Below are 57671 nucleotides of genomic sequence, written 5' to 3' on the forward strand. Positions count from 1 at the left end.
GGTGCGACACGCCGAGCTGACGGCGCCGCCGACCGCCAGGTGACCCTGCCGACGGCTTGAGCAGGACGCCAGGACGGGGCGGGAGGGGTGCCCCGCCCTGGCGTCGCCGATCACTCCGACCGGTCCGCCCGCCCCCGGCGCCTGACCTCCGCTGATCCACGGACGTAGGTGACGGTGGCCCCGACCAGCAGCACCGCGCCGGCGAAGAAGTAGGTGTTGATGGCGAGGCCAGCCCAGAACTCACCGGTGGAGATGTCCTGGGCACCCACGAAGCCACCGCGTCGGACACCCGTCACCATCAGCAGGTTCTCGACCAGTCCCGGGGCGCCCCGGACGACGAGCAGGACGCTCCCGAACCACAGCGGTGCCAGGATCGTCCACCGGGGCAGGCGTCGAGCCCATGGGCGGACCGTCGCGACGAGGACGGCCGCCCCGACGGTCGACATCGAGATGAGTACGACGTTGAAGATCACGTAAGCCCGCCTGCCCCCAGGGCTGTGGACGGTCGGATCGTCACCGGGAAAGAACACCAGGACCACATGGGACGCGATGAAGAAGATCAACCACGCCAGGGCGCCGTACGCCCACTGACGACTTCTGCGAACGGGCATGGAAGCACTCTCGCGGGGGCGGCACGATGACGCCTCCCGCCGTCGGTGGTTCCGACTCCCCCGGTAGAGAGAAACAGGGAACCTCGACCCGCCCGGTCAGGGCTTGCGGGCCACCGCGCCGTAGATGGAAGCGTCGGCCAGGGGCGGCCGCTGCTCCGGTGGCACCGGCGAACGCCACTCGGTGACCGGGACGATGCCCGGCTCGGCCAACTCCAGGCCGGTGAAGAAGCGGGCGAACTCGGCGCGGTCGCGGGGCACGGCATCCTGCTTCATCCGGCCGGCGGCGAACTCGGCTTCCATCCGCTTGACGATCTCGGCGGGGATGTGATCGGTGGTGAAGTGGGTCAGGGCGAGCCAACTCCCCGACGGCAGCGCGTCGAGCAACCGGGCGACCTGCTCGTGCGGGCGGTCGTCGTCGGTCAGGAAGTGCGTCACGGCGATCAGCACCAGAGCCACCGGCTGGGACAGGTCCAGTGTGGTGTGCAGCTGCGGGTCGGCGAGGATCTTCTCCGGGTCGCGCAGGTCGGCGTCGAGGTAGGCGGTGGCGCCGGCCGGGTCGCTGGTCAACAGCGCCCGGGCGTGGACCAGCACCATCGGGTCGTTGTCGACGTAGACCACCCGGGCCTCGGGCGCGACGGACTGCGCCACCTCGTGGGTGTTGTCGGCGCTCGGGATGCCGGTGCCGATGTCGAGGAACTGCCGGACGCCGGCCTCCTCGGCGAGGAACCGGACGGCACGGCCGAGGAAGGCCCGGTTCTCCCGGGCGAGGGTGCGCACCCCCGGATAGACGGCGGCGATCTGGTCGCCGGACTCCCGGTCGACGGCGAAGTTGTCCTTGCCGCCGAGCCAGTAGTTGTAGCGGCGGGCCGGGTGCACCACCGTGGTGTCGATCCGGTCGGCGCCCCGACCCTCGGGTGATTCCGACGTGGACGGCACCGTCACGAGACCTCCCCAGGTCAACCGGCTGCGCCGCCGCGTGGCGCGACGCACGATCTGACCATGGTAGGTGCTGGGCGTGGGTGCCCGGGGCCCGTCCGGGCCCGCCGGCACGGCGACGACACCGCAGGAAACCGCTTACCCCCTCCTATTGACGCTCGTCACTGGCCCTCAGTACCGTGGTGCGGGCAGCGAGAAAGCGCTTTCCGACCCTCACCGTCCAACAGGGAGCGCCCCTATGCCCCGAAACCTCCGTTCGCTCTGCCTCATCCTGCTCGCCGTCGTCGCCGTGGTGAGCACCACCACCGCCCTGCCCGCCGAGGCCGCACCCCGCTTCCGGGTGCTGGTCTTCTCCAAGATCACGAACTTCTACCACGACTCGATCCCGGCTGGCATCGCCGCCATCCAGCAACTCGGCACCGCCCACAACTTCGAGGTCGTCGCCACCACCGACGCCGCCGCGTTCACCGACGCCAACCTCGCCACCTTCGACGCCCTGGTCTTCAACAACACCAACTCGCTTCCGACCTCGGGTGACCTGCTCAACGCCAGCCAACGGGCCGCGTTGCAGACCTTCATCCGCAACGGCGGCGGCTGGGCCGGCCTGCACGCCGCCTCCGCCAGCGAACGTGACTGGCCGTGGTACGAGGGTCTGGTCGGCACGATCTTCGACTACCACCCCGACTTCTCGTCCACCGGCGGCACGTTCCCCGGCCGGGTGAAGGTGCTCGACCGGGCACACCCCTCCACCCGCAACCTGCCGGAGCTCTGGGAGCAGAGCGAGGAGTGGTACAACTGGCGGACCAACCCCACCGGCAACGTGCACACCCTCGCGCAGATCAAGGTGCGGGACGGAATCAACGGGCTGGACGAGGGCGTCGACCACGCGTACTCCTGGTGCCAGCGCTACGACGGCGGCCGGTCCTGGTTCACCGCCGGAGGGCACGCCAGCTCGCAGTTCAGCAGCGCGACCTTCCTGGAGCACCTGCGCTACGGCATCGAGTGGGCGGCCGGCGCGGTCGCCGGCGACTGCTCGGCCACCAGGACCAGCAACTTCGAACGCGTGGGTCTGGTCACCGAGAACCTGGCCGACCCGTTCGAGCTGGCCGTCGCCCCGGACCGGAAGGTCTACTACATCCAGCGCACCGGCGCGCTGAAGGTGGTCAACCAGGACACTCTCCAGGTCACCACGCTGCTCGACTTCGCGTACACCTCGGCGATGACCGACCAGTCCGACGGGCTGCTCGGGATGACCCTGGACCGCAACTTCGCCAGCAACGGCTGGATCTACCTGCTCTGGTCGGACAAGACCCTCAAACAACTCAACCTGTCCCGGTTCACGGTCGCCGACAACAGCGTCGCGCTCTCGTCGGAGAAACGTCTGCTGACCATCCCCACCTATCGGGGTGAAGGCCGGGCCAACTCGCACATGGGCGGCTCGCTGGCCATGGACGGGGCCGGTCGGCTCTACGCGGCGATCGGCGACAACACCGACCCGTTCGCCTCCAGCGGCTACACCCCGATCGACGAGCGCTCCGGCCGCGCCGCCTGGGACGCCCAGGGCACCGCCGGCAACACCAACGACCTGCGCGGCAAGATCCTGCGGATCACCCCACAAGCCGACGGTACGTACACAGTGCCGAGCGGCAACCTCTTCGCCCCCGGCACCGCGAGGACCCGGCCGGAGATCTACGCGATGGGCATGCGCAACCCGTTCCGGATCACCGTCGAGCCACAGACCAACGCGGTCCTCGTGGCCGACTACGGCCCGGACGCCCGCGCCGCCGACGCCAACCGCGGCCCGGAGGGGACCGTCGAGTTCAACCGGATCACCGCGGCCGGCAACTACGGCTGGCCGTACTGCGTGGGCAACAACATCCCGTTCAACGACTACAACTTCGCCACCAACACCTCGGGGGCGAAGTTCAACTGTGCCGCGCCGGCCAACAACTCCCCCAACAACACCGGCCTGACCACCCTGCCAGCGGCGAAGTCGGCGCTGGTCTGGTACGCGTACTCGGCCTCCACCCAGTTCCCGGAGTTGGGCACCGGCGGTGGCGGGCCGATGAGCGGCCCGGTCTACGACCACGACCCGGCCAACACCCGCACCACGAAGTTCCCGGAGTACTTCGAGGGCAAGTGGATCACCTATGAACTGACGCGCAGGTGGTTCAAGACGCTTTCGATCCACAAGACGGCGCAGACGTTCAGCAACACGCGCTTCGGCCCGACCGCCGTGGGTGACCTCCAGTCGATCAACGGGATCTTCGGCAACATGAGCTGGATCCAGCCCTTCGAGGCGGAGTTCGGCCCGGACGGTTCGCTCTACGTCATCGACTTCGGCGAGGGCACCGGCAGTGGTCGCGGCGGCAGCAACGCCGGCGCCGGCATCTACCGGATCGACTACGTGGCCAACGGGCGGCCACCGACCGCGAAGATCGCCGCCAGCCCGGACAGCGGACGCGCGCCGCTCACGGTCAGCTTCTCCTCGGCCGGCACGACGGCGGGTGACGGCACGGCGCTCAGCTACGCCTGGGACTTCACCAACGACGGCACCACCGACTCGACCGCCGCCAACCCGAGTCACACCTACTCCACCGCCGGACAGCACACCGCGCGGCTGACCGTCCGCAACAGCGGAAACGGGTTGACCGCCACCGCGGTCACCGACGTGGTGGTCGGCAACACCCGCCCCAGGGTGACCATCAGCGTTCCCGACGGCGGCTACTTCGACTTCGGCGACAAGATCCCGTTCACGGTGACGGTCACCGACCCGGAGGACACCACCATCGACTGCACCAAGGTGACCGTGCAGACGCAGCTCGGCCACGACTCGCACGCCCACCCGCTGGACGTCTACACCGGCTGCTCCGGGCTGCTCTCCACGGAGGCGGACGCCGGTGACGGGCACGGACCGGGGCAGAACCTCTACACCCTGATCACCGCGCAGTACACCGACGGCGGCGCGGCCGGCGCACCGGCGTTGACCGGCTCGACCCGCGTGCAGTTGCAGCCCAAGAGCAGGGAGGCCGAGCACTTCAGCGCCCAGTCCGGCGTCACGGTCAACGACCGGGCCACCGCCCGTGCCGGTAAGCGGCTCGGCGACGTCGACCACAACGACTGGGTCGCGTACGGGCCGGTGGACCTGCGCAACATCGGCTCGGTGACGCTCGGGGTGACCAACGGCGGCGTCGGCGGCACCATCGAGCTGCGTACCGGATCGCCGACCGGCACGCTGATCGGCTCGGCCGCCATCGGCTCGACCGGCGGGTGGGACAATCTGGTCTCCCCCACCGTCACGCTGACCAACAAACCGACCGGCACCACCACCCTGTACGCGAAGTTCGTCAACCCCGCCCAGACCGGCGGCACCCCGGACCTGCTCGCTCTGGACTGGCTGCGGTTCAACGGCGCCGGGGTCAAACAGGAACCGGGCGGGACGTTGTCCCTGGCCGCCAACCCGGCCAGCGGCACCGGAACGCTGAACACCACGCTCACCGCCACCGCGACAGCGCCGTCCGGGCAGAGCATCACCGACTACGCGTGGGACTTCGGCGACAACAGCGCCATCGCGCACGGAGCGACCCTGCGGTCGATCGCCCACAGCTACCCGCGCAGGGGCACCTTCACCGCCCGGGTGACGACCACCTACAGCAGCGGGGAAACCCGCTCGATCAACCTGACCGTCACGGTCAACTGATCGGTAGCGGTGGCGGGCGGGGCCCCCCCCCCCCCACCGCTCCGGGCTCCGGGCTCCGGGTGAGCTGTCAGCCGCGCGTGGACGATCGCGACCGCCGTCGCTACCCGGCGTACCCGTCACCCATCCGACTCGGGGAGCCCGCATGAGCAATCGGTACGTCGTCATCACCGGCGGGCCGGGAGCCGGCAAGACCACACTGCTCGACAGCCTGCGGCGTGCGGGACACGCCTGTATCGAGGAAGCCGGGCGGCAGATCATCCAGGACCAGCTTCGCATCGGTGGTCAGGCCCTGCACGGCGCGGATTCCCGGCTGTACGCCGAGATCACGCTGAGCTGGGAGATCCGCTCCTACCGTCAGGCCAGCCAGCACACCGGCCCGGTCTTCTTCGATCGCGGCATTCCGGACCTGGTCGGCTACTACCTCCTGCTCGGCTGGCCCGTACCGGACCACGTGGCGGCGGCAGCGCGGCAGTTCCGCTACCACCGGCGCGTCTTCATCGCCCCGCCGTGGCCGGAGATATACGCCAATGACAGCGAGCGGAACCAGGACTTCACCGAGGCGGTACGCACCCACGACGCCATGGTCAGCGCCTACACCCAGCTCGGCTACGAACTGAGTGCCCTGCCACTGAGCGACGTCGACTCACGCCGCGCCTTCGTCGAACGACTAGCAGGCTGATCGTGCGCCCGGGCCGTGGGGCGGTACGCAGCGGCACCGCCCCACGACTCAGAACGGGTTACTCCCAGGAACTCTGCTGGGTGTAGACCAGGTTGCCGGGGACCACCGTGCCATTGGTGCTGTACTCGGTGTACGCCCAGAAGTCACCCTCGGCCAGCGGCTTCTTCGGCTTCAGCGTGAAGTTGAAGCCCTGACCGCGCTCTGCCGTGGAGGGCAGCGTCAGCGTGGCAGGTGAATACTTGGCGTTACGGCCGATGATGGCGTAGCCCAGGTCGAAATCGACCACCGGACCACCGGGGAACTGTGCGAACACGTACGCGGTGTAGCGCCCCGGCTCGGGCAGGAACTTGTACGCCTGCTCCGCGCTGGTCCAGTACCTGTCACTGCTGTAGATGAGGGTGTCGCCCTTGTACAGGTACAGATCGAGGTTCGTGTTCGGGTCGTCAGTGTTGGCTTCGACGACGATGCCGGCAGTGTTCGCTGGCACGGTGAAGTCGACCTTCTTCACTCCGGATGCCTTCGGGTCGAACACCCCGCCGTAGACGCCGGCCGGAATCGAGTACGACTCCCGCTGCATCGGCGTGTAACCGGTGCTGCGACCGGCGAGCGGCCCGCTGAAGCCCGGCTGGACCAGGCCGAAGGCACCGTTGGCCATCCGGCCGAACTCCTCCCCGTCGTCACCGTACGGCCGGGCGGTGATCCCCCACGGACGGGCGGCGACCGGGATGCGGGCGGTGTGGGTCCTGCCGTGCCAGGTGATCGACCCGGTCACGTACCGGTCCCAGGGCGCGCTGCCCCGGCGCACGGTGATGGTCACCGTCGCGGACTTGCCGGGCGCCAGCGTCACCGAGGCCGGAGTGACGGTGACCTTCATGCCGGGCAGACCGGACACCACGGAACGGTAGGTCTCCTTCGCCTTACCCACGTTGGTCAGGGTGCGGGTGAGGGTCACCGGGCTGGTCCCGTCGTACTCCCGCAGTGAGATGGCCGGCAGGTTGAGTTCCTTGCCGTCAGGCGCGGCCGTCTCGCTGAACTTGACCAGTTCCGCCGCGGTCGGCTCGATGACCAGCCCGGGGTCGGTGGCCCCGGCCAGGTTGATGAAACCGCTGCCCTGGTCCAGGGGGTTGCTGGTGCCAACGGTGTCGGTGGCGGTGGTCCGCAGCGCCGACGCGACCCGGCCCGGTGACCAGTCCGGGTGCGTGGCCCGCAGGATCGCTGCCGCGCCGGCCACATACGGCGACGCCATCGAGGTGCCCGAGTACGCGTCGTACTGCCGCCCGAAGTTGCCCGCCGGCGAGACCGCGGCGATGATGTCCGACCCCGGGGCGACCAGGTCCGGCTTGAAGACGCCGTAGGTCACCTTGTCCGGACCGGTGGAGGAGAAGTCGGCGACGCTGGGTACGCCCGGGACGCTGGAACCGTCGCCGCCGGTGCGCACGGACGCCTTCGCGTCGGTGGGGTGGCGCATCAGGTAGTTGAACAACGTGCCGGCCTGCTTCTCGGTCGGCAGGTAGACCACCGGGAAGTTGTAGATGGAGTTGACCCGGTAGTTGCCGACCGGGTCGAACAGCACCATCGCAGCCCCGCCCTTCTCCTTCACCTCGTTGGCAGAAGCGAAGGTGTCGGACAGCGCGCAGGCAACCACCTTGCCCTTGATCTTGGCAGCGTCGAGGCTGCCGGGCTCGCAGTACACCGCGCCCAGATCCGGCGATCCGGCCTGGTCGCCGAAGACCATCGGCCGTGCGTCGCCACCGGGCAACGCGTCCAGGGAGCCGCCGACCAGCTTCGTGCCGTCACCGAGCTTGATGGTCGCCTCGTCGAGGTTCGTCACCGCCGCGCCGACCGTGGTCACCCACGGTGCCGCGTTGCTGATCGCCCCGCTCACGATGCCGGTGTTTCCCGCCGACGCCGCCACGAAGACCCCGGCCAGCGTGGCGTTGAGGAACGCGATGCCGATCGGGGTGTTGGCCTCCCAGTCACCGAGCTGGGAGCCGATCGAGAAGTTGATCACCTGTACGCCGTCGGCGACGGCCGCGTCGATGCCGGCGATGATGTCGGCGTCGTAGCCCATGCCACCCCAGAGCACCTTGTAGACGGCGATCTGGGCGTCCGGGGCCACCCCGGAGACGGGACCGAAGCGGCGACCGTCGATCGTGACGTTCGAAATCGGCAGGCCGGCCGCCGTGGAGGCGGTGTGCGTGCCGTGCCCCGCCGCGTCGCGGGGGGACAGGAACTCGCCCTCGGGCACCGAGCCACCGCCGGCGAGCCACGAGTCGGCGAAGTACCGGGCACCGACGATCTTGCCGTTGCAGTGCTCGGCCACGAAGGCGACACCGGTCTGGCAGGTGCCGCGCCAGTTCGCCGGGGCGGGCATCTTCTTGGCGAACGACGCGCTCTCCGGCCAGATGCCGGTGTCCAGGACGCCGATCACCATGCCGGCGCCCGTGCCGGGGCCAGGCTTGCCGGCCTTGTCCGGCTTGCCGGCGACTCCCGCTCCCGCCGACTGGTCCAGCTCTTCGGGAGTGGTGGTGGCCGGGGTGTTCGCGGTCGGCGCGGTCGGCGGCGGCGTCGGGGTGCCGAGCGCCCGCGAGGCGGTCACGGCGCGGACGCGCTTGTCCGCCCGCAACGCGGTGACCTGTTGGCTGGTCAGCTTCGCGGAGAACCCGTTGAAGGCGGTGGTGTAGACCGCGTTGACCTTGACTCCGGCTGCGGCGGCGACGGCGCCCCGCTGCGCGTCGAGGTGCCGGCGGTACGCCTGGGACGGCGTCGACGTCACGTCCAGCCGGTTGCCCGCCGCCGGGCGGGTCCGCGCCAGACCGGACACCCCACCCGTGTACGTGGTCAGCGGGGCTTCGGCCAGCTCGACGACGTACATGCCGGAGCCGGTCTCGTCGACGGCTGCCTTCGGGGTGGCCGCGTCCTTGCCGCCGGGCCGGCGGTCGGCCCCGTCGGTGAGGGTGACCTTCCGGTCGGACCCGGTGGTGAAGTAGCCGGCACTTCCGCCGGCGCCCGCTGGCCCCGCAGGTGCCGCCGACGCCGTTCCCGCCACAGCGGTGGTACCGCTGATCAGGGCGACGACCAGCGTCGGTATCGCTAGTCTTCGCAGCCTGTTTCCGCTCGTGCCTGTAGCCACGAGGCTCCTTTCGGTTGCTCCCTTGTGGAGCTTCTTCATCGATCGCGACCCGCATATGGGAGCGCTCCCCCACCTAAGCCGCCGACGGTTAATCGATGGTTTGCGCGGTGTTACGGATCGCCGGTGCGTATAAGATCACGTTCTGCCGCCCGCGCCTAGATCAAGTTTTCCCGATGCCATGAGAGCAGGGTGAACGCTCCCACCGGGCCAGGCCGAGCAGCGGCATGACGCCGACCTCGGCGAGACAGGATCGAGCAGCACCCACACCCCGACCACGCCGGATCCGCGAGGTGGCGGCCGTTCCGGCGTGGTCAGTCGCCGATGAACCACAGATAGAGGTGTGTTCCCCGCTCGACGACCCGGCCCAACTCGCGGGCCTGACCGACCCAGTCGCCGGCCAAGACGGCGGGAAGCCGGTCCAGTTCCGCCAGCAGCAGCGGTATTTGCCGCTGGTTGAAGACCGCATCGCCGTGCGGAGTCAAGGCCTGGAGCATCGGGAACCCGGCAGGGTCCAGATCCGCGAACGCATCGGTCCATCTGACGCCGGCCTCGGCGCGGGCCATGACATTACCGCCGTCATCACGCACCGCCATATTGATCACCCCGCCGGCCCTATCGGTGCCCACTTCGACCGATGAAGGGACTCGCGATCATGACGTTCCCCGGGCTCCGGCCCTGTCCGAGGAACTCGACAGGCTGCGGAAGGCAGGAGGCGCACGTTCAGGAGCCTTGCCTGACCTTCGCGATGTTCAGATCCAGCATGGGGCCGAAGAACCTGGTGAAATCTTCCAGACAGTCCGATCGGAAGATCTCCCGCGCGCCATCGAGGATGGCCACCACTCCGGATGGAAGGTCGAAGAGGTAGCCAATAGGCTCCTCGTCCCTGATGAGAACGAAGACCTGCGGCACCTCGGCTACGACAACCGTCGGGATCTCAGGCACCGACGGCTTGCTCACGGGCCGCAGCTCGTCCGACTCGCCACGATTTCCAGTCACGTACACCCTCCTCGTGAGACACCCTGATGTGCCGGTCTCGGCAGGTGAACCGGCCACCAAGCCCCACCTCACCGAATTGTCTTGGGACAATCCGTACGAGATAGTGTGGGGACAATCTGACCCAGAGTCAAGGATTGTCGTAGGACAACCGGGAAGGGGTGTGGACGTGCCGCTGCACTCGCGCTACCTGGACATCGCGTCCAAGATCCGAGAACGGATCGAAGCCGGAGAATGGGCGCCCGGTACACGGCTTCCGACCCTCAACGACCTCGCCGCCGAGTATGGCGCCAACCGCGACACCATCGGTCGGGCCATCGCCCTCCTTGAGACAGAGGGCTATGTGTGGGCCGTCCAAGGGCGCGGCATCGCCGTTCGGTACGGCACCATGCGCCCACGTCGACCACGTGGTGACTTGGTCAAGCGTAACGAGCAAGCAACCGGATACTCGTTCCCCTCAGCGAGCAGCCAGGAGGTATGGGTTCGCCACGGCGACGCCGTCAGCGCACCGGCCCCGCTGGACAATCCCCGCATCGCCAAGCTTCTCGGCGTAGACCCTGGCACCGAGGTGCTTCGCCGGTTTCGGGTCACCGGGCCGGCGTCCGAAGCCCCATTCCAGATCAATGTCTCGTGGATTCACCCGCGTGTCGCCGACATCGTCGCCGACCTGGACGCGAACCCCGCCGCTGGCGAGTGGCTGCACCACATCGAAAACGCTGGCCACTGGCCCATCAGTTGGATGGAGTTTCACCGCGCGCGGATGCCAAGCAAGGACGAAGCCGCCCTGCTGGAGATCCCTACCAACCTGCCCGTACTGGAGATCGTGCGGGTCGGCACCTCGGGGGCCGACAGCAAACCGGTCGAGGTGACCGAGTATGTCGTGGCGAGCGACCGGGTCGAGACGGTCCACGTCTTGCATCGCGCCGACAACGCCCAGCAGCCGTGGCCCGACGCCGGACCGAGAGGTGAGTCATGACCGTCACCCTCACTGTCAAAGCCGCCAGCCGAACACACCAGGGCCTCGTCCGTAGAAGAAACGAGGACTCCTACAGCCAAGGGCAATGGCTCTATGTCGTCGCAGACGGTCTCGGCGGCCACGTCGCCGGTGATATCGCCAGCAGCACAGTGACAGGTATCTTGGAAGCGTATGACCGTCCTGTGCAAGCGAAGGATCTTGCCAGCTTTATCGGACGGGCGATAAACGAGGCGGGCGAGGCATTACGCCGGAAGATCCGCGAGGACCCGAAGCTGGCTGGGATGGGAACCACGCTGGTCGCACTACTGCGGTCCGGCGGGGAGGCGGTCGTGGCGAACGTCGGGGACTCCCGCGCCTATCTGATCCGACGCCACGGCTTTCGAGACGACACGATGCTCCAGGTCAGCGAGGATCACACCTACGAACACCTCGTCGCCGACGCTGGCAAGGTGCCGAATCTAGGCGAGAAACTAACCCGCTTCCTCGATGGCCGCAACGACGGCCGATCGCCCGACCTGACGCCTCTCCAGCTCTGTCCCGGCGACCGAGTCCTGTTGTGCTCGGACGGTCTGAGCTCCTATGTGCCCCACGACCAGATACAGGCCGCGCTCGCTTCCGACAAGAGTCCCGGAGAAGTTGCCGACCAGCTCATCGACCTGGCTGTGGACCAGGGTGGACACGACAACGTCACAGTCATCGTGCTTGACGTGACCCAACGCTAGACGCCGCTCCTCACGACCGGTTGGCCTCGAACCGAACCGCTGACCTAGGTCGCGTCTCCGCGACGCCGCCAGAACACAGTGCACACCCCGGCGAGGGCGAGGCCGAGCAGTGGGGCGACGCCCACGCCGGCGAGCGTGCAGGCCACCGCCAGCAGTGCCGACGGCACCCAGCACCAGGCCGGCACGGTACGCGGCGCACGACCGCGGCGGCGCGCGGCGGCCTCGGTCGCCATCGGCACCACGAGCACCGGCAGCGCGGCGGCCAGCAGCGTCAGCCAGGGCAGCACCAGACGGTCGAAGCGCGCCACCGCCAGCAACCCACCGAGCACCGCGACGGCGAGCATCGCCGCCCGCGCCGGCACCCGCGGCGCCAGGCCGCGCAACGCCAGCGAACCGGAGTACGTGGTGGTCAGCGCGGCGGCGAAGACCGCCACCGCGACGAACAGATTCGCGTACGCGGCCAGGCCCGACCCGGCGGCGAGCAGCGCGACCACGTCCGCCTCGCCGGTCCGCAGCCACAGGCCGGCACCGGCGAGCACCCCGAGCAGCGCCGGACCGATCAGCAGCCCCACGCACCAGGCCAGGTCCCGCCGACGGGCGAGGCCGACGCTGAAGTCGGGTGCGCGCAGTGCGAAGACCGCCGCGTAGCCGATCAGCGCGGCGGCGTCGGCGAACCCACCGAAGGCGAGCCGGACGGGCGCGCCGGGCGGTGGCAGCACGGTCAGGCACCAGCCGACCAGCACCACCGCGCTGAGTGTGGTGAGCACCGCGATCCGGTTGCCGAGTCGGGCCGGCGCCCAGGAGACGGCGAGGACCGCCACCTCCAGCAGGGCCGGCCCCGCCCAGCCCGGCAGCTGGGTCAGCGCGGCCAGGGAGGCCCCGCCGAGCCCGACGTTGAACCCGTTCCAGCCGACCATCGACACGGTCAGCACCGCCGCGAGCAGCAGCCGCGAGGTGTTCCCCAGGTACGCGGGCAGCACCGCGGTCAGCGTCCCGCCGTCGCCGAGGGGCCGGCGCAGACCGATCCGACCCTGCCCCCAGAGCAGTGCCGCCATCAGCGCCCCGCCGACCAGCAGACCGGCCACCGGCACCGCCCCGCCGTGCCGGGCGGCCATCGCCGCGCCGAGCACCAGGGTGGCGGGTGCGGTGCCGATACCCAGCCACGCCCCGACCGCCGCCGGCCAGCGCCGTTCGGCAGTCTCAGACAACGTGGCGCAGGTAGCCGGCCACCGCCGCGTCCAGCACCTCGGCACCCGGGCGCGCCCACACCTCGGCGGAGAAGACCTCCACCTCGATCGGGCCGACGTAACCGGCCGCGTCCACCGCCTCGCGCAGCCGGCGAAGCTCGATGCACCCGTCGCCGGGCAGCGCCCGGCCGAGCAGCACCCCCTCCGGCAGCGGCGTCACCCAGTCGCAGACCTGGAACGCGGCGATCCACTCGCCGGCCCGGGTGATCTGCGCGTACACCGTGTCGTCCCACCAGACGTGGTACGCGTCCACGACCACGCCTACCACCGACGGGTCGAACCGCTCGGCGATGTCCAACGCCTGACCCAGGGTGGCGATCACGCAGCGGTCGGCGGCGAACATCGGGTGCAGTGGTTCGATCGCCAGCCGTACCCCGGCGGCCTCGGCGTGCGGGGCCAGCTCACCGATCGCGTCGGCGACCCGCTGCCGGGCGCCGTCGATGTCCCGGCTGCCCGCCGGCAGCCCACCGGACACCAGCACCAGCTCCGGGGCGCCCAGGGTGGCCGCCTCCTCGATGGCCCGCAGGTTCTCCGCGCGCCAGTCGTCGGCGGAGAAGAAACCACCCCGGCACAGCGAGGTGACGGTGAGACCGGCGTCGCGGACCAGCTTCGCCGACCGGGCCAGCCCGTGCTCGGCCACCGGCTCCCGCCACAACCCGATGCCCGGCACCCCGGCCGCGACGCAACCCGCCACCACCTCCGGCAGCGGCCAGCCCTGGGCGGTGGCCTGGTTGAACGAGAACCGCTCCAGGCTCATTGCTCCACCCCCGCCACGGTGAAGAAGGCCCGGGCGCGGGACGCGGCCAGGTCGGCGTCCGGCAACAGCCCGGCCGCGTCGGCCAGGGTGAGCAGGGTGGCCAGGTGCGCCGGGGACCGGCCGGACTGCGCGCCGCCGACCATGGTGAAGTGGTCCTGGTGCCCGGCCAGCCAGGCCAGGAACACGATGCCCGTCTTGTAGTGCCAGGTCGGGGCCGCGAACAAATGCCGGGCCAGCGGCACGGTCGGTGCGAAGATCCCGTCGTACGCCGCCAGGTCCCCCCGGTCCAGCGCGGCGAACGCGGCGGCGGCGGCCGGCGCGATGGCCGCGAACACCCCGAGCAGCGCGTCGGAGTGCCCCACCTCGTCGCCCCGGATCAGCTCCGGGTAGTGGAAGTCGTCACCGGTGTAGAGGCGTACCCCGGCGGGAAGCCGGCGGCGCAGCGCGACCTCCCGGCCGGCGTCCAGCAGCGACACCTTGATGCCGTCCACAGTCGACTGGTGCGCCTTGATCAGCTCGACGACCGTGTCGGCGGCCAGGTCCAGGTCGACCGCACCCCAGTAGCCGGTCAACGCCGGGTCGAACATCGGCCCCAGCCAGTGCAGCACCACCGGCTCGTCGGCCGCGCTCAGCAGCTCGTCGTACACCCGGAGGTAGTCTTCCGGGCCGCGCGCCGCGGCGGCCAGATGCCGGCTGCACATCAGCACCGGGCGGGCGCCGGCCGCGCGGACGTCGCGGAGCTGTTCGAGGTACGCGGCGGTGACCGCCGCCAGGGTCGCCGGACCGGTCGGCAGCTGGTCGGTGCCGACCCCGGCGACGATGCGGCCACCCACCGCGCGGGCCTCGGCGGCGCTGCGGCGGATCAGCTCCCGGGTGGCCGGGTAGTCCAGCCCCATCCCCCGCTGGGCGGTGTCCATCGCCTCGGCGACCCCGAGCCCGTACGACCAGAGGTGTCGCCGGAACGCGAGAGTGGTGTCCCAGTCCACCGCCGCCGGGGCACCCGGCACGTTCTCCGCCCTCGGATCGGCGACCACGTGCGCGGCGGCGTACGCGATCCGGCTGGTCGCCGGCGCGGCCGGGCGTTCGAAGCCGCCGCCGCCGGTGAACCGGTGCCGCCGACCGTCCGGCAACACCACCTCGGCCGTCACCGGCGGCACCACCTCGGCCGTCATGAGTGCAACTCCGGCACCTCGACCCGACCGCCCTCGCGGGCCGAGCGCAGCCCCAGCTCGGCGAGCTGCACGCCACGAGCGCCGGCCAGGAAGTCCCACCGGAACGGTTCACCGGCGACGACGTGCCGCAGGTACGCCTCCCACTGCACCTTGAAGCCGTTGTCGAACTCCTCGTTGTCGGGCACCTCGGCCCACTGGGCCCGGAAGTCCTCGGTGGCCGGCAGGTCCGGGTTCCACACCGGTTTCGGCGTGACCGCCCGGTGCTGCACCCGACAGTTGCGCAGCCCGGCCACCGCGCTGCCCTCGGTGCCGTCGACCTGGAACTCGACCAGCTCGTCGCGGTACACCCGCACGTTCCAGGACGAGTTGATCTGGGCGATGATCCCGCCGTCGAGTTCGAACACGGCGTACGCGGCGTCGTCGGCGGTGGCCGGGTAGACCTGACCGGCCTCGTCGACGCGTTCGGGCACGTGGGTGGCGGTCACGCAGGACACCGCCCGCACCCGGCCGAACAGTTCCTCCAGCACGTAGTGCCAGTGCGGGAACATGTCGACCACGATGCCGCCGCCGTCCTCGGCCCGGTAGTTCCACGACGGACGCTGGGCGGGCTGCCAGTCACCCTCGAAGACCCAGTAGCCGAACTCGCCGCGCACCGAGAGGATCCGGCCGAAGAAGCCGCCGTCGACGAGGCGCTTCAGCTTGCGCAGGCCCGGCAGGAACAGCTTGTCCTGTACGACGCCGGTGCGTACGCCGGCCGCGTCCGCCGCCCGGGCCAGGTCGAGCGCGGCGGCGGTGTCCTCGGCGAGGGGCTTCTCCGTGTAGATGTGCTTGCCGGCCTCGATGGCCTGCCGGATCGCCTTCTCCCGCTGCTGGGTGACCTGGGCGTCGAAGTAGATCTCGACGTCGTCGCGGGCCAGCGCCGAGGTCAGATCGGTCGTCCAGTCGGTGAGTCCGTGCCGCTCGGCGATCTCGCGGAGCTTCGTCTCGTTGCGCCCGACCAGGACCGGTTCCGGCCAGATGGTCGTGCCGTCGGCCAGCGTCACGCCGCCGGATTCGCGGATGGCCAGCAGCGAGCGGACGAGGTGCTGGCGGTAGCCCATCCTTCCGGTCACACCGTTGACGATGATGCCGATCGACCTGCGGGTCATGGTGTTCCTTCCGTCGTGCTGGTCGTGCCGATCCGCGCTCAGTGGTTGGCGGCCGCGCTGCCGAGCAACCCACGCAGGTCGGTGGCAAGCCGGTCGAAACGGGGATCCGACATCACCTGCGCGTAGTCGCGGTGCGCCGGCAGGTCGACCGGGAAGGTGCGGATGATCCGGCCGGGCCGAGGGCTCATCACCACGACCCGGGTGCCGAGGAAGACCGCCTCGGCGATGGAGTGGGTGACCAGCACGACGGTGGTGCCGGTCTCCCGCCAGATCCGGTGGAGTTCGGCGTTCATCTGCTCCCGGGTCAGCGCGTCCAGAGCGCCGAACGGCTCGTCCATGAGCAGCACCGGCGGGGCGTGCAGCAGCGCGCGACAGAGCGCCACCCGCTGCTGCATGCCGCCGGACAACTCGTGTGGCAGCGCCTTCTCGAAGCCGGTCAGGCCGGTCATCTCGATCAGCTCGTCGGCGCGGCGGGCGGCCTGGGCCCGGTCCATGCCGCGCATCTCGGCCTGGAGCAGGATGTTGGCCCGGGCGCCGCGCCACTCCAGCAGCGCGGCCTTCTGGAAGACGAAGCCGATGTTCTTCTGCGGGCCGCGCACCGGGCGCTCCAGCAGCGACACCGCGCCGCTGGTCGGCGTGACCAACCCCGCGACGATCTTCAGGAGGGTGGACTTCCCGCAGCCGGACGGCCCGACGATCGTGACGAACTCACCGGGTTCGATGTCCAGCGACACGTCGTCCAGGGCGGTGGTCTGGGACCGTCGGGAGGTGAACCGTACGGTCACTCCGGACATCCCGATGGCGGTGCCGGTGGCTGCCGGCGCGGCGGTCACCGGGTCACCCCTGCGCCGCGTACGACGAGTCCCAGTACGCGCTGGGCGCTCCCGGGTCCTTCAGCTCGGCGTAGCGGGACATCAGGTCGATGGTCTCGGTCCACTGGGCCTCGGTGTTCACCCCGGGCGGGCCGTCCGCGCCGATCAGCGGCATGTTGAGCGTGAGCTGCTTGGTGAGCACCTCGGGTGCCGGCTCGTTCTCGGCGAGCGCGGCCATCGCGGTCACCGCACCGGCCGGGTCGCGGGCGGCGTCGGCCCAGGACTTCTGGGTGGCCCGGACGAACTTGCGGACCAGCTCCGGGTCCTTCTGCAGGGTCTGGGTGTTGGCGATCAGGCCGGTGCCGAGCAGGTTCATCCCGTAGTCGGCGAAGAGCAGCACGTCGACCTTCTTACCGGTCTTGCTCTCGATGGTGGGCGCCTGGTCGTGGAAGAAGCCCATGATGGCGTCGACCTTGCCCTCGGCCAGGGCGGCGATCTTGCCGGCGGCGTCGACGTTGACCACCTTGACGTCGTCCTTCTTGAGGCCGTTCTTCTCCAGCCAGGCCGGGAAGGTCGCGTAGAGGGCGTCGCCGGGGGTGCCGCCGACGGTCTTGCCCTTGAGATCGGCCGGGGTCTTGATGTTCTCCTCGGTGAAGAACTCCACCGAGGAGGGACCCTTCTCCAGGTACGCGCCGAGGCTGCGTACCGGCATGCCGCTGGCCACCGACTTGAGCAGCACCGGGCTGTCGGCCCAGCCGAAGTCGGTCTGCTTCTGGGCGACCTGCTTGACCGTGTTGCCCGAGCCGTTGCCCGGCAGGATCTTCAGGTCGATGCCCTCGGCGGAGTAGTAGCCGTTCTGCAGGCCGTAGTAGAACGGCGCGTGCTCTCCGTAGGGCACCCAGTTGAGGGTGAGGGTGACCTGCTTCTTGCCGTCGGCGCCGGTCTTGCCGGCGGAGTCGTCCCCACCGCAGCCGGTGGCGGCGAACAGCAGGGCGGCGGTGGCCAGGATGGTGGTGGCGGTGCGTTTCATCGGTGCCTCCGTGATGGGGTCGGTCAGGAGGTGGTCAGGGACACGCCGGCCCGGCGACTGGCGTGCCACGGGATGAGCAGTGCCTCGGCGATCTCGACCAGGACGAACAGGACGATGCCGATGGCGGACATCAGGATCAGGTCGGCGAAGAGCAGCGCGGAGTCGAGGTTGCCGTTGGCCAGCAACAGGACGTAGCCGAGCCCTTCGCTGGCGCCGACGAACTCGCCGACCACGGCACCGACCACCGCGAGGGTGACCGCCACCTTCAGGCCGGCCATCAGGTGCGGCAACGCGTTCGGGAAGCGGATCTTGCGGAAGGTGCGCCACGGCCCGGCACCCATCGTGGCGGCCAGGTCGAGCAGTTCCGGGTCGGTGGAGCGCAGCCCGGCCACGCCGGAGATGACCACCGGGAAGAACGCGATGAGCACCGCCAGGATGATCTTCGGGGTGAGGCCGAGGCCGAACCAGACCACCAACAGCGGCGCGATGGCGATCTTCGGGATGACCTGTGCGAACAGGACGATCGGGTAGAGCGCCTTGTCCAGGGTGCGGGAGTAGGCGATGGCGACCGCGGTCGCCAGCCCCAACGCGGCGGCCAGCACGAAGCCGAGCACCGTCTCGTAGAGGGTGACCAGGGTGTGGCGGGCCAGTTCGGACCACTGCCCGGTCATCGTCTCCCAGACCTGGCCGGGGGTGGGCACCAGGTAGTTCGGGACGTATTCCTGGGCGGCCACGAACCACCAGGCGGCGAAGAGGACCGCGAGCACCAGCGCCGGGCGCCAGAGCGAGTCGGCGAAGGTCACCGCCCGGCGACCGAGCGTGGGCCGTGGCGGACGCCCGCCCCCGGGTGGCGCTTTCAGCACAGTGGACGAGGCCGTTCCGTCGGGGCCGTCCGTACCGACGCCGCCGGGCCCGGCAGCGGCTGCTCGCGCACCACTGGCCTGGTCGGCGGCGGCCTGCCGGCCCGCCGTGTCCAAAGAGTTCTCGGTCACGCGAAACCTCCTCGGGGCCCGGCTCGATGCCCATGGACCGGGCCGGTCGGCGGATCAGGCAAACGCTTTCCTGGAGCGTAGGCGGCCCCCTCACGCCGGGCAAGGCCTTTCCTCGATCTATTCGTCGATTGCCGGCACAGCAGGTGCTGGGCCGCTCCGAGATCGACTCGGCTTCCTGGAAACCGGGCCGTCGGCAGCCGTCGGACACCGCGACTTCCGTGAGGCCGAGTGGATCACTGAACGGTCCAACCTGGACCGACGGCGGGATCCGCGCCGTCAGCCGGCCGCCGGGTAGGTGTCCAGGAGACCGCACATCCCCAACCGGCCACGTTCGACCGGCGCGTCCACCGCGTACAACCCGGCATCGCGCAGATGCCCGGGATCCCCGCGCTCCAGGGCGTCGAGCTGCACGCCGGTGTCGGCGGCGGCCCGGCCGGCGCCGGCCGCCCACCGCTGCCGCCACCGCGCCAGCAGCGGCTCGCGCAGCGCGACCGCGGCGGCGTGGAAGGCGGCCAGCGCCGTCGGCCCGCCGGACCGCAGCGCCTGGAACCCGGTCACCGCCAGATCACGTCGGCGGTACGCGGACCGCACGTCCACGCCCGGCGCTCCCCCGTCAGGCAGCGCCGCCGCTGCGGCGTACGCGGCCGGGTCGGCCAGCACGTCGGGCGGGAAGGTCAGCACGGCGTCACCAGCCTCGGGCAACCCGCTGTTCTGCATGAGCACCACGATGGTCAGCCCGCCCCCGTTGACCAGGCGGTGCACGGTGCCCGGCTCGAACCAGACGACCGCCCCCGGCCGGAGCGGCGTCTCCCGGAAGCCGGCAGCGGTCAGGGTCTGCACCGCGCCCTCGCCGTCGGTCACCACGTAACCCTCGGTGCAGCACAGGTGCACGTGCGGGGTGCCGCCCACCAGCCCGTCCGGGGCGACCGTGTCGTAGACGCGCAGCCGGGAGACCCCGATGCCACCAGGCAGCGGGGCCGACCGGTCAGGCATCGAAGTACTCGTCGGTGTCGTCCGCCGCCGGCAACGACACCAGCAGAACGGTCAGATCGCCGATGGCCCGGTGCCGGCAACCCGGCTTGATCAGGAACGCGGACGTCGGTCGGGCCGGATGACGGACGCCGTCCAGCTCGACCTCGCCCTCACCGGCGAGCACGATGTAGTACTCGGTGGCGATCCGGTGGTGGTGGGTGACCGCGTCCCGCACCTGGAGCAGGTGGACACTGGTCTGTCCGTCGCTCTCGGCGATGAAGCCTCGGCGGGTGGTGCCACACGAGCAGCGTCTGGCGGGAAGTTCGTCGAGTTGGAGTACCGCGAAGCGATCGGACACGGCCGGGCCTCCCTGCGGGAAAGGGCTTTCTCTGCGGTACCGTGACGCTAGCCGGCACGACGAAACGCCGTCAACAGATCGAGGGGGCGGGCCATGGCGACCCTGTCCGATGTGGCGCGCCGCGCGGGCGTCTCACCCGCCACCGCCTCCCGTGTCATCAACGGCAGCAGCAAGCCGGTCACCGACGAGCTGCGCGAGCGGGTGCTCGCCGCCGTCGCCGAGTTGCAGTACGTGCCGAACGCGCACGCCCAACTGCTGGCCCGCTCGCATCGCAGCGCGGTGGGCGTGATCGTGCACGACGTCTCCGACCCGTACTTCGCCGAGATCACCCGTGGCCTGCAACGTGTCGCCACCGACCAGGGCCGGTTGCTGATGATCTGCAACAGCTACCGGGACCCGGACCGTGAGTTGGAGTACGTGGAACTGCTGCGCGGCCACCAGGTGGCGGCGTTGATCCTGGCCGGCTCCGGCTACCACGACGAGGCGTTCACCCGGCAGCTCAACGAGAAGCTCGCCGCGTACGAGGCCACCGGCGGGCGGGTCGCGGTGATCGGCCGGCACGAGCACTCCGGCGACGCGGTGATGCCGGACAACCGGGCCGGCGGCTACCTGGCCGGACGGGAGCTGTGCGGGTTGGGGCACCGGGCGATCGGCGTCGTCGCCGGCCCGCGGATCCTGACCACCACGACCGACCGGCTGGCCGGCCTCCGCCAGGCCCTCACCGAGCAGGGCCGCGAGCTGCCGGAACGGCGCATCCGGTACGCGGAGTTCGACCGGGACGGTGGCGCGGAGGCGACCGCCCGACTGCTCGACGCGGACCCGGAGCTGACCGCGATCGTGGCGCTGAACGACTCGATGGCCATCGGTGCTCTCGCCACCCTGCGGGCGCGAGGGCTGGCCGTGCCGCAGCAGACCTCCGTGGTCGGTTTCGACGACATGCCGATCGCCCGGGACGTGACCCCGGCGCTGACCACCGTGCGACTGCCACTCGTCGACATGGGAGCGCGCGCGATGTCCCTGGTGCTGGACGCCGGGGCGCCGGCGCCCCGGATCGAGGTGCTCCCCGCCGAGCTGGTCCGCCGCGACACCGCCGGGCCCGTCCCACCTTCCGTGCGCGCCACCGCCGGGTCGACGCCGCGCGCACGGCGGGGAGAGGCGACGATGTGACCGCGGTCGGCCCGACCCAACGGGGCATCACCAGCGCCGACGTGCAGCATCTGGTCGGCGCGTCGTTCGGGCCACACACCCGGGTCCGGGACACCGGCCCACTGACCGGGGGCGGATACGCGACGGTCTGGTGGGCGTTGCTCGACGACGACCGTCGGGTGGTGCTGAAGCTGGCCCCACCGGCCGGGACGCCGCTGCTGCGCTACGAGCGCGGGCTCTGCGTGGCCGAGGCCGACTATTTCCAGCTCGTCGCCGAGCATGCGCCTCAGGTGCCGGTGCCCACGGTGCTGCATCACGGCACCGACCCGGCGTACGGCGAGTGGTTGGTCACCACGATGCTGCCCGGCCGGTCACTGTCCGACCTGGCCGAGGCCGGTGTCGCGGTCGACGACGGCCCGGCCCGCCACGACCTCGGCTCGGCCCTCGCCGTGTTGCACCGGGTCACCGGCGACCGGTTCGGCTACGACGGCGACCGGCCGGCCGGGACGACCTGGAGGGCCGCGTTCACGGCGATGCTCGACGCGCTGCTCGCCGATGCGTCCGACTGGAACGTCCGGCTGCCGATCCCGCCGGAGCGCCTGCACGCGCTTGTGGATCGGCACGCCGAGGTGCTGGACGAGGTGCGTCGCCCGGCGCTGCTGCACTTCGACTGCTGGGACGGCAACGTGCTGGCCGCGCCCGACCCGGACGGCCGGCTGCGGCTGCGTGGTCTGGTGGACGGCGAGCGGTTCCTCTACGGCGATCCGCTGCTGGACCTGGTCTCGCCACTGCTCTTCCGACGCGTCGAGGACGAGCCGGAGCACCCGTTGTTGCGCGGCTACCGGGCCGCCGCCGCCGAGCCGCTGGTGCTGGACGCCGCGGCGCGCCGCCGGTTGGGTCTGTACCGGCTGCACCTGTACCTGCTGATGACTGTGGAGATGCCCAGCCGTGGCATGACTGTTCGCAGCCACCCGGGGCGGCACGCCCGACTGGCGGGTCTGCTCGACGAGGAGATCGCGGCGCTCGGCACCGGCTGAACGAATTCCGTTGCCCCGGTGCCGGGCCGCCCCTAGCGTGCTCTCCGTGCGGATTCGGGAGTTCGAAGCGGCGGACTGGTCGCAGGTGTGGCCGATCATCCGGGAGGTGATCCAGGCACAGGAGACCTTCACCTACGACCCGGCGATGACCGCCGCGCAGTCGTACGCCATCTGGGTCGAGGCGGCGCCGGGTCGGACGGTCGTCGCGGTGGACGGCGAGCGGGTGCTCGGCACCGCGAAAATGGGCGCCAACAAGCCCGGGCCGGGCGCGCACGTTTCCACCGCGAGTTTCATGGTCGCCGCCGACGCCCGCGGCCGGGGCGTCGGCACCGCGCTGTGCCGCGACGCCCTGGCCTGGGCCCGCAAGCAGGGGTACGCGGGCATGCAGTTCAACGCCGTCGCGGAGAGCAACCGGTCGGCGGTGGAGCTGTACCAGCGGGAGGGCTTCGCGGTGATCGGCACGGTGCCGGGCGCGTTCCGTCACCCCGCCCTCGGCCGGCTCGGCCTGCACGTCATGTACCAGGAGTTCTGACCGACGGCCCGGTCGCGTTCCGGCCGGGGCGATCTCGCGCACGCTGGTTCGCGGCGGGCGGATGCCGTGTGTTGTTGGATGCCTGTCGAGCTGCCCCATATCTGGGGCAGCTCGACAGGCACGGCGGAACATGCGGGCGGGAGGCCCCGGCCAGGTGCGACGCCAACTCAGACCGTCGACGGATGGCCCGCCGGTGGCTCACCAACCTGGTTCACCAGGGCCGAAGCAGGCGGACCAGGCGGCTCCGCGCCGGCGCGGCGGATCGGGGTGAAGAGGCCGCCGACCGCGACCAGCAGGCATCCCGTGCCCGCCACGATGGTGACCACTGCCACGCCGTACCGGGCGGCAGCCCAGGTCAGCACGACTGCGCCAGCCGGACCGAGCGCGTAGTGCGTGCTCCAGAACGCCGACGTGACCCGGCCGAGCAGATGATCGGGGGTGATCTCCTGGCGTAGCGACATCGAACAGATGCCGCCGACGCTGAGACAGCACAGGTACACCGCCGTCAGCGCGGTGACCGCCGGCACGCTCGTCGCGATGCCGACGCCCGCCACCGCGAAACCACAGACGGCGTGCGCGCCGATCCAGGTCGCGCCGAATCCACGTCGTCGGCGCAGCGGGGCCACCAGCAGCGCACCGGCGACCGTGCCCAGCGCCGCCAGACCGAGGACCGTGCCGACGGTGCCCTCGGAGCCGCCGAGGTCATGTGTGACGTGGTAGATCAGCACGTCGACGAAGCCGTAGGTCAGGAAGATGAAGACCGACAACAGGACGGTCAGCGCCCGCAGGACGGGCTGTCCCCACAGGAATCGCGCCCCGGCCAGGAACTCGGCCAACGGGCGCTCCCGGGCCACCACCACGGCGTCGACCTGAGCGGGTCGCAGCCGGATCAGCCACAGTCCGGCGGCGGAGAGCGCGAAGCTCGCCGCGTTGACGGCGACGGCGGTCGCCGGGCCGAAGCGGGCCGCCACCACACCGGCGAGCAGCGGCCCGAGGACGGCCGCCGCCGCGTACGTCGCCTGCAACCGGCCGTTGGCCTCGGTGATCCGATCCCGGTCGACGAGGTTGCGGACGGCGGTCACCGCGGCGACCTGGAACACCATGCCGGCCGCCTCGCAGATCGGCAGCACGACGAAGAGCAGCCACACCTGCGGGCCGGCGAGCCACGCCAGGGGCACCAGGCCGTAGAGCACCAACCGGGTCAGGTCCGCCACGATCATCAGCGTGCGGCGGTCGTACCTGTCGACCAGCACCCCACCGAAGACCCCGGCGGCGACTGACGCCGCACCCGCGACGGCGGTGAGGAGCCCCATCTGCGCCACCGACCCGGTCGCCTGGAGCACCAGCAGCGGCACCGCCAGGTAGGCGAACGAGTCGCCGGCCGCCGAGAGCGACTGCGCGACCCAGTACGTGCCGAAGGTGCGGTCCCTCCACAAGGGAGCCCGACCAGCGGCGGCAGATCGGCTCATCGCGCCAACGGTAGTGGACGCGGCCGTCCGACTGCTGTCCCCGGACGTCACGTTGTCAACTGTCGGTGGCGGTAGGGGCCCCGTGCGGCACGGCTCCCTCGACCGCCTCGCCGTCAGCCGGTGCTGGTGAGGTCGGTCGTCGCCGCGACGTCCGTGACCACGTCCAGGAGCCGGTGCAGCGCCGGCGCGCTGTTACCCGACAACCACACCATCTCGGTGTGCGCGTAGGCGCCGGCCAGCGGGACGAACACCACGCCGGTGCGGCGAAGACTGGCCGCCGAGCAGGCCAGCCGGGTGACGCCGAGTCCGGCGGCGACCAGGCCGAGGAGGCTCTGCACGCTGGCCTCCTCCTGAACGATGTTCGGTACGAAGCCCGCTTCCCGGAACTGGTCCTCGTAGGCACGGTGCCAGGGCTCCCAGGAGCTGCGTGGCGTCATGACCCACGGTTCGTTCGCCAGGTCGGCGAGCGTCAACTCGGCGCAACCGGCGAGCGGATGGCCCTCGGGCAGCACCGCGCAGACCTGTTCGGTCGTCAGTCTCCTGGACTCCAGGCCGGGAACGAGCGGAGTCCGGGTGAAGGCGACGTCGAACTGCCCGCCGAGGACGCCCTGGACCAGGGGCGCGATGCTGGTGGACTCGGTGGCCAGATGCAGGTCGGGGAGGTGGTGGCGGACCGCGCGGACAACCGGGGGCAGGAGGTGGTTGGCGACGGTGGTCAGGAAGGCGAGCCGGAGGGTGCCGACCTCGCCCCGCAGGGCCCGTCCCACGAAGGCTACGGCCTCCTCGGCGCGGTCCGTCACGGCGCGCGCCTCGGGCACGAACAGGGCGCCGACGTCGGTGAGGGTGGTGCCGCGGCTGTCGCGGTCGAACAGCTTCACCCCGAGACCGCGTTCCAGGGCGGTGATCTGCTGTGACAGCGACTGCTGGGCGATCATCAGGCGGGCGGCGGCTCGGGTGAAGCTCAGTTCCTCCGCGAGTACCAGGAAGTACCGCAGTTGTCGTAGCTCAGGCATGGCCACAGGAACAGACTGTAGCTACGCCAGGGAGAGCGTGTTGGCCGTCTGCGCAGACCTCCGCGCACGATCGTTCCGGAGGGCGGTGCCGACCGTACGCCGGTACGGCAAGCCGCCACGGCCACGTGAGGACACCAACCAGAGGAAGTCGATCATGTCCGAAACACGCGTCACCACGCCGTTCAACGCCCGGTCCACCGCCGCCGACGTCGTGGCCGGTGTCGACCTGACCGGGCGGCGCGCCATCGTCACCGGCGCCTCGTCGGGCATCGGGGTGCAGACCGCCCGGGCGCTCGCCGCGGCGGGAGCCGAGGTGACCCTGGCGGTACGGGACGTACGGGCCGGAGAACGGACCGCGCAGGAGATCGGCGTCGGGACCGCGAACCGGCTGATCCGGGTCACACCGTTGGATTTGTCCGACCAGCGCTCGGTCGCCGCGTTCGTCGCCGGCTGGGACGGCCCCCTGCACATCCTGGTCAACAACGCCGGGGTGTCGGCGACCCCCGAGATGCGCACGGCCGAGGGTTGGGAGTTGCAGTTCGCCAGCAACCACCTCGGTCACTTCGCACTCGCCAACGGGCTGCACCGGGCACTCGCCGGGGCCGGTCGGGCCCGCGTCGTGTCGCTGAGTTCCATCGCGCACGTTCAGGCCCCGGTGGTCTTCGAGGACGTCAACTTCCGGGAACGCCCCTATGACCGTCTCCTCGCCTACGGCGAGTCGAAGACCGCCACCGCACTGTTCGCGGTCGAGGCGAACAGGCGCTGGGCCGGCGACGGCATCAGCGTCAACGTGGCCAACCCAGGCGCTGTCGCCACCAACCTGGGACGCCACCTCACCGAGGAGGACTACGCGCAGCTTCCGGCGTTCGACTTCAAGACCCCGGAGCAGGGAGCCGCCACCTCCGTACTCCTCGCCGCCGGGCCGCAGCTGGAGGGCATCGGCGGGCGGTACTTCGAGGACTGCGAGCAGGCGGTGCGTCACACCCCGGAGACGCCGTTGCGCGGCGTCGCCGACCACGCGATCGACCCCGCGGCGGCGGCGCGACTGTGGCAGCTCTCGCTGGATCTGCTCGCCGACGCACGTCCGGCCTGACCGAGCGTGCGGGGTCGGCCGACACATGAGCGAACGGGAACGGCCGCGGGAGGAATCCCGCGGCCGTTCCCGTTCAACGCGAAGCGGTCAGCCCTTGCGCAGCGGAGCGAGCGCGGCGCTCCAGGCGACCACCTGGTCGAGCGTGGTGGTCAGCGAGTCCTGGTGGAACTGGTTGGGCTTGAAGACGCTGAAGTTCTCGAAGTCGGCGAAGAGCGACAGCGCGACCTGCGAGCGCACGTCGGCCATCTGCAGCTCACCGGCGATCAGACGCAGGTGCTCCACGGCGCGGGTGCCGCCGACCGAGCCGTAGCTGACGAAGCCGACGGCCTTGTTGTTCCACTCGGCGTAGAGGAAGTCGATCGCGTTCTTCAGGGCGCCCGAGGTGGAGTGGTTGTACTCGGGGGTGACGATGACGAAGCCGTCGTAGGAGGCGATCGTCTCGGCCCACCGCTTGGTGTGCGCCTGGGTGTACTGGCCCATCGAGGGCGGGTACGCCTCGTCGAGGTGCGGCAGCTGGTAGTCGAGCAGGTCGATCAGCTCGTACTCCGCGTCGGAGCGCTGCTTGGCGATCTCGAGCACCCAGCGGGCGACGGCTTCCCCGTTACGCCCCGGGCGGGTGCTTCCGAGGATGATCCCGATCCTGGTCATGTGTGGCGCCTTTCAGAGGTCCTTGCCTGACGGCGAGAACGCTAACTGGTCCTTGATTGGTCAAGCAAATACTCCGCCTATGGCCGTGGTCACACGGAGGGTAACCATTTGCTCAGTCAAACAAGTATGATATGAGGATGTCCAACCCCTCCGCAGAGACTCTGCAACCCCTCACCCCTGACGAGGAGGCCTTGGTCCGCGCCCTGGGCCAGGTGATGTACGTGCTGCCCCGCACGATCGACGCGGACATGGTCGGTGACCGTCAGCTACCACTCACCGAGTACACCGCCCTGATGAACCTGTCCGAGGCACCGGACCGGCGGCTGCGCATGCACGAGCTCGCCGCGCTCTGCTACCTCTCGCTCAGCGGCATGACCCGCACGATCATCCGGTTGGAGACGCAGGGCCTGGTCAAGCGGGAACGGTGCGAGGAGGACGCCCGGGGCTGGAACGCCGTCCTCACCGACGCCGGCTTCGCCCGCCTGGAAGAGTCCTGGCCCAGCCACCTGGCCGCCGTACGCCGCCGGTTCCTCCAGCACTTCGAGGGGCACGATCTGGCCCGGTTGGCCCGCGCGTTCCGGCAGGCCGGCGCGGCGGAGACGACCGACTGAGCCGCGACCGGCTCAACCGGACTGCCGTCCCGCCACCACCAGGGCCCAGGCCAGCAGCCCGAACGCGCCGGTCGACGCGACGGCCCGGACCATGTTGCCGCGTACCCAGGTGGCCTCGAAGCGCTCCCGCAGGGCCGCGAGGTCGGTGACCCGGTCGGCGTCGCCGGCACGGGCCAGCACGTTGTTGAGCGGCACGTTGACCACCGCGGTGACGCCGAGCACCGCCAGGTAGGCCAGCAGCGCGGCGACGATCCACGGCAGCGCCGCCCGGCGGTCGGATCCCAGGTGCAGCGCCGCCGCCAGCAGCGTGAACAGCAGCGCGCCACCGAAGCAGACCGCGAACCACCCGTTGAGAATGGACTCGTTGATCCGTTGCATGGCGAGCACCAACGTCCGGTCGTCGGCGCGGCCCAGCCCCGGCATGACCGCGTACCCGAAGGCTGCGAACAGCCCCGCGGTCAGGCCGGTGGTCAGGGTGGCGGCAAGCAGGCTCACGATACTCAGCAATCCCATAGGCCCCATTGCACCCGCTGGCACCTCTCCTGACCAGACCCGACCACGGTCACCGGGCCGGAGCGTGGGCAGCGAGGGGGTTGGTGAGGGTGCCGACGAACTGGAGAGCCGCCGACGGGTCGGCCAGGTCGATCATCTGCTGGTTGTCGCGCAGCTGGAGCCGGTTGAGGCAGGACAGCGTGAACTCCGGTGCGAACAGGTCGTAGTGGCGGACCCGCTCGGCCAGGTGCGGCACCCGGTCGAAGTAGTCGGCGGCGCAGGCCGCGACCGTACGCCAGAGGTCGTCCTCGGTGATGACGCCGGCCTCGACCAGGACCGCGTTGAGGTGACGCAGGAAGCAGTCCACCACGTCGGTGAAGATGGTCAGCAGCTTGGTGTCGTCGGGCACCTCGACCCGGATCCGCTCGACCGCCTCCGGCAGCTCGACGTCGGCGCTCATCACCGCGATCTCCTCGGCGATGTCCTTGAAGATCACCCGCTCGACGGTGTCGTGCTCGTCGAGGACGAGGATGACGTTCTCGCCGTGCGGCATGAACGCCAGGTCATGGGCGTAGAAGCTGTGCAGCAACGGGGTGAGGTAGGCGTCCAGGTAGCGGCGCAGCCACACCTCGGGCGCCAACCCGGACCGGGCGATCAGCGCCGCCGCCAGCGACCCGCCGTCGCTGTCCACGTGCAGCAGCGCGGCCATGGTGGACAGTCGACGCCCCGGCGCCAGGTCGGGCACCGGGCTCTCCCGCCACAGGGCGGCCAACATCTTGCGGTACGGGGAGGTGCGGTCGGTCGCCGCCTCGTACTGCCGATGCCGGTAACCGACCGCGGCCCGCTCGCGGATCACGGTCAGACCGGTGCCGGTCAGCACCTCGTCGCCCGCGATCAGGTCGGCCAGCCAGTCGTTGATCGCCGGGGTCGCCGCCATGTACGCGGCGGACAACCCGCGCATGAAGCCCATGTTCAGCACTGACAGCGCGGTCTTCACGTAGTGCCGGCTCGGCTCGCTGACGTTGAAGAAGGTACGGATGGACTGCTGCGCGAGGTACACGTCCGGCCCGGGGCCGAGGTGCACCAGCCGGCGCTCTGCCAGCTCCCCGGCGAAGGTGACCGCCAGTTTGTTCCACCACTGCCACGGGTGCGCCGGGATCAGGTGGTAGTCGGCGAGATCCAGCCCGAGATCGGCCATCGTGGCCGCGAACCGGGCCCGGGTCCGCGCGTCCAGCTCGCCCTCGATGAGCCGGTCGTAGTCGAGGTCGGCGGCGCTGCTGAACGTCGAGTGGTCCCGGTGCGCGGCCAGCCACTCGAGCCGGACCGGGGCGGCGGCCTCGGGGGCGTAGCTGTGGTACTCGTCGACGCCGAAGCCGAGACGACCGTTGTTGGCCACGAAACAGGGGTGGCCCTCGGTCATCGACGTCTCGATGGTCTGGAAGTCGGCCTCGGCCAGCTCGGCGGCGTTCGGCGCGGGCTGTGCCAGCTTGTACGCGGTGCCGGCCAGCGTCGAGGTGATCTCCTCCAGGTAGACCGGGAGCACCCGCGCGGAGAGCCCGAGGGTGGTGCGCAACTCGACGATGAGGTCCACCGCGTCGGGTGGCAGCGGCGTGCCGTCGCGGTGCCGGGTGATGCTGTCCGCGTCGATCTGCCAGTGCTCCAGGGCGAGCACCCGCGCGGCGAACCGGTAGCTGACCGTGCCGTCGTCGCTGCGGACCTCGTACCACTGTCGGTCGTCGGGGCCGGACACGGGCTCCGGGGTGAGCAGTCGTTCGTGGGTGAACTCGGCGAGCGCCTTGCGGACCAGCAAGCGGTTGGCCCGGGCCCAGCGTTCGGGGGTGAGGTGGCCGACCGGGCTGCCGGCGGCGTGCCCGGTGGTGGCGGACGTCGGGGTGGGGACGGCGGTGGTGGTCACGCCGGGGCTCCTTCGGTTCGGGTGGTGGCGGCGCGGTCGGTGGCGGCGCGATCCGCTGCGGCGCGGTCGGTGGCGGCCTCGAACTGGGTTCGGCTGCAGACGCTGAGCAGGGCGTCCTTCTCCGGCTTGGCGATCGGGCCGACGACCTCGAAGCCGACGGCCGCGTTCAACGCGTGCACGGCGGTGTTGCGGACGTCCGGTTCGACCACCACCCGCCGGGTCGGCGGGTCGGCGAAGAGCCACGCCATGACGGTGCCGAGCACCGCCCGGGTGAAGCCGTGCACCGGGGCGTCGACCGGCGCGCAGAGGAAGTGCATGCCCACGTCACCGGGTTGGTGGTCGTACAGGCCGACCAGCTCGACGTGGGCCGGGTCGTAGCGCTCGGCGAGGAAGGCGGGACTCCCCCGCCACAGCCCGAGGTACGCGTCGTGGTGCGGGTGCGCGGCGATCCGCCGGTACTCCTCGGTCACCTGGGCCAGGTCGGCGTCCTGCATCAGCCAGAACGCCGCCTTCGGGTGGGTCACCCACGGGTGCAGCACCGCGGCGTCGGCGTCCGGATCGAGCGTGCGCAGGGCGAACTCACCGAGCCGGTCGTCGACGTGGGCGAAGACGACGGTCACGACGGCACCCCGAACTCCTGGAAGGTGATGCTCTTCTCGATCGGGTAGTGCTCCCGGCCGAGCAGCTCACGGATGATCCAGGAGTTGCGGTAGGGGCCCATGCCCAGGTCCGGTGAGGTGATGCTGTGCGTGTGGGTGCCCGCGTTCTGCAGGAAGATGCCCCGCCCGCTGTGGTCGATGCTGTAGTTGCGGGCCACGTCGAAGCGGCCGTGCGCGTCCCAGCGGATCCGCTCGCGCACCGGGTCGAGGAACTCCGGCACCCGGTAGTGGTAGCCGGTGGCGAGGACGAGGCCCTCGGTCCGCAGGGTGAAGCCGCGCTCCTGCTCCACCTGACGCAACCCCAGGGTGTACGCCCCGTCCTGGTAGCCGGCACCGACCAGCTCGGTGTTGGTGAGCAGGCGGGTGTTGACCGGCCCGTCGACGCTGTGCGCGTACAGCAGGTCGAAGATGTCGTTGATCAGGTCGGAGTTGATCCCCTTGAACAGGCTCTTCTGCTCGGACTCCAGCCGGTAGCGGGTCTCCTCCGGCAGTGCGTGGAAGTAGTCCACGTAGTCCGGTGAGGTCATCTCCAGCGTCAGCTTGGTGTATTCGAGTGGGAAGAACCGTGGCGAACGGGTCACCCAGTTGAGCTGGTAGCCGTACCGGTCGATGTCGCCGAGCAGGTCGTGGTAGATCTCGGCGGCGCTCTGCCCACTGCCCACGACGGTGATACTGCGCTTGGTGCGCAGCGCCGTCCGGTGCTCCAGATAACGGGAGTTGTGCACGGCGTCGCCGGGCAGCGCGGCGACGGCGTCGGGCAGGTACGGCGGGGTGCCGGTGCCGAGCACCAGGTGTCGGGCCCGGTACTCCACGGTCTCCCCCGCGCCGGTGCTGGCTCGCACCACGTACCGCTCGTCGGCGGGGTCGAACTCCACGGTGGTCACCGTCTGACCGAAGCGCAGGTTCGGCAGTTTGGCCGCCGCCCACCGGCAGTACGCGTCGTACTCGCTTCGCAGCGGGTAGAAGCTCTCCCGGATGTAGAACGGGTAGAGCCGGCCGATCTCCTTGAGGTAGTTGAGGAAGGAGTACGGCGACGTCGGGTCGGCGAGGCTGACCAGGTCGGCGATGAACGGGGTCTGCAACCGGGCCGACTCCAGCAGCATGCCGGGGTGCCAGGCGAGACTCGGGCGAGCCTCCAGGAACACGCCGTCCAGGTCGTCGATCGGCGCGGTGAGGCAGGCCAGGCCCAGGTTGTACGGGCCCAGCCCGATGGCGACGAAGTCGTGGGTGGACATGCTGGTCTCCAGGCGCGGGTTCGTGTTCATCGGCGTCAGCCGACCTGGCAGGTCAGGTCGGCTGCCGTGTGCTCGTGCACGTACCGGCCGGCGTGGTGGGCGATCAGTTCGAGCACGTGGTCGACGTCGTCGACGGTGGTCGCCGGGTTGAGCAGGGTGAACTTCAGGAAGTGGTGGCCGTCCACCCGGGTGCCGGCGACCACGGCGAGGCCGGACGCCGCGAGAGCCTCGCGGGCGTACAGGTTGGCCGCGTCGGCCAGCTCCCGGCCGGGGCCGGTGGGCAGGTAGCGGAAGACCACAGTGCTCAGTTCGGAGCGGGTCACCACCTCGAAGCAGGGGTCCTCGCTGACCAACTGCCAGGCGTCGGCGGCCCGGTCGACCACCTCGTCGAAGAGCGCGCCGAGCGCGTCCGGACCCATCACCCGCAGGGTCAGCCAGAGCTTCAACGCGTCGAAGCGGCGGGTGGTCTGCAGGCTCTTGTCGACCTGGTTGGGGATGCGCTGCTCCACCATCCGGGCCGGGTTGAGGTAGTCGGCGTGGTACGTGGCGTGCCGCAGTGCCCGCCGGTCGCGGACGAGCAGCGCGCTGGAGCTGACCGGCTGGAAGAACGACTTGTGGAAGTCGACGGTGACCGAGTCGGCGCGCTCGATGCCGTCGAGCAGGTGCCGGCGCGTCGGCGAGACGAGCAGACCGCAGCCGTACGCGGCGTCCACGTGCAGCCACACGTCAGTCGCCGCGCAGATCGCGGCAAGTTCCGTCAACGGGTCGATGGAGCCGAAGTCGGTGGTGCCGGCGGTGGCGACGACGGCCATCACGACCAGTCCGGCCTCCCGGCACCGGGCGATCTCGGCGCGGACGGCGGCTGACCGGATCCGTCGACGGGTGTCGGTGGGGACCGCGATCACCGCGTCCGGGGCGAGCCCCAGCAGCTTGGCCGATTTCTGCACGCTGAAGTGCCCGGCCGCGGAGGTGAGCACCCGCAGCCGGGGCAGCAGCTCGGCGCGGGCCGCCGGGCCGACGGCGTCGACGCACGCCTCCTCGCGGGCCAGCAGCAGCGCCTGGAGGTTGGACTGGCTGCCGCCGCTGGTGAAGACACCGTCGGCGCCGGTGCCGAGGCCGATCCGCTCGGCCGTCCAGTTGATCAGTCGCCGCTCGATCAGGGTCGCCCCGGCGCTCTGGTCCCAGGTGTCCAGTGACGAGTTCACGGCGGTGAGCACCGCCTCGCCGAGCAGCGCCGGGATGGCCACCGGGCAGTTGAGGTGGGCGAGGTAGCGGGGGTGGTGGAACCAGACCGCGTCGCGCAGGTACACGTCCTCCAACTCGTCCAGCGCGGCCCGGGCATCGCCCAACGGTCGGTCCAGGTCCACCCGGTCGACCAGGGGTGCCAACTCGGCCGGGGTGATCCCGGTGACGGGACGATCGACGGTGGCCACCCGGCGGGCGACCCGGTCGACGCCGTCGGCGATCGTCCGCCGGTACTGCTCGACCGAACCGTCGTGCAACAGGTGGGCCCGCGCGACGGCGGGCGTCGGTGACGGCGCGGTGGTCTCGACGGGGTACGTCGGCACGGTCACGGGATGTCCTTCCACGTTCTCGACGAGGGCAGCGAAGACCCACCCGGGGCGCGGCGGTGCGCCCCGGGGTGCTGGGTCTCTCAGCTGACCTTCTTCGCGTTCCGGATGGCGGTGGCGAGGTTCTCCAGCAGTGGCGCGGAGCCGGCGTACGAGAAGCGGGGCACCGCGTCCCACGGCGTCACCTGGTTGGCCTTGACCGCCGGCAGTTGCTGCCAGGTCGGCTTGGCGGTGAGGTCCTTGGGTTGCAGGGCGGTGCTGCGGTTGTCCAGCAGGATCAGGTCGGCCGGGAACTTGGCGGTGTTCTCCCAGCTCAGTGCCTCGAAGTAGTCGCCGGCTTCGAGCTTGGTGGGGACCACGATGTCGACGCCCAGCTCGGCGAAGTACATCAGGTCGGTGCTGACCTTCGGGTTGGAGACGTAGAAGAGGTCGGGGCTGCCGGAGCAGGCCATCACCTTGATGCCGGGGTTGGCCTTGACCGCCTGCCGGACCGCCTCGGCGGCGGCGTCGAAGCGGGCCTTCGCGTCGGTGACCTTCTTCGCGGACAGGTCCGCGCCGAGCGACTCGGCCAGCGCGGCGTAGCGCTCGATCGGCTTGGTCATCGGCACCCGGGCGGTGGTGATCGCCACGCTGGGCGCGAGCGGAAGGATCTTGGCCTTGCTCTCGTCCGGCACGTACCAGAGCGCGTCCGGGTCGTACATGTGGGTGACCAGCAGTTCGGGACGCAGCGCCGCGTACTTCTCCAGGCTGAACTCGCCCCACACGTTGCCGAGGATCTCGACGGCCTCGATGTCGAGGTCGCCGGCCTGCGGGTCGGCGGTGCCGTCCGCCCGCTTGGTCTCACCGAACACGCCCACGACCTGCTTGTCGAGACCGAAATCGATCAGGGCTGCCGCCACGCCGGTGAAGGCCACCACGCGGGTCGGCCGGGCCTTCGCCTCGACCTTCGTGGCCCGGTCGTCGGTGAACGACCAGGGGCCACTTCCGTTGCCGGCGGCGGGCTTCGCGGTGTCGTCCTTGCCGCAGGCGGCGAGCAGGGTGGCCAACGTGGCGGCGCCACCGGCGGCCAGCAGGCCACGGCGGGAGAGACGACGTGCGGACAGGGCATCGGGCATGGTGTTGTCTTTCGATCAAGGGTTTGGCCGGACTCGACCGGGGCAGCGGGGTTAGGTTAGCCTAACCTCGGTCATTGTCAACAGCGGTTCGTCGCGCCACCACCACTCCGGAGCCCACACTGGACGCCACACCCACCGTCACCAGGCCGACACCACACGTGCCGGACCGGGGCCCGGCCGTCATGCCGGCTCGGCGCGGCCGCCAGGCGGTCCGCGCCGCCGGCCTGATCGCCGCCGTGACACTGCTCGGAGTGATCGTGGTGCTCAGCATCGCGGTCGGGGCGAAGGCCATGCCGCTCACCGACGTCTGGTCCGGCCTGCTGCACCGCGACGCCACCGAGTACGCGGTGGTGCACCGGATGCGCCTGCCGCGTACCCTCCTCGGGCTGCTCGCCGGCGCCGCGCTCGGCGTGGCCGGCGCGGTCATGCAGGCCCTCACCCGCAACCCCCTGGCCGACCCCGGGCTGCTCGGCATCAACGCCGGGGCGTCCGCGGCCGTCGCCACCGCCGCCGCCTTCCTGGGCGTCACCGCCGTCGGCGGGTACGTCTGGTTCGCGCTGGTCGGCGCGGCGGTCGTGACCGCGCTCGTCTACGCCGTCGGCGGCGGACGTGGCGCCACCCCGGCCCGCCTCGCGTTGGCCGGTGCGGCGCTCAACGCCACCCTCTACTCCTACGTGAGCGCGGTGATGCTGCTGGACACCGCCTCGCTGGACCGGCTGCGGTTCTGGACGGTCGGCTCGCTGGCCAGCGCGGACACCGCGACCGTGCAGCGGGTGCTGCCGTTCATCCTGGTCGGGCTGCTGGTCGCGCTCGGCGCCGCTCGCCCGCTGAACGCGCTGGCGCTCGGCGACGACGCGGCGCGAGCCCTGGGCGCCCGCCCCGCGCTGATCCGCGCCGCCGTGATCGTGGCGGTCACGCTTCTCTGCGGCGCGGCGACCGCCGCCTGCGGACCGATCGTCTTCGTCGGGCTGCTGGTGCCGCACCTGGTCCGCGCCCTGACCGGCCCGGACCTGCGGTGGTTGCTGCCGTACTGCGCGGTGCTCGCGCCCGCGCTGCTGCTCGGCGCCGACGTGCTCGGTCGGGTGCTGGGTCGGCCGGGAGAGCTCCAGGTCGGCATGGTGACCGCCGTGCTGGGCGGCCCGCTCTTCCTGTGGCTGGTCACCCGTGCGAAGGTGGCCCACCCGTGAGCGAGCGGACCAGCAGACTCCACACCGCGACAGTCCTCCGTACCCCCGGCGGGTTGTCGCTGCGGTTCCGTCCCCGTGCGCTGGCCGTCGGCGTCGGCGCGGCACTGCTCGCGATCGGGCTCGGCCTGGTCGCCCTGGGCAGCGGTGACTATCCGATGGGCCCGACCGACGTGCTACGCACGCTCGTCGGCGGTGGCACCCCGGCGGAGCAGTTCATCGTGCACGAGCTGCGGCTGCCCCGACTGGTCACCGCCCTACTGGTCGGCGCGGCGCTGTCGCTGGCCGGCACGGTGTTCCAGTCGCTGGTCCGCAACCCGCTGGGCAGCCCGGACATCCTCGGCTTCACCCAGGGCGCGTCGGCCGGCGCGCTGGTGGTGGTCGTCCTCGGCGGCAGCAGCCTCGCCCTCGCGGGCGCGGCGGTCGTCGGTGGGCTCGGCACCGGCCTGGTGATCTACGCGCTCGCCTGGCGACGCGGAGTGCACGGCTACCGGCTCATCCTGGTCGGCATCGGCATCGCCGCGATCCTGACCGGAGTCAACGGCTACCTGCTGACCCGGGCGCCCCTGATGGACGCCGCCCGGGCGGTGCTCTGGCTCACCGGCAGCCTGGACGGGCGGGGCTGGGACAACGCCGGCCCGCTGCTCGCCGTCCTGGTCGTGGTGACGCCGCTCGTCCTCGTCGTCTGCGGCCCGGCGCTGCGGATGATGGAGCTGGGTGACGACACGGCCAGCGCCCTCGGCGTGCCGGTGCGCCGGCTGCGCCTGGTGCTGCTCGCGGCGGCGGTGCCGCTGGTCTCGTTCGCGGCGGCCGCCGCCGGACCGGTGTCCTTCGTGGCGCTGGTCGCCCCACACGTGACGAAACGGCTGACCCGGGCGCCCGGCCCGAACCTGCTGCCGTCGATGGCCGTCGGAGCGGCGCTGCTGGTCGGCGCCGACCTGCTCGCCCAACGCGCGTTTCCCGGGCACCAGCTTCCGGTCGGCGTGGTGACCGGAGTGATCGGCGGCGGCTACCTGGTCTGGCTGCTCGCGATGGAACGCCGGGCGGGTCGGCTGTGAACACCCGCGACGCCCTCGAAGGAGCACCCATGCATCCCGGCACCTCCCGGCTCGGCGGCACCGCGCTGACCCTCGCCTACGACCAGCGCACCATCGCCGAGAACCTGACCGTCGCGGTGCCCGACAACTCGTTCACCGTGATCATCGGTCCGAACGCGTGCGGCAAGTCGACCCTGCTCCGCGCGCTGTCCCGGATGCTGCGTCCGAGCGTCGGCGCCGTGCTGCTCGACGGGCGCGACATCCACGACCAGCCGGCCCGCAAGGTCGCCCGCACGCTCGGCCTGCTCCCCCAGTCGTCGATCGCACCGGACGGGATCACCGCCGCCGAGTTGGTGGCCCGGGGCCGCTACCCCCACCAGGGGCTGTTGCGGCAGTGGTCGCGCGAGGACGAGCGGGTGGTCGAGGAGTCGATGGCCGCGACCGGGGTCGACGACCTCGCCGACCGGCCGGTGGACGAACTCTCCGGCGGGCAACGGCAGCGGGTCTGGATCGCCATGGCGCTGGCCCAGCAGACCCCGCTGCTGCTGCTCGACGAGCCGACCACGTACCTCGACATCGCCCACCAGATCGAGATCCTGGATCTGTGCGCCCGACTGCACGAGGAGCAGGGACGCACCCTGGTCGCGGTGCTGCACGACCTGAACCACGCGGCCCGCTACGCCACCCATCTGATCGCCATGCGCGACGGCCGCGTGGTGGCCGCCGGAGAGCCGGCGTCGGTGGTCACCGCCGACCTGGTGGCGGAAGTGTTCGGGCTGCCCTGCCGGGTCATCGACGACCCGGAGACCGGCACCCCGCTGGTCGTCCCCGCCGCCCGCCGCCGCGCTGTCGAGCCCGCGTGAGCGCCCGGCGTTTCCGCGACAGGTGGGGCGTGCCGCACCTGCGTGCCGACGACCCCCTCGCGCTGGTGGCGGAGCAGGGTCGGGTGACCGCGTACGACCGGGCCTGGCAGATCGAGGTGGAACGACACCGGTCCCAGGGCACCAGCGCGGCGTTCCTCGGCGTCGACGCGCTCGACTGGGACCGGTTCGCCCGGCGGGTACGACTCGACGACACCGCACGCCGCTGCCACGCCGCGCTCGACCCGGCGACCGCCGAGTGGGTGGGCGCGTACGTCGCCGGGGTCAACGACGGCCTCGCCGCCGGGGCGGCCCGCGCCCCGGAGTTCGCCGCCACCGGGTTGAGCCCGGGTCGGTGGGAGGCGTGGACGCCGCTGGCGGTCTGGCTCGGCCATCACATCCTGTTCGCCGGGTTCCCGAGCAAGCTCTGGCGGGAACACGTGGCGCAGCGGCTCGGCCCGGACCTGGTCGAGGCGTTCGCCACCGACGGACCCGCCGTCGCCGGCAGCAACGGGTGGCTGCTCGCCGCCGAGCGCACCGGCACCGGGGCAGCGTTGCTCGCCGGCGACCCGCACCGGTTCCTGGAGGATCCGGGCGTCTACCAGCAGATCCGGTTGGCCTGCCCGGAGTACGACGTGGTCGGGCTGGCGGTGCCCGGTGTGCCGGGCATCGCGCACTTCGGGCACACCGGTGCGGTGGCCTGGGCGATCACCAACGCGATGGCCGACTACCAGGACCTGTACGCCGAGCGGCTGCGCCGGAAGGACCGGCAGGTGCAGGCTCTCGGCCCGGACGGTTGGCGATCCGTGCACTGCCACCTGGAGACGATCGAGGTGGCCGGGGCCGACCCGGTCGAGGTCGAGGTGATGGAGACCGACCGGGGTCCGGTGATCGTCGGTGGGCCCGGCGACGAGACGGCGATCAGCCTTCGCTACCCGCCCCGGGTCCGCGCCGAGCTGGGTTTCGCGGCGCTGCCGGAGCTGCTGCGCGCCCGTACCGTGGCCGACGTGGACCATGCGCTGCGGCACTGGGTGGAGCCGGTCAACGTGGTGCAGGCGGCGGACACCGCCGGTGGGCTGCTGCACCGGGTCGCCGGGGCGGTTCCGGTACGGCATCCGGGCAACGGCCTGCGAGTCGTTCCCGCATGGGCCGACGCGCACACCTGGCAGGGGTGGTACGCGCCGATGCCCCGCGCCGACGTGGTCGGTCGGGCGGTGATGGCCAACGAGCGCGGCCTGGCGACGCCACTGGGGGTGGAGTTCTCCCCGCCGCACCGGGCGCACCGCATCGCCGAACTGCTCGACGCCGGCCGGGGCTGGACGGCCGACGAGATGGCCGGCGTGCACACCGACACGTACCTGGGCTCGGCCGGGCCGCTGCTGACGGTGCTGGCCGAGTCGAACGGGCTCAGTCCCCGGGCCGCCGCGCTGCGCGACCGGCTGCTGCGCTGGGACCGGCGGATGGCCGCCGACAGCGCCGACGCGGCCACGTTCGCCACCCTGCGGGCGGCTGTCGTACGCCGGATCGCCGCCCACCCGGCGCTGGCCGAGCTGGCCGAACCGCCCGCGTACCCCGAGGTGTTCGCGCCCTGGTTGGCGCTGACGCCGCGCGTCGGTTACGCACTGGAGCACCTGCTCGACGGGAGTCCGCTGCCCGGCGTGGACCCGGCCGCGGTGGTACGCGCGGCGGCCGAGGAGGTCGCCGAAGCGGCGGCCGGGCAGGTGCGCTGGGGGGACCTGCACCGGCTGGCGGCCTGGCGGGCGCTGCCCGACCCGGACGCCGGGCCCGGCCCCCGACTCGACGGCGACCACGACTGTGTGCTGGCCACCTCGAGCGTGCCCGGAGTCACCCACTGGTGCTTCCGAGGGCCGGCGGCGCGTTTCGTCTGGGATCTGGCGCGGCGCGAGGACAGCCGCTGGGTGGTCCCGCTGGGCGCGTGCGGAGTGCCCGACGACCCCCACCACGACGACCAGGGCCCAGCCTGGTTGGCGGGCGAGCTGCTACCGATCACCACCGACTGGGACCGACTCGTCGAGGAGCCGGATGAGCACTGAACGGCACCACTACCGCAGCGAGGTCGACGGATTCGGGACGGTCACCATCCGCCCGGTGCGGCCGGACGACGACGTCGACCTGCTACACGGTTGGGTCACCCAGGACCGGGCCCGCTTCTGGGGGATGCGGGAGGCGAGTCGTGAACGGGTGCACGAGATCTACGCGTACCTGGACTCGCTGACCACCCACCACGCGTACCTTGTGCACCGCGACGGCGTGCCGGCCGCGTTGGCGCAGACCTACCAGCCCGAGGCCGATCCGGTCGGCGAGTGCTACGACGTACGCCCCGGTGACGTCGGCGTCCACCTGCTCGTCGGGCCACCGGTGGCGGTCGAACGGGGGTTCACCGGCGCGTTGTTCGGCACGATCCTCGACTTCGTCCTCGCCGACCCGGGCCGGCTGCGGGTCGTCATCGAGCCGGACGCCCGCAACGACCGGGCCATCAAGCGGTTCCTGCGTACCGGGTTCCGGCCCGGCCCGTTGATCGACCTGCCGGAGAAACGCGCCCGTCTGCTCTTCCTCGACCGGCCGACGACCACCCGCTGAGAGGACGGATCGGCCGTCGGCCGGGCTGCGTGGGGCACCCCGGCCGACGGCCGCCTGTGGCGTCAGCGAAGGCCGAACGCCCGCGTGATGCTCTGGTTCACGGTGTTGCCGGCAGCGTCCCGCGCGGTGGTCCGCAGGCTGACGAAGGTGGCCTTCGCCGGCGCGGCCAACGCGGTACGCCAACCGTCGCCGTGCCGGGTCAGGCGCTGCTTCGTCCAGGTCGCCCCGTCGTCGTAGGACACCTCGACGGTCACCGCACCGACGGTGCCCGAGACGTCGGGCAGGTGCGACGCGACCACGGTCAGCGGCGCCCGTCGCGACGCGGTGCCGTTGCGGTCGATGTCCACCTGGTAGTCCAGCTGGATCATCGGCAGCACCTCCGCCGACTCCTCGCCCGTGGCCGCCGAGCTGAAGCCCCACTCGGTGCGGGTCTGCCGGGAGTACGGGTTGGTCCAGGCGGCCCGGTCGTTCTCCACCACCAGCCGGTACGGCAGTCGCTGGGCAGGCAGAGCGGACACCTGGAGGTACTCGGCGTTGCCCCAGTCCAGCTCCTTGTCCCCCTGGTAGAGGGTGGTCCGGTTGACCATGTCGAAGTTGGCGTACGCCTCACCGATGTGGCCACCACCGTCGCCCCAGCCGGGCGCGGGCAGGTAGACGGTGTCCAGGTACCGGACCGGCACGTAGTTTCCACCCATCCGGGGTCGCTGGATCGGCCCGAACCAGGTGACGCTGCTCGGCTTGGCGGCCGGGTAGGTGGTCACCCCCGACATGTGCTGACCGGTCTCGCCGGCGATGAACGCGTCGTCGATCCACCGCTGGTCGGCGCTCACCCAGTCGGTCCGCCGGCCCTGCGCCGGGGCGGGCTCCTGGTTGCTCGACGCCCAGCCGCGCCAGATGTCGGTGCGGAACTCCAGCGCCTTGCCCTGCCGGTAGTTGCGGAACTCCACGTCGACCCGGGCCAGGTCCCGCTTGGTGGGCCGGTAGGTGGGGTCGGCCGGCACCGCGCCGGTCCAGTGGTGCGCCACGTCGTACAGGTAGCTGGTCTCCGGGTGCGACTCGACGGTCAGCCGCACCGCGCCGCGCTCCAGGGCGGCGATGAGCTGGTCGCCCTCGTCGGCGGTGAGGGTGGCGACGGTCACCGGGGCGGGGCTCTCCGGGCTCCACGCGAACTCGTCCCACGGCTGGAGCCGCCCGACGCCGTCGTTGACCACCAGCAGCAGCTTGGCTCCGGCCGCCGCGGCGGCCTGCGCCTGGGTGGCGATGTCCACGGTGTCACTGCGCCGGACCACCACCGCCCGGTCCCGGACCGGTCGTTTCGCCAGCCCGGCCGCCGACGTGTCGGCGACGTAGACCGCGTCCAGCTGGCGACGACCGGCCGGCATCGCCGGGGTCGCACGCTTCACCAGCAGATCGTCGTACGAGCGACCGCCGGCCGAGACGGTCAACGCCGGCTGTTCCAACCGCCACCGGGCACCGAACTCGAACTCGCCGTCGGTGACCTTACGGCCCGTCGGCAACGCCCACATGCTGTCGTACGAGTCGTCGGGCAGCACCTGACTCTCGGTGAGACCGTTCTTCGTGGACCTGTGGATGTCCATCCGCAGCGCGCTGGCGGTGGCCTCCTGCGGCACGATGGCCCGCACCTGTCGGGCGGCGCGCGCGTCCAGGGTGACGGTGCGGTCCCGGTCCAGGGTGACGTCGGTGAAGCTGAGCATCGCCATGCCCTTGGAGCGCGGGCCGTTCACGCCGCGCACGTCGGCGGAGATCCAGCCGGACCAGGTGGCCACCGGCAGTCGCAGGGTGGCGGTGCCGCTCTCGGGAAGGTCCACGGCGGTGAACAGAGTGTCGGCGGTAAGGATGACCTTGCCGACGAGGGGCTTGCCGTCGCGGTCCTTCGCGACCAGCGTCAGGTTCTGCCGCTGGCCCTCCTTGCCCGCCCCGATCAGGGTGCGGCCACGGACCGCACCGGTGTCGTCGGTGGCGACGATCATGCCGCTGACCTGCTTCTCCACCGGCAGCTTGTCGTACGCTGCGGTCACCGTCACGGCGGCGGTGCCGCCCGCGGGCACGGTGACCGTGTCGGCGGAGAGGGCGAAGAGGCCAGCCGGTGCGGTGGCCGCGTCGACAGCCAGCTTCAGGGTGACCGGCGCGCTGCCGACGTTGGTGTAGGTGACCTTCCGGTCCACGGTCATGCCCGGCTGCTGCGGCCATGCCTGGAAGCCGGAGTAGGCGCTCGGGGTGGCGAAGACCGTGGCGTGCGCGGCAGCGACCGCGTCCACCCGGCCGGCACCCGCCTGGTACGGGGTGTACCCGGGAGTGGCCTTGACCGTGCTGACCAGCGCTTCCTTGATCCGCTGACCGGTCCAGTCGGGGTGCGCGGCGGCGACCAGCGCGGCGGTGCCGGCCACGTGCGGGGTGGCCATCGACGTGCCGCTCATCAGCGTGTAGTCGCCGGAGCCGCCCCGCACGAAGTGGGATCGGGCCGCCAGGATGTCCACGCCCGGGGCGGTGATCTCGGGCTTGAGCCCGCCGTCGCCCGCGCGCGGGCCCTGGCTGGAGAAGTCGGCCAGGTGGTCGGTGGAGTCGACGGCGCCCACGGTGAGCGCCGAGTCGGCGGCGCCGGGGCTGCCGATGGTGGCCGGGCCACTGTTGCCGGCCGCGATCACGAAGAGCGCGCCGGTCTCGGCGCTGAGCCGGTCGACGGCCTGGCTCATCGGGTCGCTGCCGTCGGTGGCCTCACCACCGAGGCTCATGCTGACCACCCGGGCCTTCTGCTCGCGGGCGGCCCACTCCATGCCGGCGATGATCCAGGAGTCCTGCCCGCTGCCCTCGCTGTTGAGCACCTTGCCGATGTGCAGTCGGGCGCCAGGGGCGACGCCCTTCTCGACACCGCCGGAGGCCGCGCCGGTGCCGGCGATCGTCGAGGCGACGTGCGTGCCGTGGCCCTTGTAGTCGAGGATGTCGGGCTCCTCGGGCACGAAGCTGCTGGACTCGGCGATCTGGCCGGCGAGGTCCGGGTGTTCGGCGTCCGCACCGGAGTCGAGCACCGCGACGTCGACACCGGCGGCGGTGTTGCCCTCGGCCCACAGCTTCGGCGCGCCGATCTGCGCGGTGGACTCGGCCAGGTCCGCGTGCACCCGGCCGTCCAGCCACACCTTGGCGATTCCGTTGGCCAGGACCGGGGCGTCGCCCGTACGCCGGTTCGAACCGGCGGTCAGCGCGGTCCAGAACCGGTCGGCGGTGGAGCGCTCGCGGGTCAGCGCCGCGCCCTGCACGCTGTCCAACGGTCGGACCAGCTTGGCGCCGTCCACGGTGGGGCGGGTGCGGGCGCGGGCCGCCGCGTCGGTCATCGTGACGATCAGCGGTAGCGCATCGGTGTGCGCGTCGTCGTACCCGTCGGCGATGAGCTCGGTGACGTTGAACAGTTGCCGGTCCAGCACGCCGCTCGTGACGTAGGACAGCGCCGTGTCCGGGTAGACGTAGGTGTCGCCGTCGAGCACGGTGCGGTGGAAACTCGGCGTGCTGCCGTCCGGCCGGCGCACGGTCGAGACGGTGCTGCCGTCCGCGCCGGTGGTGACCGTGACCGTGTCACCGGTGATCAGGGTGACGGTCGACGCGCGTCCGGCGGCGGCGGGCGGAATCCCGGTCGGGCGATCAGGGCTGGTGGGCGGGGCGGCGGACGCCCCCGCGGCGGGTGGGGTGAACCCGGCCGCCAGGGTGAGGGCGGCGCCGAGGGCGATCAGCCCGGTTCGGCGGCGCCGGTGAGACAGAGCCAAGATGACCTCTTTGTGTCGAGAAGTGGTACGCAGCACAGCATCGATGCCACGCCCGCCTCTCGTCCCCCACCGCAGCCCGACGCGTTTACGCCATGGCACAAACCCGCCATCGCTGGTTCACCTCGCGGATGCCCCCGCAGTCGCCAGCTCGGCGAGCCGGTCCAGCTGGCTCGGGTCGGAGAGGGCCGATCCGACGGCCACCACGCGTACACCTGCTTGCAGGAACGCGCCGGCGTTGCCGGCGTCCAGGCCGCCGGTCGCGACGAAGCGCAACTGCGGCAGCGGGCCGGCGACGGCCTTGAACCAGGCCGGGCCGAGGGAGATCGCGGGGAACGCCTTGAGCCAGGTGAGGCCGTGCCGCAACGCCTGCTGGGCCTCGGTGGGGGTGGCCACGCCGGGCAGGTGCGGCAGACCCCGCGCGGCGGCGGCGTCGGCGATCGCCAGGTCCAGACCGGGCGCGACGGTGAACGCGGCACCCGCTTCGGCCGAGGCGACGACCTGCGCGACGTCGAGCACGGTGCCGGCACCGACGATGCGGCCACGCGCGGCGCCCGCCTCCACGGCGGCGCGTAGCGCCGGCACCGCGTCGGCGGTGGCCACCGGAACCTCCACCACGTCGATGCCGAGGTCCCAGGCGCGCTCGGCGAGCCGGACGGTCTCGGCGACCGGCAGGCCGCGCAGGATGGCCATCACCCGGGCGCCGCCGAAGATGTGGTCGAAATCCGCTGTGGTCATGGTGCACTCCATCCGAGATCGCGGTGAAACGGTTGCCTGGTGGTCCAGCCGGAACCCGACGACTCAGACCCGCGCTGACGCGCCGGTCAGGTCGAGCGGCGACCAGGCCTCGGCGGGGGCGTCGAGCAGATCCTCGAACCAGGCCCACGGCGGGACCGGGGCGTTGTCGCCGCTGCTGGTCAACGCCTGCGCCGCCATCAGGTGACCGAGGCGCAGCCGCCGCACCGGGTCGAGGTCGCGCAGCAACCCGGCCAGGTAGCCGGCGGCGAACGCGTCTCCCGCGCCGACCGGCTCGACCACGGTCACCCGGGGAGCGGGCACGAAGACCGGCTCGACGTCGCGGCGCAACTCGGTGGCACCCACCGCGCCGTCCTTGACCACCACCGTCGCCGGGGTGGGCAACAGCCGGCGTACGGCCGTCGGGTCGGCGGTGCCCCACAGCGTCTCCGCCTCGTCCTGACCGACGAAGACCAGGTCGCACCGGTCGGCGAGGTCACGCAACACCGGCGCGGCCTGCTCGGCGGGCCACAGCCGGGCCCGGTGGTTGACGTCGAAGCTGACCAGCGACCCCGCCAGCGGGCGGGCGGTCACCGCGTGTTCGACAAGCGCCCGGCAGGAGGCGGAGAGCGCCGGGGTGATCCCGGACAGGTGCAGCACTCGGGCACCGGTCAGCCCCGGGTCGGCCAGCGTGCCCAGGTCCATCCGGGAGGCCGCCGACCCGGCCCGGTAGTAGTGCACGGCGGTCCCCTCCGGGCCCGGGTCCTTGAGGTACAGGCCGGTGGGTGCGGTCGGGTCCACGACCACCTGGTCCACCCGGACACCGGCGGCGGCGACGTGCCGGACCACGGCCCGACCGAAGGGGTCGTCGCCGACGCGGCTCACCCAGGCGGCCTGGTGCCCCAGTCGGGCCAGGTAACCGGCCACGTTGGACTCGGCCCCGCCGACCGAGACGGCGACCCGCTCGGCGCGCTCCAGCGGCTCACCCGGCGCGGGGCAGAGCACCACCATCGTCTCCCCCACCGCGGCCACCTCGACCGGCGGACGGCCCGCCGGGACACTCGGCTGGTCAGGTCGGGGGGCGGTCGGCATCGGGCACACATCCTCGCGGCGGGGGGTGCTGGGCGTCGCCGAGCCTAGGTGTCCCGCACGGGACGGGCAACCCGTCGTACGTCACACCTCTGCGCTCAGGGCAACGTCAGCCCGTACGCGGCCAACACCTCCGAGATCGGCTGGTAGTAGGTGGTGCCACCGGCGGTGCAGTTGCCGGTGCCGCCGGAGAGGATGCCGAGGATCCGGCCGGTGGAGACCACGTAGAGCGGTCCGCCGCTGTCACCCGGCTCGGCGCAGATGTTGGTGCGGATCAGCCCGTAGATCACGCCGGTGGAGTAGTTGACGGTCTGGTTGAGGCCGGTGACCGTGCCGCAACGCACCCCGGTGGTGACACCGCTGCGACACACCGCCTGACCGATGTACGCGTTGCCGGCACCGTAGATGGTCAGCAGACCGGGATAGGTGTAGACCGCGCTCGGGTGGGCGATCCGGCCCGTGTAGCGGATCAGGCCGTAGTCGTTGGTCGGGTAGCTGGTGGCGGTCCGGGTGCCGAGCACTGTGGTCTGGGCGCTGTCGGCGTACCAGGTGCTGGCGGTGCTGGTGCAGTGACCGGCGGTGATCACGTAGTAGGTGCTGCCGCTGCGCACGTTCGCACCGAGTGAGCAGCGCGTGGCGCCACCGTAGATGCCCTGCCCGGCCGCGATCAGGGGGCGCAGCGTTCCGGGCTCGCGGCGCAGCACCGCTCCGGCCCGGTCGGCCACCGCCCGCAGTGCCGTCAGCTCGGCGGGGGCCACAGTGTCGTCGACGGTGAGGGTCATCCGGCCGCTGGCCGGGTCGAGGCCCCAGGCGGTGCCCGCGGTGCGCACCTGGGCCAGTACGGCCGCCGGGTCGGCGGTGGCCTGGTCGGGTACGGCGGCCTGCGCCGCGCCGGGCGCGACGAGCAGGAGGACGGTCAGGACGAGGGCGACCAGCGGGGAGCGGCGCATCCGAACCTCCGAATAGATCGAGATTTATGGATGCAGTCAAGCATCGCCCGGCGCCCGACGCCGTGGCAACCTCCGGCCGCCCTCTTCCCCGACCGGCGGGATTCGCCGATCCGGGGACGGGCCGCGCCGGGGCCGCCGATAATTCCTCGGGAGACACGGCGGGAGGCCCGGCATGACCACCGAAGGGAATGCGGCGCTGGTACGCCGGCTGGAGGGGTCGACCCGGGCAACACTGCTGGAGTTGCTCTTCGACGTGGTCTTCGTGGCCGCCCTCGCACTGACGTCGACACTGCTGACCGAGGAGCACACCTGGTCCGGCACCGCCAAGGTGCTGCTGATGCTGACAGCCATCTGGTGGACCTGGTCGCTCACCGCGACCACGACCGAGTTCTACGACCCGCAGCGACGCCCGATCCAGGCCATCCTGATGATCGCCATGGTCGGTTCGGTGGGGATGGCGGTAGCACTGCCGATGGTCACCATCGGGCACCTGTTGCTCTTCGTGATCTCGTACGTCGGCACGCACCTGATTCGCTGCGTCATCCTGGTCGCCGCCCTGCACCGGCAGCGGCACCGGACGGCCCGGGAGCGGGCCACCCGGTTCCTCTTCTGGTTCACGGTGTCCAGCGTCTTCTGGGTCGCCGGCGCTCTGGTAGACAGCCCGAACTGGGGGCTCTGGACCATCGCCATCACGATCGACCTGGTCGCCTCGGCGGCCCGCTACCCGACGCCCCGGTTGGGTCAGGTGCCCATCGCGCAGTACAAGCGCATCACCGGGCACCTGGGCGAGAGGTACCAGCAGTTCGTCATCCTGGCCCTCGGCGACATTCTCCTGCTGCCGACCCTGCAGGTCAGCCGTGGCGGACTCGACTCGCTCCGGATCACCGCCCTGCTCTGCGCGTTCGCCACCATGCTGCTCCTCTGGCAGATCTACGCCTTCCGGGCCGGCGAGTTGGTGCTGGCGGCCGGGTCCAACACGGGCCGACCGGCGCGTTTGGCTCCGTACACCCACCTGGTGCTGGTGGCCGGCGTGGTCGCCACGGCGGCCTCGTTCGAGAGGGTCGTCAACCACCCAACCGGAACGACGCCGGCGCGGCTGCTCGTGCTGATCATCGGCGGCCCGACGCTGTTCGTGCTCGGCCGCGTCCTGTTCACCCTGCTGGTTTCCGCCGTCGTACCGTGGCGGCGAGTGGCCTGGCTGCTCCTGCCGCTGCTGGTACTGCCGTGGGCCGGCGGCTGGCCGCCGCTGCTCGTCACCGCGACCACGGCGCTCGCACTGGCCGGTCACATCTTCGTCCCGGGCGGCGACCGGGAGACCAGGCCGGGGCTGGAGACGAAGCAGAGCGACGACGGCTGACCCTCAGGCGAGGTGTCGACCGGCCCACTCGGCGAGGTCCCGGGCACACGCGTCCACCGACTCCCGCCAGGTCCGGGCCGCGCCCTCCCCCGCCTCGTCGCTGACCTGCTTGACCAGCCGGCACGGCACACCGGCCCGCGCGGCGGCCCAGGCCACCGCGTACCCCTCCATGTCGACCAGGTCGGCACGCCGCGCCAACCGGTCCCGCGCCGCGTCGTCGGCCACGAACGTGTCACCGGTGGCCAGCACCGCACCCTCGGTGGTCAGCGCCAGCGGTGCCCCGTAGGTCTCGCCGGTGAGCGAACGCAGCAACTCGGTGTCCAGGTCGTGCTGGAGCACGGTGGCCACCTCGTGGATGCCGACCCACCCGGGGCGCAGCGCCCCGGCCGTACCCAGGTTGAGCAGCAGGGAGGGGCGTGGCCCGGCGGCCAGCACCGCGGCCACCGCACTGGCCGCGTTCACCTTGCCCATTCCGGTGAGCAGGACCGGCAGGTCGGGCGGCAGGTAGCGGGCCTCCTCCCCGACGGCGAGCACCACCAGCGGACGATCGGCGCGGACCGTACCCCGAAGATTCACCCGAGCATCGTACGAGTCGGCTCCTCGACCGCCCACATCAGTCGTCGGCGAAGCGGTACAGGACGAAGTCCTTCTCCGCGCCGCAGGCGATGACGTGGGTGCCCCACGAGCAGGACGCGCTCCGGACGTCCTTCAGTTCGCCCAACTCGTCGGGCTCGCCGGACTCGGCCCACACGCCGGCCAGCACGCGGTTGTCCGTGACCGTGCTGGGTGCCTTGGCGAACACCAGCAGGTTGCCCGCGTCCAGTCGTACCCCCACACCGCCCCGGTCCCGCAGCACCGCCTTGCCGGCGGCGTCGAAGAGCGTGACGGCCGGCTCCGGGTAATCCCGCTGGGCGAGCACCTGCTCGCCCAGCGCGACCAGGCGGGTCGCGCCCGGCGCCGGCCAGCGGATCGTGGGTTCCCCCTCGGCCGCCGCCACCACCTCGGTGCGCTCGGCGTCGTTGTTCGGCACCTGCAACAGGCAGGCCCGCCGCTCGCCGCAGGCCACCAGCTCCTTCGGGCGGTAGTCGTCGTCGCCGGCCCGGTGCAGCACCACCGGCTCCGCGTCGGAACCCAGGTCGTACGCCAGTAACTGGTAACCACCCTCGTTGGCGGCCACGTACAGGCGGTCCTCGTCGGCGACGACCAGGTCGTCGAGGTCGGCGACGCTCCCCCACCGGCGCAGCACACGGCCGGATGCCATGTCGACCAGCCGCACCGACCGGTCCGCGCCGACCTGGACGAGTCGTCGCCCCGTGCCCGTCCACGGATCGCGGGGCGTGCCGTCGAGGAAGGCCGGCCCGCCCGCCGCCCCGGCGCTGCCCACCGGTCGGACCACGGTACGGCTGCCGCCGTACTGGTCGCTGGGGTTGACCTCGGTCCACTTCTGCGTGCCGTCGCCCAGCCGTAGACCGACGAGTTGGGCGGCGTTCCGGTCCACGAGCACCGCCGTGTCGTCGGCGAAGAAGACGTCGTCGTCACCACGGACCGCGCGCTGCCACCGCTGCGCGCCGTTACGAGCGTCGAGCACGGCCAGCGGGCGGAGGGTGCTGTCGCCCGGGGCATCGGCGAGCACGGCGACGCCTCCCGGTACGGCGATGATCGCCTCCCAGTCGTCGGCCCGGGCGTCGGTCTGCTCGCGCCACACCTCGTCACCGGTGGCCGCGTCGACGGCCACCACCTCCAGCCGGTCGTCCGGCAGCGGGAACCCCAGGTAGGCCCGGTCACCGAGGATCGCCGTCCACATACCGTCCGGCCGCTCGGCACCGGCCGGCGGACGGGACAGCTCGTGCAGCGACCTGAACTCCAGATCGGGATAGCGGTCACGGGTCAGGTAGAGCGTCGCCGCGGCGCCCACCCCGACCAGGGCCAACACCGCCCCGAGGACCACCCAGCGCGCCCGACGCCAGCGGGTCGCGCCGCCCGCCGAGGGCACGGTGACGCCGGCCCGGTCCGGCCCGGGCGGAGGGCCCGCCGGCGGGGTCGACCCCGGCCAGGGCGGCGACGGTACGGCCGGCGCGGGCAGCCCCACCGGGCTCGGCGCGGGCAGCCCCACCGGGCTCGGCGCGGGCAGCCCCACCGGGCTCGGCGCGGGCAGCCCCACCGGGCTCGGCGCGGGCAGCCCCACCGGGCTCGGCGCGAGCGGCGGTCCCGCGTAGGCCGGGACGGGCAGCGGCTTCCGCAGTGGCAGGTCGGTCAACGCACCCTCGGCCACCGGCAACTCAGGCTGGTCCAGCACCGTCGGGGCGACCCCCAGCTCGGCGTGCAGCATCCGGGCCACCAGCGGGATCCGGGACGAGCCGCCGACGAGGAACAACCCGGCGAGCTGATCGGGGCGCAGACCGGCCTCGGCGATCACCTCCCGGGCACGCTCGACCGCCCGGCGCAGCAACGGCGTGGCCACCCGTTCGACGTCGGCCCGGGTCAGCTGGACCGTCTCGGCCACCCCCGGCACCGCCACCGGGGCGACAGTGGACCGGGACAGCGTCTCCTTCGCGCCCCGTACCTCGTCCCAGAGCCGCACCTGGTCGCGGCGCTGCGCCGGGTCCGCCGGTCGCACCAGCCTCGCCCACTGCGCGGCGTGCCGCTCACCGACAATCTCACCGACCCGCCGCACCAACGCGGCGTCGAGATCCAGGCCGCCCAGGTCGGGCAGGCCACCGTCGGCGACCACGCTGAAGCCGGAGTCGCCCCACGGGTCGGCGCCCTCGTTGCGCAGCACCGCGACGTCGAGTGTCCCGCCACCGAAGTCGAACACCGCGATCGCGCCGCCCACCGGCACCGGCCTCTGCAACACCTGCGTGTAATAGCGGGCGGCGGCCACCGGCTCCCGCAGCAACCGGGTGCCCGGCGGCGTCGGCCCGGCGAGGGTGTGCTCGGCCACCTGCGGCCAGCCCGCCAGCAGCAACGCGTCGGCGAGCACCTGCCGTCGCGTCGCGTCCCAGGCGGCCGGGCAGGTGAGCACGGCCGGGGGCAGGAAGCCGACCGCACCGACCGCCGCCCGACCGACCGCCGCCAACACCGCGGCGAGCAGGTCGGCCGGCGGGTACGAGCGGTCGCCGAGCAGCACGGTCGGCTCGTCCACCCGACGCTTCGGGTTGGCCTCGAACCGGGCCGGGTCGGTCTGCGCCAACCGTCGGGCGTCCCAACCGGTGTACAGGGTGCCGTCCGGGTCGGCGTACACGGCGGAAGGGCTGAGCGGTTGACCGTCCATCAGCAACGGACGGGTCCGCCCATCCGGCCAGCGCAGCACCGCGACCGTGTTGGACGTGCCAAGGTCGACACCGAGGGCGAAACCCTCGTGCTGGCCTGCCATCTGCCCGTTACCTCCGCCGCGACGAGGGGAATTTCGACCCCGCATCGTACGCAGGCCCCGCCGCCCCGCTGATCACTCGGTCAGGGAAGCCGGCGATTCCCGCTCAGTGGGCGGATCGGGCGGCGACGATCTGACCTCCGCTGGTCTCCCCGGTCGGGCGGAACCCGAGCGTGAGGTAGAACCCCTCCGGGCCGTCCTCCCCCGATTCCCAGGTCGTGTAGACGCGGTCGTGCCCTCGGCTGCGAGCCTCCGCACGGACGGCGTCCACCGCGAAGCGGCCGTACCCCCGGCCCTGCTGCTCGGCGGCGATGTTCAACCGCCACAGGCCCGAGCGCCTGTCGTCCGGTCGGTCCCACTCGATGTCGAAGAAGCCCATCAGGAAGCCGACGATCTCCTCACCCTCCACGATCAGACGTGGCCAGGCGATCTCAGGCTGTGCGTACGCCTCGGCGAGGGACCAGGCGACCGGGGACGAGTACTTCTCCTGGTCGGGTCGTACGCTCAGCCGGCACGCGGCTTCCACGTTGTGTTCAGTGATCTTCACCAGTCTGGGCACGCCCGCCACCATATCGAGCCGGGTCCGTCAGCAGGCCGTCGAGCAGACCGCCCAGACCGAACCGGAACCAGGTGTCGAGGTCGGTGTCGGGGCTGGTCCGCCCGGCCGCGGCGAGCCAGGGTCGTGTCCGGGTGCGGCCGGTCCGTTCCAACCGGCTGCGGGTCGCCGACGACCAGGCCGGGTAGGTGGTGTCGGCGCGATCCCGTCGGATGAGCAGGGCCATGCCCTGGATGTAGCCGCTGAGCACCAGGTAGGCGCGGAACGCCTCGGCGGGGTCGAATCCGGCGCTGGTGAACGCTGCCACGACACGGTCGACCATGGCGAGGACGGCCGGCCCGATCGGTGGCCGGTCGGTCGCGAGGACGGCCAGCAGCCAGGGGTGGCGGCGGTACATCGCCCACTCGTCCCCGGCCAACCGTTCGAGTTGCTGGCGTGGTTCTCGCGGCAGTGGCGCGGCGCGAGGCGTGCTGGTGGCGGTGATCCGCTCGGCCATCGCGCCGAGGAGTTCGGCCCGGTTGCGGACGTGCCGGTACACGGCGTGGGCGGGCATGGCGGCGCGTTGGGCGAGCGCCCGCATGGAGACAGCGTCCAGGCCGCCGGCGTCCGCCAGTTCGACCGCGAGGCCGACCAGCCGGTCGCGGGGGTCGCCGCCGGTGGGCGCGGGCAGGTCGGGGATGTGGCGTGGCACCGTGGCCGGGCCGTGCTCGCGGCGCCTGCGGTACGCGCGGGCCTGGCAGCGCCGAGAGCAGTAGCGGCGGGGACGACCCCGACCAGAGCCGGTGGGCAGGTCGGCCCCGCACTCGACACACCGGACGGTCAACACGGCCGCCCCCATTTCGTCACGGCACGTCGTGTGACGAAAGTACTGCACCCGGTCCGCCGACGACGACAGGATCGACGGCATGAAACCGCCCAGCCGCAGGGATCTGCTCCGGGCCGGCGCAGTCGCCTCCGCCGCCGTCCTCTGTCCGTCCCCGGCCTCCGCCTCCCCGCCACCGGCGGGCTGCACGCCCCCACTCGGCCCGGTCCGGGTGCTGCCGGACGACCCCCGGTACGCGGACCTCGTCCGCCGGGGCAACCGACGGTTCGTGGGCACACCGGACGAGGTGCGCGTGGTCGGCGCGACCGACCAGGTCGTCTCGGCCGTGCAGGACGCGGTCCGCACCGGCCGGCGGGTGGCGGTACGCGGTGGCGGGCACTGCTTCGAGGGATTCGTGGACGACCCGGCCGTCCGGATGGTGATCGACCTGTCGGGCCTGACCGGTGTGTACCACGACCCGCGCCGGTACGGCTTCGCTGTCGAGGCGGGCGCCACGCTCGGCGAGGCGTACCGCCGGCTCTTTCTCGGTTGGGGGGTGACCATCCCGAGCGGATCGTGCCCGGGAGTGGGCGTCGGCGGCCACATCGCCGGTGGCGGCTACGGTCGTCTCTCCCGCCTGCACGGACTTGTGGTCGACCACCTGTACGCGGTCGAGGTGGTCGTGGTGGACCGCGCCGGCACCGCCCGCGCCGTGGTCGCCACCCGGGAGCCGACCGACCCGCACCGCGACCTGTGGTGGGCGCACACCGGCGGGGGCGGTGGCACCTTCGGGGTCGTCACCCGGTACTGGTTCCGCTCGCTGCCCACGCCACCCGCACAGCTGCTCGACTTCACCGTCACCTGGCCGTGGGCCGGCATGGACGAGCAGGGTTTCCGCCGACTCGCCGGCAACTTCGGCCGCTGGTGTGCCCGCCACAGCGCACCCGACTCCCGGGGCAGGCACCTGTACGGCGAGCTGATCCTCTTCCGTCCGCAGGCCGGCGGCCACACCCTCACCGGGCAGGTGCCACAGGGCAGCCGACACCTCTTCGACGAACTCGTCGCGGCGCTCGGTGACGGTGTCGGCGTCACCCCCACCGTCACGTCGGAGACGCGGCCCTGGCTGGCCGCCACACTCGGCGGCGAGAGCGACGACGGCAAAGGATGGCGGCTGAAGGTCAAGTCCGCCTACCATCGCGCGCCGCTGACCGAGCGGCAGTTGCACGTCGCCTACCGGCATCTCACCCGCGACGGTGACCTGCCGGCCGGCTCGCTGAGCCTGAACACCTACGGCGGAGCGACGAACGCCGTGTCACCGACCGCCACCGCCAGCGTGCACCGGGACGCGTCGATGCTGCTGTTCTACCTCGCGGGCTGGGCTGACCCGGCGGCCGACCCCCGGCACCTGGCCTGGATCCGCGAGTTCTACCGCGAGATGTACGCCGACACCGGCGGCGTCCCTCCGGGCGGCGCCTACATCAACTACCCCGACGTCGACCTCGTCGGCGCGAGCCGGCCCTGGGCGGACGTCTACTTCGGCGCCAACCACCCCCGGCTGCAACAGGTCAAGGCCCGCTGGGACCCGCGCAACGTCTTCCACCACGACCTGTCAGTACGACCACCCGGCCACTGACCAGCGCGAATGGCGACCAGATTGTCGGCGGTGATCACCAGAGTGCCCGCCCAGATCTCCCTCAGCACGATGGAGTCCTGGTCCGCCCGTAGCCTGCCGGCGCTGACCGTCGGTCACCTCCGTGAGGGCGGATGCGAATGGCAGCGCCCTTCGCTGCGCCCGCAGCCCCGTCTCGAGTCAGGGCTCAAGCGGCATTGGAGCTAGATCTTGGCTGTGCCGCGCGCATCAGCCGGAGCTGGCCGATCTCCGCGACGTTCTTCATCAACTCGGCGTTGACCCAGCCGATCGTGTGCGTGACCGTGTGGTCGGTCTCGTTCTGCCACGGGAACGTGGCGACCTTGGCGAGGTCGGCGTCCGTGAGACGGTCGAGGAGAACCAACCACTCGGTACGCATCGTCCGTAGCCACACGATGGTCGGCTCGCCCGCGCCGGGCCATGCGACGTCCGCGCGCTCGGGCGGTGACTGGCCCCGAAGATGATCGATGGTGACGGTCCACCACCAGCCGAGGTGCCAGGTCAGCCAGCCGATCGTCGGAACCGGAATCGGGTCGGGCTCGGTGTCGGCCCAGTCCGGGGTCCAGGTGCCGTCAGCGCCAGGCCGCACCGACCAACAGTGCGCGGCCGGCTCCCAGAGGAAGTCTTCGGGCGCGAGTCGTTCGAGGTGGTACTCGAACAGCGACCAGGTCAGGTCGAACTGCCAACGCAGCAGAGTAACCGTCGGTGCGGACACCCGGCGATTCTGTCGCTGCGCGAGCCCCGGGTCGAGCAGATATTCAGCCGCTGTGCGGAGACCCGCCTGCCTCATGAGCAGCCGGCGGCGGCGGGACGTCGGTGAAGCGCTCGGAGAGGGCGTAGCGGAGCAGGACCACGTCGCCGATCTGGCGGGCCTCGGCCAGCCGGGCGCGACGGCCGGGGTGCCAGGGGAAGCGCCCCTCGCCGACGAACCGGGGCGCCCGCCCGTCGCCGACGAAGAACGGGGCGACCACCAGGTGCAGCTCGTCGGCGAGACCGGCGGCGAGGAACTGGGCGTGCACCGTCCCGCCGCCCTCCACCATCAGCCGCCGTACGCCCCGCACGGCCAGGTCGGTCAGCACCCATCCGGGGTCGACCGGCTCCCCCGCGTCGACCACGGTGGCCAGGCGGCCGAGGCGTTCCCGGGTCTTCTCCAGCGCGCCGGTGGCGCAGTAGACGAGTCGGGTCGACTCACCGGCGGTGAAGAAGCGGGCGGTCGGGTCGAGGTCACCCTGGGCGGTCAACGTGACCTTGGCGGGCGACTCGGGTCGGCCAGCCGCCACCCGTTCGGCGCACCGGCTCGCCGAGCGCACCAGCAGCCGAGGGTTGTCGCGGCGGACGGTGCCGGCCCCGACCAGAATCGCGTCGCAGCTGGCCCGGACCGCGTCGACCCGGTCCAGGTCGTCCTCGTTGGAGAGCAGCAACCGTTGGTCGGAGGCGTCGTCGATGTACCCGTCGATCGACGCGGCGCAACTGAGCAGCACGTACGGCCGCGTGGACTCCGACCGGCCGCTCATCGGGAGGCGGGCCGGTCGGCGGTGCGCGTCGTGAGCGCTTCCGCTGCCTCGGTCTCCGCCGCCTTGGCCGCCTTCGCCGCCAGGTAGCTGGCGTTGGCCGGGGACAGGAACACGCTGGTGGGCACCCGTTCGGCGACGTCCACGCCCAACCGCGTCAACTGCTCCGCCTTGTCGGGGTTGCTGCTGAGCAGTCGGATCCGCGGCACGCCCAGCGTGGTCAGCATCTGCGCGGCGACCGTGTAGTCCCGCTCGTCCTCACCCCGGCCCAACGCGACGTTGGCCTGGTAGGTGTCCAGACCGGCGTCCTGCAACGCGTACGCGTCGAGTTTGGCGTACAGGCCGATGCCCCGGCCCTCCTGCCGCAGGTAGAGCAGGAAACCGCCGGTCTCGGCGATCCGCTGCACCGCCTCGTGCAACTGCGGCCCGCAGTCGCAGCGTTGGCTGCCGAACACGTCGCCGGTCAGGCACTCGCTGTGCGGGCGGACCAGCGGGGGTTCTCCCCCGGCGGCGAGCCGGTCCAGTGCGCCCGCCCAGTCGCCCAGGCCGAGGGCCAGGTGTTCCCGACCGTCCACCAGGCCCTTGAACGTGAACACCCGCACGGTCGTGGAGTAGCCGTTGGGAAACGTCAGCGGCACCGTGACCTGTGTGCGGATCGTGGCGACCGGCAATGCTTCGGGCATGGGACTCCTCTGTCCGGCGTCACCGACACACGGCGACGCGTACGTCTCACCACCCACTCAACACCCGCCACCGCAGGCGGCTTCCGGGATGGGGGCCGGATTCCGGGTCCGCCGTGCCAGCAGCACGGCGGCTCCGGGCAGGCTGGCGACCAACACCAGCGCGCCGTAGACAGTGGCGGTCGCGACACCCTCGGCCGCGCTGAGCCCGGCCGCGCCGAACACCCAAGCGGCCACCCCCTCACGGGGCCCGAAGCCCGCGACGTTCAGCGGCAGGCCCATGGCGAGCAGGGCCAGCAGCGTCAACGGCAGCAGCCGCGACAGTGGGGCGTCCGACCCGGCGGTCCGTGCCGCCACCAGGAAGGTGGCCAGGTGACCCGCGACCATCACCGCGGAGGCGACCAACACGCCGAGCCAGGTGCGCCGGGCCAGCAGACCGGAGCGCACGTCCGACACGGCGGTACGCAGCGCCCGCGCCCAGCGCGAGGGGCCGGCGTTCGGCACGGCCCGGGCCACCAGCACGGCGACCAGCCCACCCCCGACCAGCAACGCGGCGGCGAGCGGCAGGTACGGCCGCACCGGCGACGGGAAGGCCGCGAGCACCACCAGCGCGACTCCGACCAGGACCACCTGCCCGGCGGTACGTTCCCACACCACCGCCCGGATGCCTCGGCTGACGTCACCGGCGTCACGGCCGTGGCGTACCGCCCGGTGCACGTCGCCGAGCATCCCGCCGGGCAGGGT

Annotated in this window: 51 protein-coding genes (1 of these 51 running past the window's edge); 16 read left to right on the plus strand and 35 right to left on the minus strand. The window is 71.7% G+C overall.

From position 1 onward, the window contains the following. Positions 1-110 precede the first annotated feature (110 nt). Entirely contained in the window at positions 111-611 is a 501-nt protein-coding gene (locus ABGB10_RS00005; RefSeq protein WP_347658713.1) for a hypothetical protein, read from the minus strand. Positions 612-707: 96 nt separating this feature from the next. Further along, positions 708-1553 carry an SAM-dependent methyltransferase gene (locus ABGB10_RS00010; protein ID WP_347658714.1) on the minus strand — a complete coding sequence of 282 codons (846 nt, stop codon included), beginning with the start codon at positions 1551-1553 and terminating at the stop codon, positions 708-710. 232 nt (positions 1554-1785) lie between these two features. Here ABGB10_RS00010 and ABGB10_RS00015 point away from each other — a divergent pair, with 232 nt between their 5' ends. After that, positions 1786-5247, plus strand: a complete 3462-nt coding sequence (locus tag ABGB10_RS00015; RefSeq protein WP_347658715.1) for a ThuA domain-containing protein — start codon at positions 1786-1788, stop codon at positions 5245-5247. A 142-nt stretch (positions 5248-5389) separates the two neighbouring features. Beyond that, complete coding sequence (locus tag ABGB10_RS00020; RefSeq protein WP_347658716.1) at positions 5390-5926, plus strand: AAA family ATPase; 537 nt, start codon at positions 5390-5392, stop codon at positions 5924-5926. 58 nt (positions 5927-5984) lie between these two features. On the opposite strand, the gene ABGB10_RS00025 is transcribed toward ABGB10_RS00020, so the two are convergent. The 3 genes from ABGB10_RS00025 to ABGB10_RS00035 form a co-directional block, all read right to left on the minus strand. After that, positions 5985-8975, minus strand: coding sequence for a S8 family serine peptidase (locus tag ABGB10_RS00025; RefSeq protein ID WP_347658717.1), 2991 nt, complete (start codon positions 8973-8975; stop codon positions 5985-5987). Between the two features lie 395 nt (positions 8976-9370). After that, the gene (locus tag ABGB10_RS00030; RefSeq protein WP_347658718.1) at positions 9371-9661 is read right to left on the minus strand and encodes a hypothetical protein; all 291 of its coding nucleotides are present in this window, start codon (positions 9659-9661) and stop codon (positions 9371-9373) included. A gap of 118 nt (positions 9662-9779) precedes the next feature. After that, entirely contained in the window at positions 9780-10055 is a 276-nt protein-coding gene (locus ABGB10_RS00035; RefSeq protein ID WP_347659238.1) for a hypothetical protein, read from the minus strand. Here ABGB10_RS00035 and ABGB10_RS00040 point away from each other — a divergent pair. Beyond that, entirely contained in the window at positions 9946-11028 is a 1083-nt protein-coding gene (locus ABGB10_RS00040) for a GntR family transcriptional regulator (protein WP_347658719.1), read from the plus strand. The two genes, ABGB10_RS00035 and ABGB10_RS00040, sit on opposite strands and share 110 nt — an antisense overlap. Continuing rightward, positions 11025-11750, plus strand: a complete 726-nt coding sequence (locus ABGB10_RS00045; RefSeq protein ID WP_347658720.1) for a protein phosphatase 2C domain-containing protein — start codon at positions 11025-11027, stop codon at positions 11748-11750. The genes ABGB10_RS00040 and ABGB10_RS00045 overlap by 4 nt, the downstream gene beginning before the upstream one ends. 44 nt (positions 11751-11794) lie before the next feature. On the opposite strand, the gene ABGB10_RS00050 is transcribed toward ABGB10_RS00045, so the two are convergent. From ABGB10_RS00050 to ABGB10_RS00090, 9 genes are all read right to left on the minus strand, one after another. Continuing rightward, the gene (locus tag ABGB10_RS00050) at positions 11795-12958 is read right to left on the minus strand and encodes a hypothetical protein (RefSeq protein WP_347658721.1); all 1164 of its coding nucleotides are present in this window, start codon (positions 12956-12958) and stop codon (positions 11795-11797) included. Further along, positions 12951-13754, minus strand: a complete 804-nt coding sequence (locus tag ABGB10_RS00055; protein ID WP_347658722.1) for a sugar phosphate isomerase/epimerase family protein — start codon at positions 13752-13754, stop codon at positions 12951-12953. Before ABGB10_RS00055 ends, ABGB10_RS00050 begins: the two co-directional genes overlap by 8 nt. Then, the gene (locus tag ABGB10_RS00060; RefSeq protein ID WP_347658723.1) at positions 13751-14926 is read right to left on the minus strand and encodes a dihydrodipicolinate synthase family protein; all 1176 of its coding nucleotides are present in this window, start codon (positions 14924-14926) and stop codon (positions 13751-13753) included. Before ABGB10_RS00060 ends, ABGB10_RS00055 begins: the two co-directional genes overlap by 4 nt. Next, positions 14923-16074 (minus strand): Gfo/Idh/MocA family oxidoreductase, encoded by a 1152-nt coding sequence (locus tag ABGB10_RS00065; RefSeq protein ID WP_347658724.1) that lies wholly within the window; start codon positions 16072-16074, stop codon positions 14923-14925. Before ABGB10_RS00065 ends, ABGB10_RS00060 begins: the two co-directional genes overlap by 4 nt. 38 nt (positions 16075-16112) lie before the next feature. Next, complete coding sequence (locus ABGB10_RS00070) at positions 16113-16907, minus strand: ABC transporter ATP-binding protein (RefSeq protein WP_347658725.1); 795 nt, start codon at positions 16905-16907, stop codon at positions 16113-16115. A gap of 4 nt (positions 16908-16911) precedes the next feature. After that, positions 16912-17916, minus strand: coding sequence for an ABC transporter substrate-binding protein (locus tag ABGB10_RS00075; protein ID WP_347658726.1), 1005 nt, complete (start codon positions 17914-17916; stop codon positions 16912-16914). Between the two features lie 23 nt (positions 17917-17939). Next, entirely contained in the window at positions 17940-18908 is a 969-nt protein-coding gene (locus ABGB10_RS00080) for an ABC transporter permease (protein WP_347658727.1), read from the minus strand. A gap of 276 nt (positions 18909-19184) precedes the next feature. Next, on the minus strand, positions 19185-19901 hold the full coding sequence (locus ABGB10_RS00085) for a cupin (protein WP_347658728.1): 717 nt from the start codon (positions 19899-19901) through the stop codon (positions 19185-19187). Then, positions 19894-20238 (minus strand): cupin domain-containing protein, encoded by a 345-nt coding sequence (locus tag ABGB10_RS00090; protein WP_347658729.1) that lies wholly within the window; start codon positions 20236-20238, stop codon positions 19894-19896. Before ABGB10_RS00090 ends, ABGB10_RS00085 begins: the two co-directional genes overlap by 8 nt. Positions 20239-20331: 93 nt before the next feature. Between ABGB10_RS00090 and ABGB10_RS00095 the strand changes: the two genes are divergently transcribed. From ABGB10_RS00095 to ABGB10_RS00105, 3 genes are read left to right on the plus strand one after another with little or no spacing between them, the layout of a single operon-like run. After that, positions 20332-21405: a LacI family DNA-binding transcriptional regulator gene (locus tag ABGB10_RS00095; RefSeq protein ID WP_347658730.1), complete on the plus strand. Its 1074-nt coding sequence runs from the start codon at positions 20332-20334 to the stop codon at positions 21403-21405. Then, positions 21402-22421 (plus strand): aminoglycoside phosphotransferase family protein, encoded by a 1020-nt coding sequence (locus ABGB10_RS00100; RefSeq protein WP_347658731.1) that lies wholly within the window; start codon positions 21402-21404, stop codon positions 22419-22421. Before ABGB10_RS00095 ends, ABGB10_RS00100 begins: the two co-directional genes overlap by 4 nt. 46 nt (positions 22422-22467) lie before the next feature. Continuing rightward, complete coding sequence (locus ABGB10_RS00105; protein WP_347658732.1) at positions 22468-22953, plus strand: GNAT family N-acetyltransferase; 486 nt, start codon at positions 22468-22470, stop codon at positions 22951-22953. 167 nt (positions 22954-23120) lie between these two features. Here ABGB10_RS00105 and ABGB10_RS00110 read toward each other — a convergent pair whose 3' ends face one another. Both ABGB10_RS00110 and ABGB10_RS00115 read right to left on the minus strand, forming a co-directional pair. Further along, positions 23121-24422: an MFS transporter gene (locus ABGB10_RS00110; protein ID WP_347658733.1), complete on the minus strand. Its 1302-nt coding sequence runs from the start codon at positions 24420-24422 to the stop codon at positions 23121-23123. A 113-nt stretch (positions 24423-24535) separates the two neighbouring features. Continuing rightward, positions 24536-25435 (minus strand): LysR substrate-binding domain-containing protein, encoded by a 900-nt coding sequence (locus ABGB10_RS00115; RefSeq protein ID WP_347659216.1) that lies wholly within the window; start codon positions 25433-25435, stop codon positions 24536-24538. Positions 25436-25589: 154 nt separating this feature from the next. Here ABGB10_RS00115 and ABGB10_RS00120 point away from each other — a divergent pair, with 154 nt between their 5' ends. Further along, positions 25590-26528, plus strand: coding sequence for an SDR family NAD(P)-dependent oxidoreductase (locus tag ABGB10_RS00120; RefSeq protein ID WP_347658734.1), 939 nt, complete (start codon positions 25590-25592; stop codon positions 26526-26528). An 87-nt stretch (positions 26529-26615) separates the two neighbouring features. Here the strand turns inward: ABGB10_RS00120 and ABGB10_RS00125 are convergent, their stop codons facing one another. Then, on the minus strand, positions 26616-27176 hold the full coding sequence (locus ABGB10_RS00125; protein WP_347658735.1) for an NAD(P)H-dependent oxidoreductase: 561 nt from the start codon (positions 27174-27176) through the stop codon (positions 26616-26618). A 137-nt stretch (positions 27177-27313) separates the two neighbouring features. Here ABGB10_RS00125 and ABGB10_RS00130 point away from each other — a divergent pair, with 137 nt between their 5' ends. Next, a complete protein-coding gene (locus ABGB10_RS00130; RefSeq protein ID WP_347658736.1) occupies positions 27314-27787 on the plus strand; it encodes a MarR family transcriptional regulator in 474 nt (157 codons plus the stop codon). 12 nt (positions 27788-27799) lie between these two features. Here the strand turns inward: ABGB10_RS00130 and ABGB10_RS00135 are convergent, their stop codons facing one another. The 6 genes from ABGB10_RS00135 to ABGB10_RS00160 form a co-directional block, all read right to left on the minus strand. After that, on the minus strand, positions 27800-28300 hold the full coding sequence (locus tag ABGB10_RS00135) for an anthrone oxygenase family protein (RefSeq protein WP_347658737.1): 501 nt from the start codon (positions 28298-28300) through the stop codon (positions 27800-27802). A 49-nt stretch (positions 28301-28349) separates the two neighbouring features. Then, the gene (locus tag ABGB10_RS00140) at positions 28350-30089 is read right to left on the minus strand and encodes an IucA/IucC family siderophore biosynthesis protein (RefSeq protein WP_347659217.1); all 1740 of its coding nucleotides are present in this window, start codon (positions 30087-30089) and stop codon (positions 28350-28352) included. A 101-nt stretch (positions 30090-30190) separates the two neighbouring features. Further along, positions 30191-30814, minus strand: coding sequence for a GNAT family N-acetyltransferase (locus tag ABGB10_RS00145; protein ID WP_347658738.1), 624 nt, complete (start codon positions 30812-30814; stop codon positions 30191-30193). Next, on the minus strand, positions 30811-32088 hold the full coding sequence (locus ABGB10_RS00150; protein WP_347659218.1) for a lysine N(6)-hydroxylase/L-ornithine N(5)-oxygenase family protein: 1278 nt from the start codon (positions 32086-32088) through the stop codon (positions 30811-30813). Before ABGB10_RS00150 ends, ABGB10_RS00145 begins: the two co-directional genes overlap by 4 nt. A 35-nt stretch (positions 32089-32123) precedes the next feature. Further along, complete coding sequence (locus ABGB10_RS00155; RefSeq protein WP_347658739.1) at positions 32124-33662, minus strand: aspartate aminotransferase family protein; 1539 nt, start codon at positions 33660-33662, stop codon at positions 32124-32126. A gap of 80 nt (positions 33663-33742) precedes the next feature. After that, positions 33743-34774, minus strand: coding sequence for an ABC transporter substrate-binding protein (locus ABGB10_RS00160; protein ID WP_347658740.1), 1032 nt, complete (start codon positions 34772-34774; stop codon positions 33743-33745). 182 nt (positions 34775-34956) lie between these two features. Here ABGB10_RS00160 and ABGB10_RS00165 point away from each other — a divergent pair, with 182 nt between their 5' ends. The 5 genes from ABGB10_RS00165 to ABGB10_RS00185 are packed head-to-tail and all read left to right on the plus strand — an operon-like array spanning position 34957 to position 40456. Next, positions 34957-35961, plus strand: coding sequence for an iron chelate uptake ABC transporter family permease subunit (locus ABGB10_RS00165; RefSeq protein ID WP_347659219.1), 1005 nt, complete (start codon positions 34957-34959; stop codon positions 35959-35961). Further along, positions 35958-37016 carry an iron chelate uptake ABC transporter family permease subunit gene (locus ABGB10_RS00170; RefSeq protein WP_347658741.1) on the plus strand — a complete coding sequence of 353 codons (1059 nt, stop codon included), beginning with the start codon at positions 35958-35960 and terminating at the stop codon, positions 37014-37016. The genes ABGB10_RS00165 and ABGB10_RS00170 overlap by 4 nt, the downstream gene beginning before the upstream one ends. A gap of 29 nt (positions 37017-37045) precedes the next feature. Then, positions 37046-37858: an ABC transporter ATP-binding protein gene (locus ABGB10_RS00175; protein WP_347658742.1), complete on the plus strand. Its 813-nt coding sequence runs from the start codon at positions 37046-37048 to the stop codon at positions 37856-37858. After that, complete coding sequence (locus ABGB10_RS00180) at positions 37855-39909, plus strand: penicillin acylase family protein (protein ID WP_347658743.1); 2055 nt, start codon at positions 37855-37857, stop codon at positions 39907-39909. Before ABGB10_RS00175 ends, ABGB10_RS00180 begins: the two co-directional genes overlap by 4 nt. Further along, positions 39899-40456, plus strand: coding sequence for a GNAT family N-acetyltransferase (locus ABGB10_RS00185; protein ID WP_347658744.1), 558 nt, complete (start codon positions 39899-39901; stop codon positions 40454-40456). The genes ABGB10_RS00180 and ABGB10_RS00185 overlap by 11 nt, the downstream gene beginning before the upstream one ends. Before the next feature lie 62 nt (positions 40457-40518). Here ABGB10_RS00185 and ABGB10_RS00190 read toward each other — a convergent pair whose 3' ends face one another. The 4 genes from ABGB10_RS00190 to ABGB10_RS00205 all read right to left on the minus strand — a co-directional run bounded on the left by ABGB10_RS00190 (position 40519) and on the right by ABGB10_RS00205 (position 47003). Further along, the gene (locus ABGB10_RS00190; protein ID WP_347658745.1) at positions 40519-44232 is read right to left on the minus strand and encodes a S8 family serine peptidase; all 3714 of its coding nucleotides are present in this window, start codon (positions 44230-44232) and stop codon (positions 40519-40521) included. 117 nt (positions 44233-44349) lie between these two features. Next, the gene (locus ABGB10_RS00195) at positions 44350-44967 is read right to left on the minus strand and encodes a bifunctional 4-hydroxy-2-oxoglutarate aldolase/2-dehydro-3-deoxy-phosphogluconate aldolase (RefSeq protein ID WP_347658746.1); all 618 of its coding nucleotides are present in this window, start codon (positions 44965-44967) and stop codon (positions 44350-44352) included. Between the two features lie 63 nt (positions 44968-45030). Then, a complete protein-coding gene (locus ABGB10_RS00200; RefSeq protein WP_347658747.1) occupies positions 45031-46056 on the minus strand; it encodes a sugar kinase in 1026 nt (341 codons plus the stop codon). A 95-nt stretch (positions 46057-46151) separates the two neighbouring features. Next, on the minus strand, positions 46152-47003 hold the full coding sequence (locus ABGB10_RS00205) for a S1 family peptidase (RefSeq protein ID WP_347658748.1): 852 nt from the start codon (positions 47001-47003) through the stop codon (positions 46152-46154). Positions 47004-47175: 172 nt separating this feature from the next. Between ABGB10_RS00205 and ABGB10_RS00210 the strand changes: the two genes are divergently transcribed. Beyond that, complete coding sequence (locus tag ABGB10_RS00210) at positions 47176-48360, plus strand: low temperature requirement protein A (protein ID WP_347658749.1); 1185 nt, start codon at positions 47176-47178, stop codon at positions 48358-48360. Between the two features lie 3 nt (positions 48361-48363). Here the strand turns inward: ABGB10_RS00210 and ABGB10_RS00215 are convergent, their stop codons facing one another. The 4 genes from ABGB10_RS00215 to ABGB10_RS00230 all read right to left on the minus strand — a co-directional run bounded on the left by ABGB10_RS00215 (position 48364) and on the right by ABGB10_RS00230 (position 53124). After that, entirely contained in the window at positions 48364-48936 is a 573-nt protein-coding gene (locus ABGB10_RS00215) for a nucleosidase (RefSeq protein WP_347658750.1), read from the minus strand. 37 nt (positions 48937-48973) lie between these two features. Next, a complete protein-coding gene (locus ABGB10_RS00220) occupies positions 48974-51733 on the minus strand; it encodes an Hsp70 family protein (RefSeq protein ID WP_347658751.1) in 2760 nt (919 codons plus the stop codon). A gap of 103 nt (positions 51734-51836) precedes the next feature. Next, a complete protein-coding gene (locus tag ABGB10_RS00225) occupies positions 51837-52289 on the minus strand; it encodes a GNAT family N-acetyltransferase (RefSeq protein ID WP_347658752.1) in 453 nt (150 codons plus the stop codon). Next, entirely contained in the window at positions 52264-53124 is an 861-nt protein-coding gene (locus ABGB10_RS00230; RefSeq protein WP_347658753.1) for a TetR/AcrR family transcriptional regulator C-terminal domain-containing protein, read from the minus strand. The genes ABGB10_RS00225 and ABGB10_RS00230 overlap by 26 nt, the downstream gene beginning before the upstream one ends. Before the next feature lie 67 nt (positions 53125-53191). On the opposite strand from ABGB10_RS00230, the gene ABGB10_RS00235 reads away from it, so the two are divergent. Then, positions 53192-54721 carry an FAD-binding protein gene (locus tag ABGB10_RS00235; RefSeq protein WP_347658754.1) on the plus strand — a complete coding sequence of 510 codons (1530 nt, stop codon included), beginning with the start codon at positions 53192-53194 and terminating at the stop codon, positions 54719-54721. A gap of 184 nt (positions 54722-54905) precedes the next feature. On the opposite strand, the gene ABGB10_RS00240 is transcribed toward ABGB10_RS00235, so the two are convergent. The 4 genes in view from ABGB10_RS00240 to ABGB10_RS00255 are tightly spaced (at most 57 nt apart) and all read right to left on the minus strand, a layout consistent with a single transcriptional unit that may run on beyond the window. Continuing rightward, positions 54906-55451 carry a DinB family protein gene (locus ABGB10_RS00240; protein ID WP_347658755.1) on the minus strand — a complete coding sequence of 182 codons (546 nt, stop codon included), beginning with the start codon at positions 55449-55451 and terminating at the stop codon, positions 54906-54908. Positions 55452-55494: 43 nt separating this feature from the next. Beyond that, a complete protein-coding gene (locus ABGB10_RS00245) occupies positions 55495-56250 on the minus strand; it encodes a dihydrofolate reductase family protein (protein WP_347658756.1) in 756 nt (251 codons plus the stop codon). Then, positions 56247-56930, minus strand: a complete 684-nt coding sequence (ribA, locus tag ABGB10_RS00250; protein ID WP_347658757.1) for a GTP cyclohydrolase II — start codon at positions 56928-56930, stop codon at positions 56247-56249. The genes ABGB10_RS00245 and ribA overlap by 4 nt, the downstream gene beginning before the upstream one ends. Positions 56931-56987: 57 nt before the next feature. Continuing rightward, a protein-coding gene (locus ABGB10_RS00255) for a lysylphosphatidylglycerol synthase transmembrane domain-containing protein (protein ID WP_347659220.1) crosses the window boundary here: on the minus strand, positions 56988-57671 show its 3' portion. It continues 255 nt past the right edge of the window; the window shows 684 of its 939 coding nt (coding positions 256-939); its start codon lies off the right edge, out of view; its stop codon occupies positions 56988-56990.

The sequence above is a fragment of the Micromonospora sp. B9E7 genome (assembly GCF_039871815.1).
In the GTDB taxonomy this organism is placed as follows: domain Bacteria; phylum Actinomycetota; class Actinomycetes; order Mycobacteriales; family Micromonosporaceae; genus Micromonospora.

Excerpts from the sequence above, each read along its gene's own strand:
- ABGB10_RS00115 (WP_347659216.1), bottom strand. The coding sequence starts at position 25,435 with ATGCCTGAGCTACGACAACTGCGGTACTTCCTGGTACTCGCGGAGGAA.
- ABGB10_RS00130 (WP_347658736.1), top strand. The coding sequence starts at position 27,314 with ATGTCCAACCCCTCCGCAGAGACTCTGCAACCCCTCACCCCTGACGAG.
- ABGB10_RS00245 (WP_347658756.1), bottom strand. The coding sequence starts at position 56,250 with ATGAGCGGCCGGTCGGAGTCCACGCGGCCGTACGTGCTGCTCAGTTGC.
- ABGB10_RS00150 (WP_347659218.1), bottom strand. The coding sequence starts at position 32,088 with ATGTCCACCCACGACTTCGTCGCCATCGGGCTGGGCCCGTACAACCTG.
- ABGB10_RS00210 (WP_347658749.1), top strand. The coding sequence starts at position 47,176 with ATGACCACCGAAGGGAATGCGGCGCTGGTACGCCGGCTGGAGGGGTCG.
- ABGB10_RS00110 (WP_347658733.1), bottom strand. The coding sequence starts at position 24,422 with ATGAGCCGATCTGCCGCCGCTGGTCGGGCTCCCTTGTGGAGGGACCGC.
- ABGB10_RS00160 (WP_347658740.1), bottom strand. The coding sequence starts at position 34,774 with ATGCCCGATGCCCTGTCCGCACGTCGTCTCTCCCGCCGTGGCCTGCTG.
- ABGB10_RS00135 (WP_347658737.1), bottom strand. The coding sequence starts at position 28,300 with ATGGGATTGCTGAGTATCGTGAGCCTGCTTGCCGCCACCCTGACCACC.
- ABGB10_RS00020 (WP_347658716.1), top strand. The coding sequence starts at position 5,390 with ATGAGCAATCGGTACGTCGTCATCACCGGCGGGCCGGGAGCCGGCAAG.
- ABGB10_RS00055 (WP_347658722.1), bottom strand. The coding sequence starts at position 13,754 with ATGAGCCTGGAGCGGTTCTCGTTCAACCAGGCCACCGCCCAGGGCTGG.
- ABGB10_RS00200 (WP_347658747.1), bottom strand. The coding sequence starts at position 46,056 with ATGCCGACCGCCCCCCGACCTGACCAGCCGAGTGTCCCGGCGGGCCGT.
- ABGB10_RS00045 (WP_347658720.1), top strand. The coding sequence starts at position 11,025 with ATGACCGTCACCCTCACTGTCAAAGCCGCCAGCCGAACACACCAGGGC.
- ribA (WP_347658757.1), bottom strand. The coding sequence starts at position 56,930 with ATGCCCGAAGCATTGCCGGTCGCCACGATCCGCACACAGGTCACGGTG.
- ABGB10_RS00230 (WP_347658753.1), bottom strand. The coding sequence starts at position 53,124 with ATGGGGGCGGCCGTGTTGACCGTCCGGTGTGTCGAGTGCGGGGCCGAC.
- ABGB10_RS00205 (WP_347658748.1), bottom strand. The coding sequence starts at position 47,003 with ATGCGCCGCTCCCCGCTGGTCGCCCTCGTCCTGACCGTCCTCCTGCTC.
- ABGB10_RS00235 (WP_347658754.1), top strand. The coding sequence starts at position 53,192 with ATGAAACCGCCCAGCCGCAGGGATCTGCTCCGGGCCGGCGCAGTCGCC.
- ABGB10_RS00015 (WP_347658715.1), top strand. The coding sequence starts at position 1,786 with ATGCCCCGAAACCTCCGTTCGCTCTGCCTCATCCTGCTCGCCGTCGTC.
- ABGB10_RS00005 (WP_347658713.1), bottom strand. The coding sequence starts at position 611 with ATGCCCGTTCGCAGAAGTCGTCAGTGGGCGTACGGCGCCCTGGCGTGG.
- ABGB10_RS00065 (WP_347658724.1), bottom strand. The coding sequence starts at position 16,074 with ATGACCCGCAGGTCGATCGGCATCATCGTCAACGGTGTGACCGGAAGG.
- ABGB10_RS00185 (WP_347658744.1), top strand. The coding sequence starts at position 39,899 with ATGAGCACTGAACGGCACCACTACCGCAGCGAGGTCGACGGATTCGGG.
- ABGB10_RS00125 (WP_347658735.1), bottom strand. The coding sequence starts at position 27,176 with ATGACCAGGATCGGGATCATCCTCGGAAGCACCCGCCCGGGGCGTAAC.
- ABGB10_RS00095 (WP_347658730.1), top strand. The coding sequence starts at position 20,332 with ATGGCGACCCTGTCCGATGTGGCGCGCCGCGCGGGCGTCTCACCCGCC.
- ABGB10_RS00085 (WP_347658728.1), bottom strand. The coding sequence starts at position 19,901 with ATGCCTGACCGGTCGGCCCCGCTGCCTGGTGGCATCGGGGTCTCCCGG.
- ABGB10_RS00040 (WP_347658719.1), top strand. The coding sequence starts at position 9,946 with ATGAGAACGAAGACCTGCGGCACCTCGGCTACGACAACCGTCGGGATC.
- ABGB10_RS00220 (WP_347658751.1), bottom strand. The coding sequence starts at position 51,733 with ATGGCAGGCCAGCACGAGGGTTTCGCCCTCGGTGTCGACCTTGGCACG.
- ABGB10_RS00060 (WP_347658723.1), bottom strand. The coding sequence starts at position 14,926 with ATGACGGCCGAGGTGGTGCCGCCGGTGACGGCCGAGGTGGTGTTGCCG.
- ABGB10_RS00120 (WP_347658734.1), top strand. The coding sequence starts at position 25,590 with ATGTCCGAAACACGCGTCACCACGCCGTTCAACGCCCGGTCCACCGCC.
- ABGB10_RS00075 (WP_347658726.1), bottom strand. The coding sequence starts at position 17,916 with ATGAAACGCACCGCCACCACCATCCTGGCCACCGCCGCCCTGCTGTTC.
- ABGB10_RS00195 (WP_347658746.1), bottom strand. The coding sequence starts at position 44,967 with ATGACCACAGCGGATTTCGACCACATCTTCGGCGGCGCCCGGGTGATG.
- ABGB10_RS00175 (WP_347658742.1), top strand. The coding sequence starts at position 37,046 with ATGCATCCCGGCACCTCCCGGCTCGGCGGCACCGCGCTGACCCTCGCC.
- ABGB10_RS00165 (WP_347659219.1), top strand. The coding sequence starts at position 34,957 with ATGCCGGCTCGGCGCGGCCGCCAGGCGGTCCGCGCCGCCGGCCTGATC.